The sequence below is a fragment of the Betaproteobacteria bacterium genome (assembly GCA_009693245.1).
In the GTDB taxonomy this organism is placed as follows: domain Bacteria; phylum Pseudomonadota; class Gammaproteobacteria; order Burkholderiales; family SHXO01; genus SHXO01.
In genome coordinates this window covers 1-41,139 of the sequence record SHXO01000016.1, presented here as the reverse complement: position 1 = coordinate 41,139, position 41,139 = coordinate 1, and the positions used below count along the sequence as shown (strand labels likewise).

At 61.1% G+C, this 41,139-nt stretch carries 38 protein-coding genes and 3 pseudogenes; 20 read left to right on the top strand and 21 right to left on the bottom strand.

What is annotated here, in order from left to right; all coding sequences use genetic code 11:
• From EXR36_04420 to EXR36_04385, 8 genes are all read right to left on the bottom strand, one after another.
• Positions 1 to 378: hypothetical protein (locus tag EXR36_04420; GenBank protein MSQ58890.1), on the bottom strand; the 378-nt coding region annotated here is incomplete at its 3' end.
• Positions 379 to 450: 72 nt separating this feature from the next.
• On the bottom strand, positions 451 to 786 hold the full coding sequence (locus EXR36_04415) for a hypothetical protein (GenBank protein ID MSQ58889.1): 336 nt from the start codon (positions 784 to 786) through the stop codon (positions 451 to 453).
• A 383-nt stretch (positions 787 to 1,169) separates the two neighbouring features.
• Entirely contained in the window at positions 1,170 to 1,613 is a 444-nt protein-coding gene (locus EXR36_04410) for a carboxypeptidase regulatory-like domain-containing protein (GenBank protein ID MSQ58888.1), read from the bottom strand.
• 200 nt (positions 1,614 to 1,813) lie between these two features.
• Complete coding sequence (locus EXR36_04405; protein ID MSQ58887.1) at positions 1,814 to 2,269, bottom strand: GFA family protein; 456 nt, start codon at positions 2,267 to 2,269, stop codon at positions 1,814 to 1,816.
• A 37-nt stretch (positions 2,270 to 2,306) separates the two neighbouring features.
• Positions 2,307 to 2,531 carry a hypothetical protein gene (locus EXR36_04400; protein ID MSQ58886.1) on the bottom strand — a complete coding sequence of 75 codons (225 nt, stop codon included), beginning with the start codon at positions 2,529 to 2,531 and terminating at the stop codon, positions 2,307 to 2,309.
• A gap of 199 nt (positions 2,532 to 2,730) precedes the next feature.
• A complete protein-coding gene (locus tag EXR36_04395; GenBank protein MSQ58885.1) occupies positions 2,731 to 3,711 on the bottom strand; it encodes a class I SAM-dependent methyltransferase in 981 nt (326 codons plus the stop codon).
• Positions 3,712 to 3,720: 9 nt separating this feature from the next.
• Entirely contained in the window at positions 3,721 to 5,625 is a 1,905-nt protein-coding gene (locus EXR36_04390) for a c-type cytochrome (GenBank protein ID MSQ58884.1), read from the bottom strand.
• Between the two features lie 74 nt (positions 5,626 to 5,699).
• Positions 5,700 to 6,137: a copper resistance protein CopC gene (locus tag EXR36_04385; protein MSQ58883.1), complete on the bottom strand. Its 438-nt coding sequence runs from the start codon at positions 6,135 to 6,137 to the stop codon at positions 5,700 to 5,702.
• Positions 6,138 to 6,455: 318 nt separating this feature from the next.
• Here EXR36_04385 and EXR36_04380 point away from each other — a divergent pair, with 318 nt between their 5' ends.
• The 4 genes and pseudogenes from EXR36_04380 to EXR36_04365 all read left to right on the top strand — a co-directional run bounded on the left by EXR36_04380 (position 6,456) and on the right by EXR36_04365 (position 9,605).
• A complete protein-coding gene (locus EXR36_04380; protein MSQ58882.1) occupies positions 6,456 to 7,433 on the top strand; it encodes a Gfo/Idh/MocA family oxidoreductase in 978 nt (325 codons plus the stop codon).
• A gap of 54 nt (positions 7,434 to 7,487) precedes the next feature.
• Positions 7,488 to 8,471 (top strand): ketopantoate reductase family protein, encoded by a 984-nt coding sequence (locus EXR36_04375; protein ID MSQ58881.1) that lies wholly within the window; start codon positions 7,488 to 7,490, stop codon positions 8,469 to 8,471.
• 26 nt (positions 8,472 to 8,497) lie between these two features.
• A complete protein-coding gene (locus EXR36_04370) occupies positions 8,498 to 9,061 on the top strand; it encodes a cupin domain-containing protein (protein MSQ58880.1) in 564 nt (187 codons plus the stop codon).
• A gap of 85 nt (positions 9,062 to 9,146) precedes the next feature.
• Positions 9,147 to 9,605 (top strand): annotated as a pseudogene (locus EXR36_04365) (ATP-binding protein).
• Positions 9,606 to 10,097: 492 nt separating this feature from the next.
• On the opposite strand, the pseudogene EXR36_04360 reads toward EXR36_04365, so the two are convergent.
• Positions 10,098 to 10,364: pseudogene (locus EXR36_04360) on the bottom strand (hypothetical protein).
• Positions 10,365 to 10,513: 149 nt separating this feature from the next.
• On the opposite strand from EXR36_04360, the gene EXR36_04355 reads away from it, so the two are divergent.
• Together EXR36_04355 and EXR36_04350 are read left to right on the top strand one after the other, a co-directional pair.
• Positions 10,514 to 14,044, top strand: a complete 3,531-nt coding sequence (locus EXR36_04355; protein ID MSQ58879.1) for a pyridine nucleotide-disulfide oxidoreductase — start codon at positions 10,514 to 10,516, stop codon at positions 14,042 to 14,044.
• Entirely contained in the window at positions 14,014 to 14,679 is a 666-nt protein-coding gene (locus EXR36_04350) for an RnfABCDGE type electron transport complex subunit B (protein ID MSQ58878.1), read from the top strand. The genes EXR36_04355 and EXR36_04350 overlap by 31 nt, the downstream gene beginning before the upstream one ends.
• 52 nt (positions 14,680 to 14,731) lie before the next feature.
• Here EXR36_04350 and EXR36_04345 read toward each other — a convergent pair whose 3' ends face one another.
• Together EXR36_04345 and EXR36_04340 are read right to left on the bottom strand one after the other, a co-directional pair.
• Positions 14,732 to 15,235 (bottom strand): hypothetical protein, encoded by a 504-nt coding sequence (locus EXR36_04345; protein ID MSQ58877.1) that lies wholly within the window; start codon positions 15,233 to 15,235, stop codon positions 14,732 to 14,734.
• Positions 15,236 to 15,422: 187 nt separating this feature from the next.
• Positions 15,423 to 15,684: pseudogene (locus tag EXR36_04340) on the bottom strand (hypothetical protein).
• A 130-nt stretch (positions 15,685 to 15,814) separates the two neighbouring features.
• Here EXR36_04340 and EXR36_04335 point away from each other — a divergent pair.
• Both EXR36_04335 and EXR36_04330 read left to right on the top strand, forming a co-directional pair.
• A complete protein-coding gene (locus EXR36_04335) occupies positions 15,815 to 17,104 on the top strand; it encodes a PucR family transcriptional regulator (GenBank protein ID MSQ58876.1) in 1,290 nt (429 codons plus the stop codon).
• Between the two features lie 110 nt (positions 17,105 to 17,214).
• Positions 17,215 to 18,138 carry an SDR family oxidoreductase gene (locus EXR36_04330; GenBank protein MSQ58875.1) on the top strand — a complete coding sequence of 308 codons (924 nt, stop codon included), beginning with the start codon at positions 17,215 to 17,217 and terminating at the stop codon, positions 18,136 to 18,138.
• A gap of 21 nt (positions 18,139 to 18,159) precedes the next feature.
• Here EXR36_04330 and EXR36_04325 read toward each other — a convergent pair whose 3' ends face one another.
• Positions 18,160 to 19,023: a DUF1566 domain-containing protein gene (locus EXR36_04325; GenBank protein ID MSQ58874.1), complete on the bottom strand. Its 864-nt coding sequence runs from the start codon at positions 19,021 to 19,023 to the stop codon at positions 18,160 to 18,162.
• A 299-nt stretch (positions 19,024 to 19,322) separates the two neighbouring features.
• Here EXR36_04325 and EXR36_04320 point away from each other — a divergent pair, with 299 nt between their 5' ends.
• From EXR36_04320 to EXR36_04310, 3 genes are all read left to right on the top strand, one after another.
• On the top strand, positions 19,323 to 20,954 hold the full coding sequence (locus EXR36_04320; protein MSQ58873.1) for an NAD(P)/FAD-dependent oxidoreductase: 1,632 nt from the start codon (positions 19,323 to 19,325) through the stop codon (positions 20,952 to 20,954).
• 89 nt (positions 20,955 to 21,043) lie between these two features.
• Positions 21,044 to 21,685, top strand: a complete 642-nt coding sequence (nth, locus tag EXR36_04315; GenBank protein ID MSQ58872.1) for an endonuclease III — start codon at positions 21,044 to 21,046, stop codon at positions 21,683 to 21,685.
• A complete protein-coding gene (locus EXR36_04310) occupies positions 21,685 to 22,113 on the top strand; it encodes a DUF1841 family protein (protein MSQ58871.1) in 429 nt (142 codons plus the stop codon). The genes nth and EXR36_04310 overlap by 1 nt, the downstream gene beginning before the upstream one ends.
• Here EXR36_04310 and EXR36_04305 read toward each other — a convergent pair.
• The 3 genes from EXR36_04305 to EXR36_04295 all read right to left on the bottom strand — a co-directional run bounded on the left by EXR36_04305 (position 22,110) and on the right by EXR36_04295 (position 23,940).
• Positions 22,110 to 22,433: a cytochrome c gene (locus EXR36_04305; protein ID MSQ58870.1), complete on the bottom strand. Its 324-nt coding sequence runs from the start codon at positions 22,431 to 22,433 to the stop codon at positions 22,110 to 22,112. The genes EXR36_04310 and EXR36_04305 overlap by 4 nt on opposite strands.
• A 28-nt stretch (positions 22,434 to 22,461) precedes the next feature.
• Positions 22,462 to 22,776, bottom strand: a complete 315-nt coding sequence (locus EXR36_04300; protein ID MSQ58869.1) for a cytochrome c — start codon at positions 22,774 to 22,776, stop codon at positions 22,462 to 22,464.
• Between the two features lie 129 nt (positions 22,777 to 22,905).
• Positions 22,906 to 23,940 (bottom strand): quinoprotein dehydrogenase-associated SoxYZ-like carrier, encoded by a 1,035-nt coding sequence (locus tag EXR36_04295; protein ID MSQ58868.1) that lies wholly within the window; start codon positions 23,938 to 23,940, stop codon positions 22,906 to 22,908.
• On the opposite strand from EXR36_04295, the gene EXR36_04290 reads away from it, so the two are divergent.
• Genes EXR36_04290 through EXR36_04275 form a run of 4 tightly spaced genes read left to right on the top strand, consistent with a single transcriptional unit; the run spans position 23,755 to position 26,561 of the window.
• A complete protein-coding gene (locus EXR36_04290) occupies positions 23,755 to 24,687 on the top strand; it encodes an MBL fold metallo-hydrolase (GenBank protein ID MSQ58867.1) in 933 nt (310 codons plus the stop codon). The genes EXR36_04295 and EXR36_04290 overlap by 186 nt on opposite strands.
• Positions 24,688 to 24,736: 49 nt before the next feature.
• Positions 24,737 to 25,300 carry a cob(I)yrinic acid a,c-diamide adenosyltransferase gene (locus tag EXR36_04285; GenBank protein MSQ58866.1) on the top strand — a complete coding sequence of 188 codons (564 nt, stop codon included), beginning with the start codon at positions 24,737 to 24,739 and terminating at the stop codon, positions 25,298 to 25,300.
• Positions 25,290 to 25,847 carry a sigma-70 family RNA polymerase sigma factor gene (locus EXR36_04280; GenBank protein MSQ58865.1) on the top strand — a complete coding sequence of 186 codons (558 nt, stop codon included), beginning with the start codon at positions 25,290 to 25,292 and terminating at the stop codon, positions 25,845 to 25,847. Before EXR36_04285 ends, EXR36_04280 begins: the two co-directional genes overlap by 11 nt.
• A gap of 6 nt (positions 25,848 to 25,853) precedes the next feature.
• Complete coding sequence (locus EXR36_04275; GenBank protein MSQ58864.1) at positions 25,854 to 26,561, top strand: hypothetical protein; 708 nt, start codon at positions 25,854 to 25,856, stop codon at positions 26,559 to 26,561.
• A gap of 9 nt (positions 26,562 to 26,570) precedes the next feature.
• Here the strand turns inward: EXR36_04275 and EXR36_04270 are convergent, their stop codons facing one another.
• From EXR36_04270 to EXR36_04250, 5 genes are all read right to left on the bottom strand, one after another.
• A complete protein-coding gene (locus tag EXR36_04270) occupies positions 26,571 to 27,092 on the bottom strand; it encodes a cyclic nucleotide-binding domain-containing protein (protein MSQ58863.1) in 522 nt (173 codons plus the stop codon).
• An 86-nt stretch (positions 27,093 to 27,178) separates the two neighbouring features.
• A complete protein-coding gene (locus EXR36_04265) occupies positions 27,179 to 28,288 on the bottom strand; it encodes a 3-deoxy-7-phosphoheptulonate synthase (GenBank protein ID MSQ58862.1) in 1,110 nt (369 codons plus the stop codon).
• Positions 28,289 to 28,353: 65 nt separating this feature from the next.
• Positions 28,354 to 29,811, bottom strand: coding sequence for a metalloprotease TldD (gene tldD / locus EXR36_04260; GenBank protein MSQ58861.1), 1,458 nt, complete (start codon positions 29,809 to 29,811; stop codon positions 28,354 to 28,356).
• A gap of 9 nt (positions 29,812 to 29,820) precedes the next feature.
• Entirely contained in the window at positions 29,821 to 30,738 is a 918-nt protein-coding gene (locus EXR36_04255) for a carbon-nitrogen hydrolase family protein (protein MSQ58860.1), read from the bottom strand.
• Between the two features lie 16 nt (positions 30,739 to 30,754).
• Complete coding sequence (locus tag EXR36_04250) at positions 30,755 to 34,639, bottom strand: TIGR02099 family protein (protein ID MSQ58859.1); 3,885 nt, start codon at positions 34,637 to 34,639, stop codon at positions 30,755 to 30,757.
• A gap of 140 nt (positions 34,640 to 34,779) precedes the next feature.
• Here EXR36_04250 and glnE point away from each other — a divergent pair, with 140 nt between their 5' ends.
• From glnE to EXR36_04225, 5 genes are read left to right on the top strand one after another with little or no spacing between them, the layout of a single operon-like run.
• Complete coding sequence (gene glnE, locus EXR36_04245; GenBank protein MSQ58858.1) at positions 34,780 to 37,431, top strand: bifunctional [glutamate--ammonia ligase]-adenylyl-L-tyrosine phosphorylase/[glutamate--ammonia-ligase] adenylyltransferase; 2,652 nt, start codon at positions 34,780 to 34,782, stop codon at positions 37,429 to 37,431.
• 31 nt (positions 37,432 to 37,462) lie between these two features.
• A complete protein-coding gene (locus EXR36_04240; GenBank protein MSQ58857.1) occupies positions 37,463 to 38,389 on the top strand; it encodes a branched-chain amino acid transaminase in 927 nt (308 codons plus the stop codon).
• Between the two features lie 10 nt (positions 38,390 to 38,399).
• On the top strand, positions 38,400 to 38,603 hold the full coding sequence (locus tag EXR36_04235; protein MSQ58856.1) for a zinc-finger domain-containing protein: 204 nt from the start codon (positions 38,400 to 38,402) through the stop codon (positions 38,601 to 38,603).
• Positions 38,604 to 38,611: 8 nt separating this feature from the next.
• Positions 38,612 to 39,616: a lipopolysaccharide heptosyltransferase II gene (waaF, locus tag EXR36_04230; protein ID MSQ58855.1), complete on the top strand. Its 1,005-nt coding sequence runs from the start codon at positions 38,612 to 38,614 to the stop codon at positions 39,614 to 39,616.
• 2 nt (positions 39,617 to 39,618) lie between these two features.
• Complete coding sequence (locus EXR36_04225) at positions 39,619 to 40,584, top strand: hydrolase (GenBank protein MSQ58854.1); 966 nt, start codon at positions 39,619 to 39,621, stop codon at positions 40,582 to 40,584.
• Here the strand turns inward: EXR36_04225 and EXR36_04220 are convergent.
• Positions 40,574 to 40,966 carry a group 1 truncated hemoglobin gene (locus EXR36_04220; protein MSQ58853.1) on the bottom strand — a complete coding sequence of 131 codons (393 nt, stop codon included), beginning with the start codon at positions 40,964 to 40,966 and terminating at the stop codon, positions 40,574 to 40,576. The two genes, EXR36_04225 and EXR36_04220, sit on opposite strands and share 11 nt — an antisense overlap.
• Positions 40,967 to 41,139: the final 173 nt, after the last annotated feature.

Below are 41,139 nucleotides of genomic sequence, written 5' to 3'. Positions count from 1 at the left end.
CGGTGGCGTGGATGCCGTTGAGCGGGCCCTTGCATTTACGCCGGTCGAAGCTCGCCATGTGGCCACTCGACAGCGGCGTCCACACCACGCGCCGCGATCGATGTCCATGCCGCGCGGGCCGAATCCAGGCAGCGGCGGCTCGAAGACTTCCGCCAGCGCCGTCCATCCTTGCGCTTTCATCTCGTCGCCCGTTTCCTCGAACACCTTTCGGTTCAGCCAACCGATCGCGCCACTCTGCGGCCCTCCAGCGCTGGTCCATAGGGTGTTGTTGGCGTCTTCGGCGAACACGATATGGTGAGTGGAAAAGCAGGTGCCGATCAGCGTGATCTTGCCTGTCTTCGGGTCGTACATCGACAAATGCCGGTTGGACGTTTCCATGGGCGTGAGCTTCGCTGAAGGGTGGTCCTAACCTTTACGGCACTCGGGCGGATTTTCCGCCGTGCGCACGCGCTAGGTGAACCACACCCGCCCGTTCTCGTCGAACATCGGGTTGTGCATGCTGGTCTGGCTGTCCCAGATGGGATCGGGGCCCAAGTACGGCGAAGGCTGCATCGGGTTGCTCTTCGAGGAGCGCGTGTTAGGATCGCGCACCGGCATTCTCACCTGCGTGGCCACATGGTTCACAGGATCGAGCACCGGGAAAAGATCGGTGCTCTCTTCGGGCGCACCATAGATCAAGCCATTCGCATTGACTCTCGGATTGCGCTTGTCGGTGGAGATCTCGTCGTGCAGATAATCCTTCGGTCCTGCCCAATCCCACAGCGTGACGACGATGTTGCGTTCCACACCTTGCGGCCGAGATGGATGCGAAAAAGGCAATGCGCCCGCGGCGATGCGGTCGGTCCTGTTGGCGAAGAGCTTCAGCGCGACGCTCCGCGTCGAGCCGCACGATGGCGGCCATCATCTGGTTCATGGCCAGGCCCGACATGATGCGCCGCCCCCACGCCTGCGCCGAGGAGCCGAATTCTCCCAACTCCTTCGGAATGGTGCGAGTGGCCTTGTTGCCCAACTTGTGACACGTGTAGCAACCGTTGGTATTGACCACATCCAGACACTGGGCCTGGCTCTTGAGCTTCTCGGACATACCGTTGCCGCCCGGCCCCGTGCCCGGAAACTCGCGCTTGTTCGGAACAGTGAGCATCGAGTACCAGTAAATCGCCGGATAGTACTCAGCCGCGGCCGCTGCATTGGGCGCCACCACGGCCTTGAGGTTGACAATCTTTCCTGGTGAAGGTCTGCACCTTGGGCGAATCCACGAGCCCGTAACCGCGCACCCATACGCTGTAGGTTGCCTCTGGCAGCTCGGGCATCACATAGCGTCCTTGGTCATCGGTCACCACGATCTTCGCGAACTTCGTGGGCAGGTCCGAGGTCTCGGCGATCACCCATACACCGGCTTCCGGCCCGTTCGTGCTAGTGACCACGCCACCAAGATCCGTGGCCCCGATTCGTATCGCTGGGTCATTGCTCTGTTGAGCGTGCATCTGAGGCGCTGCCATGAACACGGCAACACCTAATGCCAGAATCGTTGCATGGATCATCTTGGCGCAATTCATGAATACTCTCTTCTTGTAAACCAGCCGCCATTTGTATTTATGTCTTACGTCAGGCATCTGCACGATTGTACTTCTCGTTCCCTGCCCGGCGCCTCTTCTTTCGGAAGACAGATCTAGGGCATTGAGGGGTTTCAGTATTGTCTGAGCGACTAGAAAGTAAAGATCTGACCCCAAACGTCCCTTGCTCGGCAGCCGGACTGAGTAGCCAGTTCTGGCTACAAATAAACAGCACGCGCTTCATGTAACGCGGCGGCGCATTACCTTTTCACGGGAGCGGAAGAGCCTGGCGGAGGGGCTCCCGTGACTCCCTTTTGATACACCTCGACTCCCGCGGGAATGGAAACCCAGGGGAGTTTCGACTGTACCCAAATATGCCTGCCGATCTCGACCCAACTAGGATCGTCGAAGGTTCCAGCCGCGATGCTTCGAATCCCCGGCCGCCGTTCGGCGATGTGAGAGATGGTGGTTCCGCATGCATGGCAGAAACTCATTCGCAGCCAACGCCCGCTTTCATCGGAACGATGTTCAACTTCCGCGAGTTTCCCTTGAAGCATCTCCACCGATTTTTCTTCAAAGGATGCAATCACCGCGAAGGCACTCGCCAGTCTGCGCTGGCAAAACTTGCAGTGGCACACAGTGGCCACCGTGGGTTTCCCGTGCACACGGTAACGTACCGCGCCGCACGCGCAACCGCCGGAATGGGTTTCATTCATCTGTGACTCCAAAATAAGGTGATGAACCACGAACAGTTCAATAGATTTCGCCCCAGACCTTTTTCAGGTAGGCCGCGTCCGCGCTGGCCCACTCCTCAAGGTTCTCGGGCACGGTGTCCGCGTAGCCAACCTGCCGGATGATGGACTCGTCGAATTCGTACTCCGTGTGGACCGAAAGCGGGCCATCATAGCGTAATGCCTTGAGGGCGAGGCCGCCGACGTTGAGGGTTCGAAAAAACTTGGAATTGAGAACGATATGCATAGCCGGAAAGTTTTTGAAGGGGTAGCCGCCTACGTGCTCCCAGGGAGATGTTCCGCATTGCGATGCAGGTCAGCAGCACCAAGCAACTCAAACGCGCGGCGGCAGGGTTACGCTGAATGTCTTTCCCCAAGCTTACTTTCGGCAATACCTACTGCGTGCTTTTGATTGCCTTCGCGTCCTTCATGTTCAAACGCTTTTTCTAGGTCATGCGCTCGAATACATGCACGAAATAGGCGCCGAGATTTTGCTCGAAGACTCTTTGCTGGGCGCGGCAAGCGCGCACAAACAGTGCCGCATGGCGCGCGGACTCGAATCCCAGTGGCCGTGCCAGTCCTCCCAGCAAAGGCACACGGGCCAGCCAAGACAACGGCCGCAATACCCAAGTGCCGATGGCGGCGATGCGGCGCGCGGATTCGTATACATGCGCTGTGGTATTGCTCTGCTCCACCACGCGCAGTGCGCTGGCCTCGGCCTGAGACCTGAAAACCCCGGGGCTGGGCGGATAGGGTAAGGTCCACCCTTCCATGACGTCTTGAATGGCTTTCCGCTGTGCTTCATTGGCGGGACGTTGCATGGAAAACCCATCGAAGATCACCATTCGCCCGCCCGGCTTCAAGATACGGCACCACTCCTGTAGCAAGCGCGAGCGTTCTTGCACCGGCGTGTGGACGATGCACTCCATGGCGAAGATGGCGTCGAAGTACCGGTCGGGAAAAGGTGTTCTCAAATAATTTCCGCAAACGAACCGCGCGTTTCCAATGTTGCGCGCACGTGCACGTTCTCGCGCGATTTCGAGTTGGCCCATCACGATGGCTAGCCCTGTTACTTGGCCGCGTGGAAATAGGGCGGCCACTTCCAGGGTGCATCCACCGATGCCGCAGCCCGCCTCGAAAATTCTCGGTGCGGGGTTCCCTTCCAAACCCAGACGCAATACCGCCTGTTTGGTGGTGGCGCGAATGCCCTCATCCAAGCTGCGCGCCGATTCCAGGTCCCAGGCGTAACTGAGATGGCCTGGGTGCTTCGACTGGGCCCAGCCAAGCAATAGGGCGGACAAAACCGACCCTGGGCTGCCCCAGAATTTGTACAGGTTGGCGCCTGTCTCGTAGTGCTCCGTTAGTGCGTTGCGCGCGGCCTGAGAGAACGCGGAGCTATAGGGGTTGTCAAGGTCGGGCTCGTTCATGGCTCGGCGTCAGTGCAAATGTTCGTCCGGAGGGGGGAGTATCTCAGGTTCAGCGTTAAGCGCCCTAATCTGGCCGGCGAGCTTTTCCATATCTACCCAGTCATCGCCTTCGCGCGGGAACCATCTCGCGCGCAGATAACCGAAGCGATCCACCAGCATTTCCACATGGTGAGGAAGCGCCGCCCGCTCCCTCGGGTTATTCAATGTTCGGGACAAGAGAAGGTAGGTACCCGACACTTCCTCGGCCCCTTGACTCATCACGGGAAGCAAATGGTCTTGCTCATGCGAACCTGGAGCCAAGGGCACCATGAGTAATTTTGCCCCAGCCGCCTCGATTGCCACTCTCGAATGACGCCACTGCGCCAAACGCTGGCTGGAATCTGGCAAAGAGAAAAACACGAGCACCACGGGCTTATCTCCACGGAACTCCTTGAGCGCCCCGTTCTCCCCGCTTTGCAGCACATAGTTGAAATCGGGGGCACCTAGCCACGGTCGCATCGAAGCGATGCGGGGGCGGATGATGCGCGCTTGAAAGCCACTGGAGAAGGCGCGAAGAAAATTAATCAGATCCCAGCGCTCGTCCTCGCTCAGGATTTCTCCGAAGCCAGGCATCTTGCCGGCAGGAATGCCGTGGGTCAGCCACCAAAACATGTCTCCCGCGGTGTGATCCGCGGTGTGGGGCGCCGTCAAATCGGCAGGCGGTCTTGGCAAGGCCGCCGCCAGCGGTCCATTGCCCTGCCCGCCTTCGCCATGACAATTGGCGCAGTGTTGCTGGAAGAGCTTCGCGCCGTTGCCGATGGAGATGCTGTGATAAGCCACGGCGCTGCCACGATAGGTATCGGGGAAAGCCTGCACCCCCAGCGGCGGCAGTGCGACCAGCAAGCCCAGCAGCAGCAAAAAACCGCTCACCAACGAGGACTGCCAGCCTTGCCGGTACGACCAAAAAAACTTGGCCACGGACGTCAATACCAGTACAGACCCCGCAATTACTTGCAGAGGGACTTGAGGCTGCGCCCACGTGACCTCCGGCGCAAAGCGAAAGCCGAAGGGCCATAAGATCTGCTCGTGCCGGGCGGGGGGAGTGCTGGATAGGATGCTTCCGATCAGAATTACTGCAAGCGCGACCAGGAACTCGGCCAGCACCAGCCACGCTCCCCAGGTAGCGATTCGCTCGGTGGCGATCTGCTCCAAGTGCCTCAACCAATGCCACCGGAGCCTCGCCGCCAGGAGCAGTGTCACCGCGATCAAGAACAGCTTGAATAGCAACCGCTGCCCGTAAGCGGTACCGAATAACGCTGGCCAAGTTGCGACGTGAGCCAGCGATAGGAAAACACCTGTACCGATAATCAGGACCATGGCCGTGGCGGCCAGGCGAGAGAACCGGCGGAACGTGAGCGCAAATTCCGAGGCATTGCCCGCGCGCATCGCCAGCGCCAAGGGAATTAGGCCGCCCCACCAGACACCGATCGCCGCGATGTGAACACCTTGTGCAACGAGGGCGGGCCACGCGGGTTCCAGCGCTGCCGCATGACCGCTCGCCGCTCCCAACGCCGTGGCTGCTCCCGCGAGGGCTACGAGGAATACCGTGGGCAGGCGGTACCAACACATCAGCCCTAGGGCCAGCATAAGGCTTTCGCGCCCCAGCCACACATATCCAAAGACGGTGTGCTGCATTACTCCCCGCCAAGCAGGGAAATCCAAGAGCGCGCCGGCGCTTCCTGTCACGAGCACAGTCTGGAATGCAAGAGAAGCGATTCCCGCGAAAATAAAGCAAAGGGCCAAGCCGGCTTCGGCAGCGCGCCGGTGCGACTGCCTTTGTGGATGAGCGCCGAGCAGCCGAAAGACCATCCACCCGGTGAGCAGGCAACCGCTTACCGTTTGGGCAAACCGCGATAGCGTGGCGAGAACTTCCATCAACCTGAGATCAGCACCGAAGCCGGCTCGAAGGACGGTTTTTTGGGCGAGGTGCGGTCCGTTACACCGAGGAGCTACGGGCGCGCACGCACGAAAAAGCGAAAACTGGATTCGGCGATATGTCCGTCCACGGAGAGCGCGCGGTATTGAACAACATATTCGCCGCCGGCCAAGGAGGGAATCTTGAGCATGAGTTGCTTGGCGTTGGATGGCGCGATCGCCGCCTTCTCCGTGGACACCAGCGTCCCCGCGCCGTCACGCAGCTCCGCGGACGAATAGGCGGGCTCCAGCTTTTCGTTGAACCAAAGCTGAATCACGGATGGAGCGCGCGTCAGGATCGCGCGCGCACTAGGATCCGATCTCACCAGTTTGGCGTGCGCCCAAGCGTGTGGCACTTGGCAGGCTAGAAAGACCATCACATAAATAAACCTCATCCCAACCGATTTCATGGCTCCGCCTTGCGTGGAATGGCTTGAAAGAAATCTACGATAGCTTGCGACTGCTCCGGCCATTTCGAATGGGTACCATCACCCTCGCAGTAGGCCGTGGGCCCGCGCGGATCGCAGCCTTGATAGACCACGCAGCCATTGGGCTGAGAGATAGTGCGATCAAGGTCGCAGCGATTGCATTGCGCCCACCACTTCGCCACCTGCGCACCACAGCCTGGAAAGAGTTTATCGCGCTTGCTGTGCAATACCATCGCCCCCTCCACAGGGCCGCGCCATTATGCCCTTATGTGCGAGATGGTACATCGTTGTTTTGCAACCCCCGTTGTCAAGCCCCCTGGCAAGTGCTTTATCATCCCCTCACCGATTCGAGAACGAACGACCATGCCTAATCCTTTGCGCGCCGCGGTGATCGGCGCCGGTTATTTGGGGAAGTTTCATGCCCGCAAGTATGCGCAGCTCCCCGGCTGCACGCTGGCCGGCGTGGTGGATGCCGACCCAGCGCGCGCCCGAGAAATCGCCGCCGAGCACAATACGCAAGCCTATACGGATTTTCGTGAATTGCTAGACCGCATCGACGTGGCCTCCATAGTCGTGCCCACCGATGCGCACTTCGCCGTCGCGCGGGCCTGCCTAGAGGCGGGTGTGCACATCCTCGTGGAGAAACCCGTCACGCGAACCCTGGAAGAGGCGCGCACCCTCGTGGCCCTCGCCCAGGACAAGGGCCTGGTATTTCAGGTGGGGCATCTGGAGCGCTTCAATCCGGCGATACAAGCGGTGCGCGAGCAAATCTTTCAGCCGCTCTTTATCGAATCCGAGCGCCTTGCCGTGTTCAAGCCCAGGGGTACGGACGTCAACGTGGTGCTCGATTTGATGATCCACGACATCGACTTGATTCTGAGCATCGTGAAGAGCGACGTGACCGAGGTGCGGTCCAGTGGTTTCAAGGTGCTCACGCCCGCGGTGGACATCGCCACGGCGCGCATCGAGTTCGCCAATGGCTGCGTCGCGAACGTATCCTCCAGCCGCGTCAGCCAGCAATCGGTAAGGAAATTACGCATCTTTCAACCGGACAGCTATCTTTCCATCGACTGCGAGAACTTTCATGTGCGCAGCGTGCGCAAGGCTCCAGGAGAGGCTGGTGATGTCATCCCACGCGTCCAGCAAGAAGAGCAGCGCTTCGAAAAAGCCGATCCTCTGCTCGCGGAGATCGAATCGTTTTTGAACGCTGTCACATCCGAAACCGAGCCCTTGGTCAGCGGCAACGACGGCAGGCGCGCTCTGGAGGTGGCGCTCAAGGTGTGCGGCCAGATGAATTTGAGTTTGAACGCGCTGGGCGGGACGAGCGAACCATTCGCGTAGCTCATAAACTTGCAGCCTGCGCTCATCCACGAATTAACATCAAAGGAGCATCGTATGCGTATCTATGTCATCGGTTCAGGAGCCATGGGCGGTTTTTATGGCGGCCTGTTGTTTCGCGCGGGTTACGACGTCACGCTCATCGATAACCGGGAAGCCCACGTCGCGCTGATCCAGCGCGAGGGCTTGAAGGTCGGGGGCGTGCGGGGCGATCACACTGTGCGAGTACCGGCCCACACCAGCGCCGAGGGATTACCCCCGTGCGATCTCGCCATCATCTTCACCGATACCAACGCGACCCAGGAAGCCGCCCGCACGGCAGCTCGCATACTCAAGCCAGAGGGCTTCGTCCTCACTTTGCAGAACGGTATCGGCAACGTGGAAATTCTCGTGGAGACCCTAGGGAAGGAACGCGTGTGCGCGGGCGTGACGATGAACAGCGGCGCCCATCCCGAACTCGGCCGGGTGGTGTACACCAACGCGGCCATGACCTCCCTGGGCGAACTGGACGGACGGATGACTCCTCGTATCAAAGCCGTGGCGGACATGCTGAACAAGGCGCAGATCCCCACCGAGGTCATTACCGATCCCATGGCGCAGATCTGGACCAAGTTCGTGCTCAATTGCGCGCTCAACGCGCTCACCGCCCTCACGGGGCTACGCGCGGGAGAGATTTACCGCACACCGGAAGTACTTGAGTTGCTGGGAAAGGTGGTGGACGAGATCCTCCTCGTGGTGGCGCGCAAGGGGATAAAATTGCTGGAATCCGATCCCAGGAAGAAGATCATCAAACACTGCCGCCTGCGCTACAACAAGCCTTCCATGATGCAGCACATCGAGCAAGGCCGGCGTACAGAGATCGATTCCATCAATGGCGCGTTGGTGCGCGAGGGCAAGGCGCTTGGCTTGGCGCTCCCACACAACGAAACCATCGTTGCCTTGATCAAGGGTTTGGAGAAGAGCCGCCGGCAACTTTTGCATGAGCCCCCGCGCGATTACGCCCAGTTGGAGCTGGACGCGCAGGCCGAGCCGCATCCTTGAACTGACAGGCTTGAACGGGAGAAATCATGAGCGATTGGAGAGAAGTCAAGACATGGTCGCGCGAGGACATGCTCAAACGCGTGGCGCGTTTCAAGGATTTGCGCGGTTCCGATGGTGGCTTGCCGGATAGCAAAGTACCCGAATGCCATCGCACGCTTTACAACGTCATCGGCTTTCAGCCACCCCAGGATAGGCGCAACGAAGCGACCACTTCGCCCGTGGGCGACGACGCCTCGGCCATGGCGGCCATTCGCATCTCCGAAGGTTTCAATCTCGGCTACTGCCGCGCCAAACCCGGCAAGGGGCCGCTCATGCACAACCACGACAGCAACGAAACCTTCATCGCCATGACGGGCCGCTGGCGCTGCGAGTGGAACGAGGGCGCGGATAGGCAGTTCATCGACCTCGAGCCGCTCGACGTCATCTCTTTTCCCGTGGGCGTCGCGCGCCGCTTCATGAACGTCACCTTTGATGAACCCGGACAGGAGCACATTTTGATGTTTGTCATCGGCGGCAACGAGCCCCAAGCCGAATTCACGCCCGAGGCAATGCGGCGGTGCGAGGCTTTGCAGAAGGAGAACGCGGAATAGGCGCTTATGCGAGGCGCGAATTTACCTCGCCACCCAGGTAGACCACCACCTCGACATTCCATGAAAGTATGATAATCATACTTTCATGGAAAAACCATTTCTCCCTCGCGCGGCGGTGCCTGCTATCGAGCGGGCGTTGGATACCGCACCCGTGGTCGTCGTACTGGGCGCGCGCAAAACCGGCAAGACGACCTTGATCCGCTCCTTGCCTAGGCTCCAGCAGCGGCCCTACCTAACGCTGGACGATTTCGATCTTAGATCGCTCGCGCAGGCAGACCCCGAAGCCTTGGTTGCGCGCGCGCCGGCCTTGGTCCTGGACGAGGTCCAACGCGCTAAAGACTTGCTCATCGCCATCAAGCGCGCCGTGGACAACGATCGCAACCGAACGCCTGGGCGCTTCGTGCTGACGGGCTCCGCGAACTTACTGATGATGGAGAGCATTGGTGAGACGCTCGCCGGGCGCGCTGTTTACGTTGCGCTCAGACCTCTAACCAGGCAAGAACGCCTGGGTGCCGGGCGCACCGGGCTTTGGACCGAGCTTGTAACCGGGTGTAAATGGCGCGATGTGCTCGATCCCCAGGTGCTTGAGCGCGCGTCCCACTTCGGTCAAGCGGTGCTTGTCCACCTTGCCTCCCGCCTCGGGCGTGAGAAAGTAATGGCTGCCCCGGTCGGTGTACAAACTGGAAAACAGGCCATAACGCATGATCGTCTGTCCCAACTCGTGAAAGCTCGACACCGTACCCTCCTGCTCGCAGAAGAACATGCTGGTGTGCTCCCCCGTGGCATCGTCCATGGTCACCACCAGATCCCAAACCTTGCCCGCCACCCAGCGGTGCGTGCTCGCGTCCTGGTGCACCATCATCCCAGGAAGCGGCGCGCGCTCGCGTTTGATCCGGTGCTTGCCCCCGCGCTTGGCCGTCTTCACCACGCCCGCCTTCTGCAAGACGCATTTCGTCCAGCTGTAGCTGCGCGTGCCCTTGAACTCCGTCTTGTACTTGCTGTGAAAGTGCGCCACGTTCCAGCCCGCAAAGCCGCTCTTATAGCTCTGAACCACTTGCTCCACTTCCCCCTGGCTAGCCTGGCGCTTGGAAATCTGGCTCAACCGCTTGTCGAGCAGTCCCTCCAACCCATCGGCTTGGTAGCGCTCCACGTGGCGCCGAAAACTACGCTCGCACTGCCCCAACAACAGCCCCGCCTCCGCTTGCGTCAAGCGCCCCTTCGTCCATCCCTCGTAGGCCTCTTCGAATCTCATCTGCCGGTGCTCCTGCATATAGCGAGTCCGGTTCTTGGGGGCCTCTTGCATCCCTCCTCCACAAACCGGACAGATTACTTGCTATAAACCGGACAACTAATTTACTCCCGACATCCAGGAGCCAGATCCTTGGAACATCAAGGAGCGCTGATATAATTCGCACCCTGGTTTCCGCCTTTCCTCTCTCCTAAATCCCCGTAATGAATAGCCCGCGCTTGGACCAAGCGGAACTTCGCTTTGGTATGTCGTTTCAGGAAATTTATTCTCAGGCTGGGCTTGGTAAGCTCGACCAGAAATTTCTCGCCTTTCTGCGCGACGAAGATACCGGACTGCACGAGCAGTTGGTCACCGCCCGCGGCGCTCCGGATGCGCCTGCAAAAAAACAGGAATCCGAGCAGTTGGTGGCGCTGGCGCCCCATGTGGAGCGTTTCGTCACGGCCTTGTTCGGAATCGAAGAAGAAGTGGCGGCTTTACGCCAGCAACATCTGGATCTCGCGCCCCTTTACGACTGCAAGCGGCACTTCGTGCAGCGGCGTGCCGCTACCCGCATCAAACCCGCGGATGCTGCTCTATTCGATGGTGCGGCCCTGCGCCAGCAGATGACAAGCGCTTTGGGCGGGGATATCACCGAGATCGCTTTCGCGCGCGCGGTGACAAGCTGGCTGCGAGATGAATCCGCTCACGCCGCGCAACTCGATCTCGCACTGCGCTACGCCGCCTGGGCATTACACACGGAGGCCGGGCGCCGGCAGCACGAAGCCGGCGTCTTGTTCAAGGTTCCGCTCAAGACCGATCCCATGCACCTGGTGCATCACAGCGAGACCAGGGTAGACAAGGACGTAACGACTTATCGCATTCGCCCGGCCCGTCTTCGCCGGCGCGAGGGCTTCGCCTTGACCGATGCGGGCACGGATCTAACGGGCGCTCTTAACGAAACCAATTACTGCATTTGGTGCCACGCCCAAGGCAAGGATTCCTGCTCGACAGGTCTGCGCGAAAAACCCGCGGCAGCCGCGCCGCAAAAAATCGAGTTCAAGAAGAGTCCTTTCTCCGTGACTCTCGCGGGCTGCCCGCTGGAGGAGAAAATCTCCGAGTTCCATAAGGTCAAGACCGAGGGCTTCGCCATCGGCGCTCTGGCGGTCATCACGGTGGACAATCCCATGGTGGCAGCCACTGGCCACCGCATCTGCAACGATTGCATGAAGGCCTGCATCTACCAGAAGCAAGAGCCCGTGAACATTCCGCAGGCGGAAACGCGCACGCTGAAAGATGTGCTGGAGTTACCTTGGGGATTCGAGATTTATTCACTGCTCACGCGCTGGAACCCCCTCAACATTCGCCGCCCCTTTCCGCTGAAGGCAACCGGTCGCAAAGTGTTGGTGGCCGGCATGGGCCCGGCCGGGTTCAGCCTCGCGCACAATCTAATGAACGACGGGCACTGCGTAGCGGGCATCGACGGCCTGAAGATCGAACCCTTGCCGGAGCATCTTTCTGGCGTGCGCGCGGATGGTTCGCGTGTGCCCTTCAAACCCATACGCGACGTTTCGGCTCTCTACGAGAAACTGGACGAGCGCATCATGGCCGGCTTTGGAGGTGTGGCCGAATACGGCATCACGGTGCGCTGGAATAAGAACTTCCTCAAAATTTTGCGGCTGTTGCTGGAGCGGCGCGAGGAGTTCGCGCTCTTCGGCGGCATTCGCTTCGGCGGCACGCTCACCGCGCACGACGCCTTCGCCCTGGGCTTCGATCACATTGCCTTGTGCATGGGGGCGGGCAAACCCACCACCTTGGATATTCCAAACGGACTGGCGCGAGGCGTGCGCACGGCCTCGGATTTCTTGATGGCACTGCAATTGACTGGTGCCGCCAAGGCGGACTCCATTGCGAACATGCAAGTACGGCTCCCCGTCGTGGTGATCGGAGGCGGGTTGACGGCCATCGACACGGCCACGGAATCCCTTGCCTACTATGTGGTGCAGGTGGAGAAATTCCTGCAGCGTTACGAAGGTTTGAGCGAGACCATCGGCGAGGACGCCGTGCGCGACCGCTGGGATCCCGAGGAGCGCGAGATCGCCGAGGAGTTTCTACATCACGCGCGCGAAATTCGCCATGAGCGTCTCAATGCCCAGCGCGAAGGCCGCGAGGCACGCGTGCTGGAGTTGCTGCAACACTGGGGCGGTGTCACCATCGCTTACCGGCGCCGCTTGATGGACAGCCCCTCCTACACGCTCAACCACGAGGAAGTGGAGAAGGCTCTGGAAGAAGGCGCGGTGTTCGCCGAATGCTTGAATCCCGCTTCCATCGAGACGGACGAATACGGCGCGGTGAAAGGCATTCATTTTCAGCGCCAGCGTTTGGGAGACGATGGCAAGTGGCACGGCGAAGGCGATTACCTCTTAGCCGCGCACACGATTTTCGTCGCGGCCGGCACCCAGCCCAACACAGTGCTTTCGCGCGAGCATCCGGATTCATTCCAAGTCGACGGCAAATACTTCCGCGCCTGCGATGAATACGGCAAGCCCGTCAAACCGCAATTCTCCATCTCCAAACCCGAGCGCGCCGACGTGCTGCTCTCGCGTCTTGAGGACGGCCGTTTCATCTCCTTCTTCGGCGATCTGCACCCGTCCTTCTTCGGCAACGTGGTGAAGGCCCTGGGGTCGGCGAAACAGGGTTCCCCCGTGGTGAGCCGGGTGCTCGCCCAGCGCGCGCCTGCTTCGGCGGTGCCGGTACAAGCCTTCTTCGATGAATTGAACGGGCAATTACGCGCCACGGTTCACGCCATCCATCGTTTGACGCCCACCATCGTGGAAGTCGTGGTCAAGGCACCGCGGGCAGCGCGCCAGTTTCAACCAGGGCAGTTCTACCGCCTGCAAAATTTCGAATCCCTAGCGCCCAACAAACACGGCACGCGCCTCGCCATGGAAGGCCTGGCGCTGACCGGCGCGTGGGTGGACCGCGAGCGCGGCTTAGTCTCCACCATCGTTCTGGAGATGGGCGGCTCCTCGGATCTTTGCGCGCAATTGAAACCGGGTGAACCCGTCATCCTCATGGGGCCCACCGGCACGCCCACGGAGATTCATCCCAACGAGACGGTGATACTCGTGGGCGGAGGCCTGGGTAACGCCGTGTTGTTCTCCATCGGGCAAGCCTTCCGCGCCGCCGGGTCGAAGGTGCTCTACTTCGCTGGCTACAAAAAAATCATCGACCGCTACAAGGCGGAAGAGATCGAAGCCGCCGCCGATGTGGTGGTATGGTGCAGCGACGAGCAACCTGGGTTCAAACCCACTCGCTCGCAAGACCTTTCCTTCGTCGGCAACATCGTGCAAGCCATGGACGCCTACGCCGCCGGACTCTTGGGCCCCACCTCTATTCCCATGCGAGAAGGCCACCGCATCATCGCCATCGGTTCGGACCGCATGATGGCCGCCGTGGGACGCGCGCGCCACGAAGTGCTGGAACCCCACTTGAATCCCCATCATTTCGCCATCGGCTCCATCAACTCTCCCATGCAGTGCATGATGAAGGAGATCTGCGCGCAATGCCTGCAACCGCAGCGCGATCCGGCGACGGGGAAGGTCACCTACGTATTCTCCTGCTTCAACCAGGACCAGCCGTTGGATAACGTGGATTTCCACGCACTATCCGAGCGTTTGAAACAAAACTCCCTGCAGGAGAAATTGACGGCGCAGTGGATACGCCAATGCCTTACAGCGGCGCCGATGAAGAGTTGACCGCCAAGGCGCAAGCCATCGACGCCCTCCTCCCCCAGACTCAATGCGGGAAGTGCGGATTCAGCGGATGCATGCCCTACGCGCAAGCCATGGCGGCGGGCACCTCGCCCATCAACCGCTGCCCGCCCGGCGGCGCCGCGGGAATCGCGAAACTCGCCGCGCTATTACAAGTAGAGCCGATACCTCTTGACACCACTTGCGGCGAAGAACGGCCCCCCGTCCTCGCCTTGATAGACGAAGCCCGTTGCATCGGTTGCACGCTGTGCATCAACGCATGCCCGGTGGATGCCATCGTGGGCGCGCCCAAGAAAATGCACACAGTGCTATTGGCCCATTGCACGGGATGCGAGTTATGTCTTCCCCCTTGTCCCGTGGATTGCATCGGCCTGGTGAGTGTCGAGACACTGGCGAACAAGGGCGTGAGTGGCGCACTCTTGCGCGAGGGACTTCCTAGTGCCGCTGCCGCGGAAGACTCCCGGCGGCGCTACCTCGCCCGGCAATCTCGGTTAGAGCGTCTCAAGGAGGGATCTTGGGACGCCGAGCCGAGGACCGATGACGCTAAGCAGCTGAAACGCGCGGCAGTGGCTCAGGCGATGGAGCGCGCCCGAGCGCGCCGGGGACCTGGAAGTACATAGACCAAGTGCTACGTTGCTAGACGTGACCCCGAACCGCTAGCGGAAATTCAACTCACCGGTGCAAGCGAACCGTCCCCACCCGCTGATCCTCGAAATAGAAGTCCCCTTCTTCGACCGCCTTGTTCACAACATAAACCACTTGGAAAATTCCGCCCGCCTTGGGGATCAGAGGAACCTGGGTAAAGCCTTGTGGTGTTGTCACATCATGCAACACGGTATCGCCGGCTACGCCGATGTTGAGCGACAACGCGAATATGACTGCATTGACCTGCGCTCCCCTTGGGACAAACCGCATCTTGTTCGGATGAAGACTGGCGTTTCCGCTCAAACTCCTCGCCTGTACCCTTAGCGACGCGAAGCTCTCTTCGGGGGAATCGATGGAGACGATATTCTCCCAGTCGTCCCCAAGATTCACGACGGTGATGGCCACCGTATCGGTAAGTGTTCCTTCCGGACTTACCGTGATTTGCACATCGTTTTGGGCCGCGCTTGCGAGCGACAACATCCACAGCGCACACATCGCGATCAACTGGCTTCTTCGGGTTCCTTGCACCATACGCTCCACTATTATTCGCCATCTTTCGGCGGGGCTAGGCTGAGAGGGGGCGCCCCAGCGGGCAAAATCGGAAGGTAGTATTCGTTTCGCCAAAAAAGCCAGGCTTCGCTCCTCCGTGGGGCCACCCACGCGACTACATGTCCATCGCCTGCGCCACTTCGATTGTGCCACCCACTTTCAGGATTGGTCAGCCCTTCGCTTTCATGTGCGCGTCCGCGAGGCTCGATGCTTCGATCAAACTGTAACCGCTCGCCGGATTAGCACCGCCGCCGCTAACGAGGGAGCCGTCTGGATTGACCGTGCTCGACGGGCCAATGGGGTTTCCGCCGTCGATCACCGCCGCCTCCATGGAGCCGAACCAGGCGCCCCACGCGTTCATGACACTCTTTGCCTCCTCCGGGCTCGAAAGGATGTTTCCCGCCGTGATACACGAATAAATACTTGGCCATTGCAATCTCTCCTTTTTCGTGAATGAATGGGCACCCCTTGGCACCCGACTTGGAGAGTATCCACATTGAATTCCCTCCACAACGGCGAAACCGTCGATAATTGCGGCGTTGGAATGTGGGAACCTCACGAATGGACATTCGTTCTTTCGGCCAGGACAACGGGCTTGCGCAAACGCTCGCAAGTCTCTCCAAGCTCGGGGTTGTTCCCCGCATTGCGGCTCCGCTCGAAAGGCAGGCCGGCGATATCGCCCGGGGTTTGCGCGAGACGATTCTCGCCGAGATCCCCGCCTTCACCGCATCGGGCAACCCCGATGTGTTGCCTGACCTCGGCCGGCACGCGGGAGAACACATCGCGGAGTTGCAAAGACTGCTCGGAGGCGGAGATATTCGAGACTTCGAGTTCGTCAGGGCGCATGCCCGCCGCCGGGCCAGCCAGCGTTTTCCGCTGGAGGCGGCGCTGCACGCCTATCGCTGCGGGCACAAAGTTCTTTCGCAGTGGATCCGCGAGGCGGCGCTCACGGCAAATCCGCGAAACCGCGAGAAGGTTTTATCCGCCGTCGCGGCGTTCTCGCTCGAATATACGGACACGATCAGCATTATCGCGGCCGCCGATTACGTGGCACGGACCCGCGTCCTCGCCGAGGCGGAGGGCGACCGCCGCACCGAATTGCTGAACATCCTCGTGAGCGGTTACGACGAATCCGACGGGCGCGTCGCGCGGCTCTTGAAGCGTGCCGGTTACCTCGAACAAAGGCAGAGCTTCTGCGTCGCGCTCGCGCAGTCGGTTGACCCGCTCGAAATGGAAAATCCCACGCGTGCACAGCGCATCGCCGAGGCGGTGAGCCAGGCGGTCGCACCGATCCCGGTTCGGGCACTTGCCGGTATTCGCGGTAATGTCGTCACCGCCGTATTCTCCGGCGCGCGGCGCGCGTCAGGCTGGACGGCACCGCAGGCGAATCTCGCCAGCCGGATCCAGCCGCGCTTGCTCGAACTTGGCCCCGCGGTTCTGATCGGCATGAGTAGCGACCAGCCGTCGACTTCTTTCATACCGAGAGGACTGCACGAAGCAACGGTGGCGCTGGATTTCGCCAACGTGACCGAGCGAGTGGTGCAGTTCTCGGCGTTGCCGGTTCGGCGGCTGCTCATCCACCGAGGAGCAGACTACGTGCAGTCCGCGATGCCGGTCTGGTTTCCCGGATTTCGCGACGCCAGCACGAAGTCGCAAGGTTCTCTGGTCAAGACGCTACGCGCGCTCGCCGATGCCGACATGAATATGCAACGGGCCGCGCGCGAACTTCATGTCCATCCGAACACGATTTACGCGCGGCTCCAGCGCATCAGCGATCTCACCGGACTCGATGCCCAGCGCTATCACCAACTCACGGATCTGCTGCTTGCAGCCGATTGCGGCCGGGCTTGATCAGCCCTAACCGCGAGCCCCTGCCCTCCATGACACCACTGCCGTCATCCCGAGCGCCCTTTGCGCTCTGGCCTAGAATCCGGCTGGCAATCATCTCCCAAGGAAAGAAGATGGCGGAAGAGAAAATTCTTAGCGGCAAGGTAGTGCTCGTCACGGGCGCTGGACGTGGCATCGGGCGCGATATCGCACTTTTGGCGGGGGCCCAGGGCGCCAAAGTAGTGGTGAACGATCTTGGCGGCGCGGTGGATGGTGAAGGTGGCGGCAGCGTTGGCCCAGCCCAAGAGGTGGCGGATGAAATTAAAGCGGCAGGCGGCGAGGCCGTGGCCAACACCGATAGCGTGACGGATGCGACGGCCGCCGAACGCATGGTACGGCAGGCAGTGGAATCCTTCGGCAAGATCGACGGCGTCGTGAACAACGCGGGCATCTTGCGCGACCGTATCTTCCATCGCATGAGCACGCTCGACTGGGAGCAAGTGATCGGCGTGCACTTGATGGGGAGCTTCTACGTGGCGAAAGCCGCCGCGCAATATTTTCGCGAACAACAGTCGGGCGCCTTTGTGCACTTCACGTCAACTTCGGGCCTGGTGGGAAATGTCGGGCAGGCAAACTATTCCGCCGCCAAGATGGGAATCGTGGGATTGTCGAAGTCCATCGCGCTCGACATGCAGCGCTACAACGTGCGCTCGAATTGCGTGTCGCCCTTTGCCTGGAGCCGCATGATCGGCACGATTCCCACCGAGACCGATGCCCAGAAGACCCGCGTCGAGAGGTTGAAGTTGATGACCACGGCGAAGATCGCGCCGATGGTGGTCTATTTACTCTCGGACGAGGCCGGTGGCGTGAATGGCCAGATCTTCGGTGTGAGAATGAACGAGATCTTCCTCATGAGCCAGCCCCGCCCCATCCGCTCCGTGCAACGCTCGGAGGGGTGGACGCCGCAAAGCATCGCGCAACACGCCATCCCCGCCATGCGGAAGCACTTCTTTCCCCTGGAGGTGTCGGCGGATGTGTTCTCGTGGGATCCGGTCTAGGGGCTGCAATCCCGCGAGGCTTCAACGGGATCGCCGTCTGCGCGTTACCGCTGCAGCGCCTATCGCAAGCAACACCAGCGCCGCGGAATGTGGCTCCGGGACAAAAGCAGCAACATCTCCCGGGCGCAAAGCGACGGCATGGAACGGGGTACCCTTGTCATTGACGCGCTGGCCACCCTCCAACGCGATGGTAAGGAAGAACCACGCATTATCAAAGTCCGGCTCGTACTCCGTGATGGACCAGTAGCCACTCCGCTGCACGTTGGTGAAGAGTGCAAGGTTGGCCTTCTGTTCGTCAGTGTCCCCGGTTTGATTCAGGACCGACTCGCGCGCCTTGGTGCCCAGTTCGGTAACGAACAAGTGACTTAACTCACCGCCAGAGCAATCGAAGCCGAGGTGCTGTAGCGGAAAACCGCCGCCTGGATCGAAGGCACGGTTGCATGTCTCGTCTGCCGGATTGAGGGCTGGCAGCCGCCAGTCGTCGAATCCGCCGTAGACCAGGTTGAATGCCCAGCGAGCGGCCTGGGCCCAGCCCATTCGGCCACCCTCGAAACCTGAGGAACCGTTTGACTCGTCGTATTGCGTCTTGGCGCAGTTCATGTCCGCGAGCCAGGTGACGTTCAGTGTGGTGTCGTAGATCATGCCACCGCCCCGGTCGATCAGCGCCGCTTGTGCGGATGGTGCCGCAGGCCACGCGACCAACACCACGAGAGCGAAAGTCAGGCTGCGGAACGCGCTCGCCAGAAACCGCCGGGGCCGTGAGTTGGCGTGAAGGCTCCTGTCATCTTTTTCGTAATGATCAAGCCAAGCCGTAGCTGCAGCACCTCGCAATTTCGGCCTCACGGCTCGCACGCCCAAGAAGTTACCGGCATTTGGCTTCTTCATTTCTTTCCTAGTTATTTTATTTGTTTGGACGATAGGCAAGAACCCATCCCATCATTTTTCCACCTTAAAAGCAGTATCTTATGGATTCGGTCCCAACGAGCCCCGGCAAACCGTAAAGTTTTTCGATATGTATATTCCTACAGTCAAAAGAACCGCTTGCTCAAAGTAAAGACGTAAACGACCACCTATCAAGCGGCCGGGCGCCAGCCGGGCCAGACTTACTTTTGAAACCAGGAAGGCATCGGTGTTTCCCGGACCCAATTCATGCGCGTGCCCAGCTCCTGTTACTGTTACGCCCCATGCTGAGACTGACCGAAATAAAACTGCCGATCGACCATGCCGAGGGTGCCGTCGAAGCCGCCGTTCTGAAGCGACTCCATATCGGAAAGGAAGAGCTTGTTCGCTTCACGGTGTTTCGGCGGGCAGTCGATGCGAGGAAGCGCTCCGCGATTCTCCTGGTCTACACGGTGGACGCGGAGGTCTCGGACGAGCCGGGGGTATTCGAACGGCTCGGCGTAAAGGCGCATGCCGAGATGACGCCGGACATGGAATACCGCTTCGTCGCACGTGCGCCACAATCCCTCAAGACGCGCCCGGTGGTGATCGGCACCGGGCCGTGCGGGCTGTTTGCCGGGCTCATCCTCGCCCAGATGGGATTCCGGCCGATTCTTCTCGAACGCGGCAAGGCGGTGCGCGAAAGAACGCAGGACGCCTGGGGCCTGTGGCGCAAGTCGGTCTTGAACCCGGAATCGAACGTCCAGTTCGGCGAAGGCGGAGCGGGGACGTTCTCGGACGGCAAACTCTACAGCCAGATCAAGGATACGAAGCACTACGGCCGCAAGGTTCTGGACGAGTTCGTGAAAGCCGGGGCACCGGAGGAGATCCTGTATGTGAGCAAGCCTCACATCGGGACCTTCCGCCTCGTCGGAATAGTGGAGAAAATGCGCGAGACGATCGAGTCTCTGGGTGGCGAGTTCCGCTTCCGCAGCAAGGTGGTGCACATCGAGATCGGCCGCGGTGCCGGCGGCAGCGGCGCGCGCGGGCAGGTGCTCGGCGTGACGCTGGAGAACGGCGATACGATCGGCAGCAAACACGTCGTGCTCGCCATCGGCCACAGTGCGCGCGACACTTTCAAGATGCTGCAGGATTGCGGCGTGTTCATCGAGGCCAAGCCGTTCTCCATCGGGTTGCGCATCGAGCACCCGCAATCGCTGATCGATGCCAGCCGCCACGGAAGGTGCGCGGGCAACGCGATCCTCGGTGCGGCGGATTACAAACTCGTGCATCACGCCACGAACGGCCGCTCGGTATACAGCTTCTGCATGTGTCCCGGCGGCACCGTGGTGGCGGCCACCTCCGAACCCGGGCGTGTGGTCACCAATGGCATGAGCCAGTATTCGCGCAACGAACGCAATGCCAACGCGGGCATCGTGGTCGGCATCACGCCGAACGACTATCCCGGTGGGCCGCTGGGCGGGGTCGGTTTCCAGCGAGCGTGGGAGTCGCGGGCATTCCTCCTCGGCGGCGGCGAGTACAAGGCGCCGGTGCAGCGGGTCGGCGATTTTCTCGCTGGGCGCCCATCGTCCAAGCTCGGTGAAGTCATTCCCTCGTACACGCCAGGCGTGACGCCGGCCGACCTGAGTTCCGCGCTGCCGGGCTACGCCATCAGGGCCATTCGCGAGGCGCTCCCAGCCTTCGACCGGCAAATCCGCGGATTCGCGATGGACGATGCGGTACTCACGGGTGTCGAGACGCGTACGTCCTCACCGATCCGTATTCGGCGCCGCGATGATTACCAGAGCGTCAATACCGGGGGGCTCTACCCGGCCGGAGAAGGGGCCAGCTACGCGGGAGGGATTTTCTCGGCGGCGGTGGACGGCATCGAAGTCGCAGAAGCCGTCGCGCAGAGTATCGCCACCGGAGAAAATTAAATGAAACAACCAGTCCGAACCGGCTTCCTGGTTTTCATTCCCCTAGCGGGATTCTCCGTGCCAGCGGCGATGCTTGAAATTTTTCCTCCTTGAACAACGCCATCCGCAGCGAAATGTTCCGCCGGTTTCGGGATCTGCTGCCGAATCCCGCGACGGAACTTGCCTACCGCTCGCCGTTTCAGTTGTTGGTGGCGGTCGTGCTCTCGGCGCAGGCGACGGATAAGAGCGTCAACAAGGCCACCGTGAGTTTGTTCGAAGTGGCGCCTACGCCGCAGGCCATGGTGCGCTTAGGGGAGAATGGCGTGATGGAACACATCAAATCCATCGGCCTGTTTCGTACCAAGGCCAAGAACGTGGTGGCCTTGAGCCGGTTGCTGTTGGAACACCATGGCGGCGAAGTGCCACAGTCGCGAGAGGCGCTGGAAGCGCTACCCGGCGTGGGGCGAAAGACCGCCAATGTGATACTCAACACCGCCTTTGGCCAGCCCACCATCGCCGTGGACACTCACATTTTTCGCGTTTGCAACCGCACCGGCATCGCACCGGGCAAGGACGTCGTGGCGGTGGAAAAGCGCCTGATGCGCCTGGTGCCGCCCGAATACCGGTTGAATGCCCACCATTGGCTGATACTGCACGGACGCTATGTATGCAAGGCCAGGACTCCCGAGTGTCAGCGCTGCCCCATCGCGGACCTGTGCGAATTCAAACGCAAGACGCGGGCGCAGGCCTAATGTTCAATCCGACCTCCGCTCAGGTACGGCAATTTTTTATCGATGCGTGGAACGGCTACCGAGCAGGTAGCGCTCTCGAAGGCGCCAGCAAGATCGCCGCGCAGGTGATGACGCGGCACCCCGAGTATCACAAGTTGCTCGAAGAATCCGAACCGGCGCTACACGCCGAATTTTCTCCGGACCAAGGACGGATCAATCCCTTTTTGCACCTGAGCCTGCACCTGGCGGTGGAGGAACATCTCGCCATCGGCCAACCGGCCGGCATTCGGGGGCACTACCTGGCGCTGTTGCGAAAGTTAGGCAACGAGCACGATGCCCAGCACGAGGTGCTGGAGTGCCTGGGCGAAACGCTGTGGAAATCCCAGAGGGCAGGCCAGCCTCCCGATGCGCGGGAGTATCTGGACTGCCTCGCGCGGAAAACCGCTTAGTACTTGGCGCGCAGCCCGCTTTGCTTGGAAAAGTAGAGCGCGAGGTTCTTGATTTCGGCCTTCGTCAGGGGCTGCACCATGGGGGCCATCATGGGATTTTGGCGCTCTCCCTTCTTGTACTGGTTAATAGCCGCGACGAGATACTCGTAATGCTGCCCCGCGAGAATCGGAGTATCCGGGGTAATGGGTTTATTGCCTTCTGGCCCGTGGCACATTCCGCATACTTCCGTTGCTTTTTTCTTGCCGGCATCATAGTCCGCGGCCTGCGCGCCGAAGCTACCTGCCGCCAAGGCCATCGCCAGTAATGTGATTTTGGTCATGGGTCTTTCCATTGTCGTTACGCAGCGTTCAATTGGCGGCGTAGTAAGCGCCCAAATCGGCCATGTCCTGCTCGCTCAGGCTCGAGGCGACCCCAACCATGGAAGGATGCTTGCGCGCGCCGCTCTGGTAATCCTTGAGCGCCTTCACCAAATAGGCCGCGGTCTGGCCACCCATCCTGGGGGCGGGATAGACCTTGGGGTAAGCGGTGCGATAGCCATCGATGCCGTGGCAACCTTCGCACATTTGGGTCTTTTTCCTTGCGGCCGCCGCATCGCCTTGCGCATAGAGCGGGAAGGCCATGGCGAATCCAGCGATCAGAACTGCGAGTATCCGGGCCGTCATGTGGATATCGTTTCTAGATTGAGGTGGTGAGTCGGGGAGCAGCCGCCCCAGGGAATAGGACCTTGGGCAAAAAATCGGGGCGCACTTTAATGGATCGCCCCTTTTAGGTCAATGGCATGGCGGCCGAAGTCATGAACCTGGCGATGGGGCGCCCGGTACGATCTCCACGGACTGCTCCCAGCTTCTATCGTAGGTGTCTTCGATCCAGGCCTTCAACTGCGCGGGAGCGCCCTTGGGCACGATGTTGAAGCGAAAGCTCGGGTTGTCGCTCAGGGAAAAATCCACCTCCGCCTCCAGCACGATCTTGCCGCCGTAGGTGACCTTCACGTTGCGCACGAATTCCGGGGTCTTGTTGCCGTCGAAATCCATGGCGAAGGCGGACTCCTGCGGGTGCCGGATCATGAGCTGCACCAGATTCGGCTCGTTGTCCTTGATGTGATCGTCTTCGAACTTGAACTTCATCTTGCCAAGCAAGCTGGGCGGCACGAAGAACTTGGACATGGGCGCGGAGCACCCCCCCGCCGCTTTCACCCAGCGGCTATCCATCCACAGCTTGCCGTCGTTGGTCTCCGCGATGGCCCGGATATGGCTGTAATCTTCGAAACGCAGGCGCGTCTCCAATTGCACGCGGCCGCTGTCCGGCGTGAAGTGGTAGATGCCGGCCGAGGGCCCGGGATTGCGTTCGATGATAAGGTAGACCGACTTGATGTAACGCTCCGGCGTCTGGTCGATCTGCCCCTTGACCGCGATGGGTACGGTGGAAGCGTCGGCGGCACGCAAGGCAAGATAGAGCCGGATGACGCCTTTTCCGTCGAGAATTTCGCGGTCACCAAAGGTTATTTTCCGGATCGTGTCCCAATACTGGCTATTGTCGGGATCGGGCTCCGCCTTTTCGTTGGCGAGACCAGCAACCGGCAGCATTACAGCCAAAAACAACACATACTTCAAGAATCTCGGCATTAAGCGCTCCTTCCTAGGATGAAATCGATTATAGACACGATTGGCCGGTTGGCCGCGGTGCTGGCGTCGCTGGTTACGAGCACGACCGCCCTCGCCTTGGAACCCGTGCAGGTGGCGCCTGACGTTTATGCCTTCCCTGGCGACAACTCGGAAGTGAGCCAATTCGGCCACGCCGCCAATTCCGGTTTTATCGTCGGGCCACATGCCGTCGTGGTCATCGACACGGGCGGCTCCTACGCCCACGGCCGGGCCATGCTGGCCGCCATCGCAACGGTAACGAGAAGGCCCGTGGGCCTGGTGATTATCACCCACGCGGTTCAGGACTTCGTGTTTGGCGCCGCCGCCTTCACCGAGCTTGGCATACCGCTACTCGCCCATCGTAAGACGGACGAACTCATGAGCGCGCGCTGTGAGCATTGCCTCGCCAATCTGCGCAAGGCGCTGGGAGAGGCGCCGATGCTGGGTACGCGCTTGGTGCTCCCCAACCAATTGGTGGATCACGGCACGCGCATCGATGGGGGCGGGAGACCCATCGAACTCCTGCACTTCGGTTGGGCGAGCACACCAGGCGATCTCGCCGTCTACGATCCGCGCTCGGGCATTCTCTTCGCCGGGGGCATCGTCATGGGATCGCGCATCCCAGAGTTACGCGATGGCGAATTCAACGGCTGGCTGGCGGCGATCGCATCGCTCTTCGCGCTCAAACCCGCAAAGGTAATCCCCGCCTACGGCCCCATTCTCCACGCGCGAGACATGGGCAAGACGGCGGACTACCTGCGCGATCTCGATGCCAAGGTCAGGGGGATGTACACGGCGGGCCGCGGGCTCATGGAGGCCATGGACGAGGCCGTCATGGAGCGATACGCTTCATGGTCGCAGTATCCCGATTTGCACCGGCGCAACGTGCTGCGGCGTTACCTGCAGTTGGAAGTCGAGGATCTGGAGCGCTGATCCAAGGGCCGCTCCCCTATAATCGGCGCTCACGCATAAGGATCCAGCAATGGGTAACCGCTTATCGAAAATCTACACGCGCACGGGCGATGATGGCACCACCGGCCTGGGCGATGGATCACGGGTGCGCAAGGATAGCCTGCGCATCGAAGCCATCGGTGCCGTGGACGAACTCAATTCGGCGATAGGCGTGCTGGCTTCCGAGCCCTTGGACCAAGACATCGCCACCTTGCTCACGGAGATTCAGCACAAGCTCTTCGATCTCGGTGGCGAGTTGAGCATCCCAGGCTACAAGATGATCGCCCCCGAGCACGTCACGCACTTGGAAACAGCCCTGGACAGCTTCAACGAGCATTTGCCACCGCTCAAGGATTTCATCCTTCCCGGCGGGTCGCGGCCGGCTGGCTTATGTCACGTGGCGCGGGCGATTTGCCGCCGGGCGGAGCGCTGCGTGGTAAGCCTCGCGCAAGCGGAATCTCTTTCGCTTCCCCTGCGGCACTACCTCAACCGCTTGAGCGACCTGCTCTTCGTGCTGTGCCGGGTGCTGAACCGGCGCGCGGGCGGGCAAGACGTACTCTGGAAAAAGGACCGCCCCGCGGACAATGCTCGATAACACGCTTCTCCATGAGTTGATGGCGCGCAGCGCGCTGCGCGACCAGAGGGCCTTCGCCGAACTCTACCGGCACACTTGCGCGAAACTGTTCGGCGTTGCCCTGCGTATAGTGAGAAGGCAAGACTGGGCCGAGGAAGTGTTGCAAGAAAGTTTCGTCAGCATATGGAATCACGCCGAAGGCTATAGTTCGTCCAAGAGCGCCCAGATGACTTGGATGACTGCCATCGTGCGAAATCGCGCCTTGGATTGGCTGCGACGCCCGCATTTCGAGGTGGCTAGCGACGACTACCAACTGCTCCTGGAGTCCGTGGCCGATGAAGGCGATGGACCGGAGCTGTTGCTGAGCAAAGACCGCGAGGGCCGCGCATTGGCGGAGTGCATGAAACAGTTGAGCAGCAAGCAACGCCAAAGCATCGCCCTGGCATACACCCACGGGCTCTCCCATGGGGAACTGTCCGCGCATATCAAGGAACCCTTGGGCACGGTCAAGACGTGGATCCGGCGCGGGCTTGAGCGCCTGAAGGGCTGTCTCGATGGCATGCGATAGGACGCCATGAAGGAAAAGTACTGGAACGCGGAGATGCGAGAGGCCTTGGCGGCCGAATACGCGCTCGGCACGCTGCAAGGCCGTGCGCGCCGCCGCTTCGAGCATGTGCTCAAGGAAGATCCCGGCCTGCGAGCCTACGCCGCCGCCTGGCAGGCGCGCCTGCATCCGTTGGGCGAAGCGATAGCGCCTGTTACCCCGCCGAAGAAGGTGTGGCTGGCCATCGAAGCACGCATTCAAGGGCGCCGGCCTGGCCTCTGGCATAGCCTACCCTTCTGGCGTTGGTTATCGGCCACCAGTGCCGCGGCGCTGGTGCTCCTGGCCGTCTACGCAGGCGTGTGGTTACCCCGTTTGGAAGCCGGAAAGGAGTACATGGTGGTGGTGATGTCCAACCCGCGGTCCCGCCCCATGATGACGGTTTCTTGGCCCACGCAAGATCGCAAGAAAACCAAACTACGAATCCGCGTCATCGGCCACCAGGAAATGGCGCCCAATACGGCTTGGGAACTTTGGATGATGCCCGGCGGCGATCACAATCCCCGGTCATTGGGATTGATCGCCACCCACGAAACCCAGGAAGTGGAAATTCCCGCGCACCTGCTGCCCGCCCTCAACGCCGCGTGGGGGATGGCCATGAGCGTGGAACCTCACGGAGGATCGCCCTCGGGAGTACCCAGCGGGCCGGTGCTCTATTCGGGGCAATGTACTAGGATCTAGATCCTGCTCTTAACGCTCCATATAGTGGAGCAACGTCGCGCTCGTCTGGCGCAGGCGCTGCGAAAGTAGCGTCACGAGTTTGATGAGCACCTTGGAACCCAGGGCAGGGTCTTCCAATATCAGGCGCACCATGGCATCGCGAGTCAGGACGGCGATGGTCGCGGGTTCGGCGGCGATGCAAGTCGCAAAACGGGGCTCGCCGTCTATCATGGACATCTCACCCAAGGTCATCCCCGTCACGACGCTGGTCATGGCCTGGCGCTGCCCGCGCTTATTCGTCTTTACAACGTCCGCCCTGCCCTGGATGACGAGCACCATGTAGTCATCCACGTCGCCTTCTCGAATGAGGATTGCGCCGGCTTGCGCCCGGTAAGCCTGCATGAATGTGGCGAGTTGCTGGACATCCTCGCGGCGAAAGTCATCGAAGAATTTTGCGCCTCCCATCATCTCGAAGATTTCCTGCGCGAGCGCGGACCCATCGCCCAGATGTTCGAGTTGTTGCAGGGGAGATTGCTTGAGAGTGCCAGGCATCGATGTCTAGCCCGCATTTCTCACAGGGGCGCGGGATGATGGCGCGCTGATGTATTCATGACGGGGCGGCCTGTGAGAAATGCGGGCTAGCGCCGTGCCGCCCGCAGCACGCGCTTGTCGTAGGCTTCGCGGGCGATGGCGACGTCCTCGAGAAAGTGCGGCAATTCAGGCAGGAGGAGCGCTTGCGGGCCATCCACCAAGGCCTTCGCGGGGTTGGGATGGAAATCCACGATGATCATGTTGGCACCCGCGATCACGCCCTGGGCCGACACATGGAACAGATCCAGCAGCCCGTCGCCAGCCACGCTGCGCGAACCCACGGAGTGCGATGGGTCCACGCACACGGGCATGCGCGTGAGCCGCTTCACCACGGGCACGTGCGCGAAATCCACGAAATTGCGGTGCGGATCGCCCAAGTGAGTCTTCATGCCGCGCAGGCAAAAAATCACCCGGCTGTTGCCTTCGCTGGCCAAGTACTCGGCGGCGTTCAAGGACTCGTCCAAGGTGATGCCAAAGCCACGCTTGAACAACACGGGAAATTCCTGCTGCCTGCCAACCGCCTTCAGCAACTCGAAATTCTGCGTGTTGCGAGTGCCGATTTGCAGCAACACCCCAGCAGGGCTTCCGGTCTTGCGCAAGGCATCGCGAATTTCATCGACGTGGGATTCGTGGGTGATCTCCATGGCGATCACCTTGATGCCGTACTTGCCGCCCAGATCGAACACGTAATCCAGGCAAGCGCGCCCGTGTCCCTGAAAAGCGTAAGGGCTGGTGCGCGGTTTGTACGCGCCCATGCGCGTGCACACTTGCCCGTTGTCGCGCAGGGCGCGCATCATCTGCTCGGTGTGCTCAGGCGTATCCACGGCACACAAACCGGCGAACACATGCAAGGTGTCCTGGCCGAACCTGACCCCCCTGTATTCGAAGTGGCTAGGCCGCTGTTCGTCCTTGTGCCGGCCCAAGACCCGGTATTCCTCGGAGACCCGCACCACGCGCTCGACACAAGGTAGGACTCTCATGTCCTCGATGGCGAGTGGCTTCGTGTCCCCGATCAAGTAGACCTCCGTGACCGCTCGCAACTCGCCTTCCACGCGATGCACCTTCGCCTGAATATTCGGCAGGCGCGCAAGCGCCGCCATCAGTTGCTTGTATTCGGCACGACTCGGATCAGCTTGGTCGTCGAGAATGAGAATCATTTTTTAGGGAGGGGGGAGGAGCGGGATGCGGGAGGGGTAACTCCTCCCTCCTCCCGCCTCCCTAATCACGATTCCGTCCCCCCCACCGTCAATCCATCGATGCGCAACGTCGGTTGCCCTACGCCCACCGGCACGCTCTGCCCTTCCTTGCCGCAGGTGCCCACGCCGGGGTCCAGGCTCATGTCGTTGCCGATCATCTTGACGCGCGTCAGAGCATCGGGGCCGTTGCCGATGATGGTGGCACCCTTCACGGGATAGGTCACCTTGCCGTCTTCGATCATGTAGGCTTCGGCCGCGGAGAACACGAACTTTCCGCTCACGATATCGACCTGTCCGCCGCCGAAGTTCACGGCGTACAAACCGCGTTTGACGGAGCGCAGGATCTCCTGCGGATCCTTGTCGCCATTGGTCATGTAGGTGTTGGTCATGCGCGGCATGGGCGCGTGGGCGTAGGATTCCCTGCGGCCGTTGCCGGTGGCGGGAACGCCCATGAGGCGCGCGTTGAGAGTGTCTTGCAGGTAGCACCTCAAGATGCCGTCTTCGATCAATACGGTGTTGCGAGTGGGGTTGCCTTCGTCGTCCACGTCCAGTGACCCCCGGCGCCGCTCGATGGTGCCGTTATCCACCACCGTGACCCCTGGTGCCGCCACGCGCTCGCCGATGCGCCCGGAGAAGGCGGACGTGCCCTTGCGATTGAAGTCGCCCTCAAGACCGTGGCCCACCGCCTCGTGCAGCAAGATTCCTGGCCAGCCTGGCCCGAGCACGACGGTCATGGCGCCCGCGGGAGCCGAGCGCGCTTCGAGGTTGACCAAAGCCTGGTCCACCGCCTTGCGCGCATAGGACTCGACCGTTTCCGCGTCGAAATAGCGGTAATCGAAACGCCCGCCGCCGCCGGCACTCCCTTGCTCGCGGCGGCCGTTTTGCTCGGCGATCACCTGCACGGATAAACGCACCAAGGGGCGTACATCGGCCGCCATCACGCCGTCGGAACGCGCCACCAACATCACTTCATATTCCCCGTAGAGGCCCGCCATCACCTGGGTCACCCTAGGGTCGAGTGCGCGCGCCCGGCGCTCCAGCCGTTCCAGCAACTCGACTTTTTCGCGGTCGCCCAAACTCCCCAGCGGGTCTTGGGCGGCGTAGAGCACGCGCGCGCTGTCCCGGCGTGCCACGGCAGTGCGGCCGTCCGCGCCTTGGCGCGCGATGGCGCGGGTGGCTTGCGCCGCCGCATTGAGCGCACCGGCGCTGATGTCGTCGGTGTAGGCAAAGGCGGTTTTCTCCCCGCTCACGGCCCGCACCCCGGCGCCTTGATCGATGTTGAAGCTGCCGGATTTGACGATGCCCTCCTCCAGGCTCCAGCTCTCGCTGCGGCTGTACTGAAAATACAAGTCCGCCAGATCGACCTTGTGCGCCAGCATATTTCCGAAAACACGGTCGAGCGCCGCCGTGTCCAGGCCGTACGGTTCGATGAGCGTGCTGTAGGCGGTTGAAAACCGGATTTCGCTAAGACTGGGAGCGTTCATGAGGTCCTGTTAGAAATGAGTACGGTGTTCCAGGGCCGGTAGGCTCTGGCGAAGTTCGCTGCGATACGCATGATTGACGCCTGCCACCACGATTCCCGAGCCGCGCGGTAAGCGGTCGAGCACCACGCCCCACGGGTCCACGATCATGCTGTTGCCGTGGGTTTCCCGTCCATTGAGATGATAGCCGCCTTGGGCGGGCGCCAGCACGTAGGCGAGATTCTCGATGGCACGCGCTCGCAACAGCGGCTCCCAGTGCGCGCGCCCCGTGGTTTCCGTGAAAGCGGAGGGCACCACGAAAATATCCACGTCCTTCATGGCGCGGTACAGCTCCGGAAAACGCAAGTCGTAGCACACGGAAAGGCCGATTCTGCCGTAGGGCGAATCCACCACCACGGGTTGCTTGCCCGGCGTGATGGTGAGTTCCTCGGAGAAGTGCTCGGCGCCCAGATCCAGCTTGAACAAATGGATCTTGTCGTAGCGCGCCACGCGCTGGCCCTTGTCGTCATAGACGAGGCAGCTGTTGAAGACCTTGCCCGCCACGGGAGATTCCAGAGGAACCGAGCATCCGATGAGCCAGATGCCATGGGCTTTCGCCGTCTCGGAGAGAAAAGATTGGATGGGCCCTTTGCCTTCCTTCTCGCGCGCCTCGACCTTGTCCGTCTGCTTTAGTCCCATGATGGCGAAGTACTCGGGAAGGGCGATCAAACTCGCCCCGTGCGCCACGGCCACTTCGACCAAGCGGCCCGCTTCATTCAAATTCGCCGCCACGTTGGGGCCCGAGGCCATTTGAATACCAGCCATGCGAAACACGGGCGGCGGCCCCGATCGCACGCGCTTGGCGGCACGCGATGGGTGTGGCTTCGCGCGTCCGAACACCGCGCGTGCCGGGGGCCGGGTAGCGGTGGTAGGGGAAGCTTTATTCGGCATGGTTTTGTGCGTATGACTACTTATGGTCGCGAACGGATGGAACGAGTTTCGATTTTCTTGCCACGGTGGGATCCGCCCAGGTTCCCGCGATTTCGTAATCGGAGGCGAACAGTTGGTCCACGGGATCCTTCAGTACCTTTTGCGCCAGATAAGTGGCCAGCCCAATGGCGGGGTTCACGATGGTACCGGCCACGGTCAAACCATCGCTCAAGCCAGGCAGGACACGCACGTTCAAATTCTGCGTTTCCCGAATGAGATTGACGCTGCCCTTTATGCCAACGCTGGCCGACGCGCCTTGCATCTTGAAATTCTCCGTGGTCGCGATCCCTTCGGTGATGTTACTGGTCGCGGTGATTTGGCTGAAGGCGAAGCCTTGGCTGAAGACATCTCGAAAATCCAGTGACAAGCGCCGCGGCAGCGCCTGCAAACTCAACACGCCCAGCAATTTTCCCACACCGGGATCGATCTTGACGAATTGTCCTTGCTTGGCATCCAGGACCAGTCTTCCCGATAAGGTGGGCAAATGCAACGCGTAGGGGGCGCCGGTCCACTGCACCTGCCCCTTCAAACTCGCCCTGCCCCCCTTGATGCCGGGGGGTAGCTTGAGGCGGGCGAAATACCCCCCAATGTTGGACACATCCACTTGCACGTCCACCACCATGCGTGGAATTTGCCCGCGCAAATCGTAACTTCCTTGCAATTGCGCGCGGCCTTCTGGGGACACCAAGCCGAGCCGTTTAAGACGCCACAGGCGCCCCTCGGGCAAAGCGCTGAGATCCAGCCTTCCGAAATCCCTTTCGCCCAGCCGGAAATCCTGAATTTCCGCGTGGATTTCGGGGAGCGATTCCGCGGAAATCACTTCGCCAAGTGTCTTTGCATCGCCTTTCGATGGCGGAAGATGCAGGCGAGCCAGCTTCACACTCAATTGCCCGCTCCCTTGCTCTTTCCAGCCGATCGCGCCACTCAAGGCTTTGCCTTCCACGTCGATCTGGGCCCCGTCCGTGGCTTTTTTGCCGGAAACGGTCACGCTCCCGAAATTCCGGGAGAGCGCGCTCAATTGATCGATCTGCAACTTGTTGAAGGCGACGGGCGCGCGCTCGGGGCGGCGAAATTCGATGGGCGCTCCAGGGACGGCAATATTCCATAGATCACGCCAGGCATCGGCATCCAGCGCGGGAATGCGCCCGCTCACCGCGAGGCCTGGCTTCCCTTCATCGTTCTGCGCATTGGGCTTGCCGCCAAAAACCAATTCTCCGCTCTTGATGTCCAGGAGATGGCCAGGGGGCGCCAAGTAGCGCAATGCCGCGCGAGCGCCCACTTCCGCTTGCACCTGAACCAAGCCCGAATCGTGCGATCCTTCCTCGATTCTTACGGGGAGCGCTTCTTCCGCCGTCTTGTTCAATGGGGGGGGTAGACGGCTAGACAGTCCTTGTAGGTTGGTTTCGACGATGAAGCGCTCATGAGTCCCAGGGGCAAAGGCAAAGCGGCCCTTCCAGTCCGCGAATCCGCTGAAGTACTGCTCCCAGCCGGGGCGCAGGAGCTTACCCAGGGCGTAGCCCCCCGCCCGGCCGCTCACACGCACTTCAATACCGCCGGACGCGAGGGGTGCGGCGTCAATCCTCAAGGGGCCGTCCAGATACTTGGCCGTCGCACCTTGAACGCTGGCGCCTGACTGAGTGATCCGCATGCTTCCGGTCAATTGATCGAGGTATCCCAAACCGGCCGGCAGCGCCAAGCGGTTCGCCATGAGGTCAAAGGTTCCCAAGACTTTGGTTTCTGGCAACCGGCGCAGGGGTAGCTCGACGACGAGCGCCAATTTTCCATTACCACTCACTTCGGTGTCGCGGGTGAACCATCCCGTGATCCTGAGCATGGGAGATTCGGCCAGGAAGCGCAGAAACGACGCGGTTTGCCCGCTCGCCTCGCCGCGAATCGTGGCAACCGGATCGCGATGGCTCAGATCGGGCACGGATACCTTCACGTTACGCAGCGGCACATCGAACACCCTGCCGTTTGCATTGCCGATCTCCAGGCGGTTTGCCTGCAACAGCAGATCGCAATTAATGTCCTCCACCCTTGGCCATCCCGCCACGTAGTCCACCACACCCCCCTCGGCCTTGGCCTTTACTTCGAAGAGTCCTGGGCGGCCGTGACTAAAGGGGAAGTCCGCCATATGCCCGCGCACGATGATGGTCGCTTGCCGCGATTGCCCCGCTACCAAAGCATGTTGTAACCAATGCCGGACAGATTCCGGAACCGCTAGCGGCACATAGCGCCATACGGCGCTCGCATTCGCGCGCGAGAGAGTCGCTTGCACATCCGCCTGGCCAGACGTGCCTTTGGCGTAACGATAGGTTCCCGTCAGCGTGCCGGCGAAATCGGCGTTGGCCAAGCTCGCCTGCTGGAACTTGATGTCCATGGCGCCATCCTCGCCGGTGATCCAATTGAGTTGCGCATCCAGTTGACCGGCGGAAATCACGTTCACCAGCATCTTGGGCGCATGCACCCATCCGTTACGGCTACTTACCGCCAAGTTACCGCCCCGGTCATGGGCGCGAAACTCCCCGCTCATACCGCTGAATCCCGGAATGGTGTCCAACGCATTCACGGTCAAACCCTCGTAGCGGGCCGAGACGTCGTAGCGAACGAGGCGCCCGGAGTTCTCGATCAAGAGCAACTTGCCCTGCGCCAGCCGGCCGCGCGGAACGAGTCCCGCGATCTTCGCCCTGATGTCCTCGGGCAGCGGAATCGCGGCGGCGGCAGGCGCCAGGGGCGCCAGGTTCAGCGTGTTGAACTGCGCCTTGGTCTCCAAGTTTCCGGAATCGTCCGTCTTGCGCGAGAACGCTCCGGTCAATCCCGATTGAGTGATGTTGTCCGGCGTCGTGAAATTCAAGTCGCGCACGCGCACCTCGTAAGCGCCCGCGCTGCTGGTGTAGCCGATGGCTCCGCTCAAGCGGACCAAGTGCAAGTCACTTAGACCGGGCGCCAGTTTTCCCTTCACATTGGCCACCGCCACATCCGCCTGCACATCGCGCAGGATTCCGTTTTCTATCTTCATCCGCGCATCGACGCTCCCGGCTCCCTGGGTGATGCCGGTGCCCGAAGGCCAATGCTGGTGGGCCTGCTCCAGGTTGACGTAGGGAAATTCGATGTCCAGAGCCCCGCTCCAAGCGCTCATGCCGCCTTGCAAACCACCTTGCATGCCGGCGTAGATGGTGAAGGGAGCCCCCAAGGACACGGGTGGCGTGGCCCGAATCCGTACGCCATGGACACCGAAGCGGTTGCCCAACTCGATTTGTACTTGGGTAAGTTCCAGAGGCTGCCCGGCGGCCATCTCATCGGTCCATCGCAGGGCGGAATTCGACAGACGGATGGAATTTTGGCGCAGCAGCCAATCTCCCAGGTTCCCCTGCCCCGGCTGTAACGGGGACAAGGCAATGCCCGCGACGAAAATGCGGCCCCCGGTGTCGCGCCGTACATCTAGGGATAAGCCCGACACCTCGATCAAGTGCAAACGCAACTCTCCGAGAATGATGGATTTCCAAGCCACCTGGGCATGCACTTCGGCCAATACCAAGGCATCGCGTTGTTGCGCATCCTTCACCAAGACTTGGCGCATTGTCGCGCCGGGACGCCAGCCATACCATGCACCAGAGATCTCTCCGATGCTGACGGACGCGCCGGTAGCCCTGGCCAAGGCGTTCGCGATATCCTGGCGGTAGTCGTTCGCGCGCGGTAGAAACCAGAACTGAAACGCCATGGTGGCAAGCAGCAAGCACAGCAGCGATAGCGAGAGGCCCCAGGCCACGACACGCCATGCCCACCGGCCGGTAAATTCGATAACGAGCTTAATCACGAACGCGGGGTTTGTTGGTACTGTTGGGAAATCGATGGAATTCACTCGGCCGAGAAGGCATGCGGCACTGTGAGCCCTTCTGTTGGGAAACGTTCAGCCAATGCGCGCACTGGCGGCAAAATTCCGAAACCAATGGATTCTAACCTTCCGCACCCTCGTCATCCGTTAGTTCCGATACATTACAACTGGTGAACTCCGTCCCCGAAAAAGTCCTCGCCCATAGCCCGTACTGGGCGCGTGTGGCGGCCCAACCGCCACCGTCTTGGCATCCCGCCCTCGCCGCCAGCCCCATCCTGGCGGGCGAAATTCGCGAGCTATTGGGCTCGATAGGAATCGCGGACGAATCCGCTCTGTGGCGGCAACTACGGCATACCCGGCAGCACGTCATCCTGAACACCGTGGCCCGCGACCTCGCCGGAATGGCGAACTTGGATGAAGTGGTTCGGACTGTGTCCGAGCTCGCGGATGAGTGCGTCCGCTTCGCCCTGGACGGGCTCAGCGCTTCCCTGAATGCCATCTACGGCACGCCCATGGGCGAGGACAGCGGCTCGCCGCAACTTCTCATCGTGGTGGGCATGGGCAAGTTGGGAGGCGAAGAACTCAATGTGTCCTCGGACATCGATCTCATCTTTCTCTATCCCGAGGAAGGCGTGACTCAGGGGCCCAAATCCATCAGCAATCACGAGTTCTTCACGCGGCTGGGACGAAAACTCATCGCCGCCTTGGGCGAACCCACGGCCGATGGTTTGGTGTTTCGCGTGGACATGCGGCTGCGTCCCTACGGTGAAAGCGGGCCACTGGTGGCAAGTTTCGCCATGCTTGAAAACTATCTGCATACCCAGGGACGCGAGTGGGAGCGCTACGCTTGGCTGAAGGCGCGCGCGCTCACTGGGAGCGACGCACGGGTGCTGGAGCGCGCAGTCGCGCCCTTTGTCTTTCGGCGCCACTTGGACTACAGCGCCATCGCCTCGCTGCGAACCTTGCACAACCAGATCCGCGAGGAGGCCAAGCGCCGCGACATCGCGGACAACATCAAACTAGGCCCCGGGGGCATACGCGAGATCGAATTCATCGCGCAAGTATTCCAGCTGATTCGGGGCGGACAAGACACGGCCTTGCGCACGCGCTCCACGCGCGCGGCGCTCACCCTGCTCAAGGAAAGACAACTACTCCCAGCCAGTGTGGTGGACGAACTGCATGCGGCCTATGAGTTTCTGCGTAACCTCGAACACCGCTTGCAGTATGTGGAAGACCAGCAAACCCAGACCCTTCCGGCCCAGCCCGCGGCCTTGCGCAATATCGCCGCCTCGATAGGATATGAGAATTCGGAGCGATTTCTAAGCGCGCTCGATGTGCGCCGGGAATGCGTCTCGCGCCATTTCGAAGGCATCTTCGCGAATGGCGGGCACTCCGACCAGCATCCGGTGGCGAACCTATGGGAAGGCCGGCTCTCGGCGCGGGACGCTCACACGCAATTGCGAGAACTGGGCTATGGCGATGGCGCGCGCGTTTTCAGGCGCATCCAGCAATTGCGCGAAAGCGCCCTATTCCGCCGCATGTCCGCTTCGACGCAAGGGCGCTTGGATGCCCTGGGCCCAAGAATCGTGGAAGCAGCCTGCAAGGTGCCCAATCCGGACATCACATTCGAGCGTTTGCTGAATATCTTGGAAAGCATCGGCCGCCGCGAAGCTTATCTCGCGCTCCTCCTGGAATACGCTGGTGCGCGCGAGCGCGTGGTGCATCTCGCGAGCGCGAGTCCCTGGGCCGCGAGCTATTTGGCGAGCCATCCAGTCTTGCTCGATGAGTTGGTATCGGACCGGCAGCCCGAGCCCCCTGACTGGACGGCACTGGGCAAGGAACTGCGCGCCGCGCTGGACCAATCCGGCGGCGGCATCGACCGGCAGATGGACTTGCTGCGCAACTTCAAGCAGGTCCACACCTTCCGCCTTCTCATCCAGGATCTGGCGGGCCAATTAACCCTGGAGAGTTTGAGCGACCACTTGAGCGATCTCGCCTCGGTCATCGTGCAGGAGGTGTTGCGGCTGTGCTGGAGCCACCTCAACGGACAGCACGCCCCTCGCTTCGCTGTCATCGGTTACGGTAAATGGGGCGGAAAGGAGCTGGGCTACGCCTCCGATCTCGATCTGATTTTTCTCTACGACGCGGAGGACGCCCTGGAACGCTACACCCGGCTGGCGCAGCGCGTGAATACGTGGCTCACCACCTTCACGCCCGCGGGAATTCTGTACGACATCGACTTGCGCCTGCGCCCGGATGGCGATGCCGGCATGCTCGTGAGCCACACCGGCGCCTTCGAGGAGTATCAGTTGCGCAAAGCCTGGGTATTCGAGCACCAGGCCATAACGCGCGCCCGCTTCGTGGCGGGCGACGCGCTAATCGACGCGCGCTTCGAGGCGCTGCGCCAGAATATCCTCACCACGCCACGCGATCTGGCCACGCTCAGGGGCGAGATCACGTCCATGCGCCAGCGCATGCATGAAGGCCATCCCAACAAGAGCGGGCTTTTCGACATCAAGCATGACCGGGGAGGTATCGTCGACGTGGAATTCATCGTTCAGTACCTGGTGCTTGGCTTCGCGCATGCGCACCCGGAACTCACCGGCAACATCGGCAACCTCGCCTTGCTCAAGCTCGCCGCCAGTTTGGGGCTCATCCCCAGTGAACTTGCCAGTGCCGTTCACCACAGCTACCGCGAGTTTCGCCGCATGCAGCACGGCATGCGCCTACAGGATGAGCGCTACGCACGCGCCGAGCCGTCATTGGTTCAGCCGCTCACCGCCCCCGTGCTGGCACTTTGGCGGGCGGTGTTCGACTAGAATCGGAGTTTTTCCGAAAAGGAACGCATTCATGTCCATGGCCGACCGCGATGGCGTCATCTGGTACGACGGAAAACTCGTACCCTGGAGAAACGCCACCACCCACGTGCTCACGCACTCCCTGCATTACGGCCTGTCCGTGTTCGAGGGCGTGCGAGCCTACAACACCGCCCAGGGCACGGCCATCTTCCGCCTGAAGGAGCACACGGACCGCCTGTTCAACTCCGCGCACATCTACCAGATGAAAATTCCCTACGACCGGGATACCTTGATGCGCGCGCAGTGCGCCGTGGTGCGCGAGAACAAACTGGAGTCTTGCTACCTGCGCCCCATCGCCTTCTACGGATCGGAGAAAATGGGGGTCTCGCCCCTGGGCGCTAGCGTGCACGTGGCCATTGCCGCCTGGCCCTGGGGTGCCTATCTGGGCGCCGATGGCATCGAAAAAGGCATTCGCGTCAAAACATCGTCCTTCGCGCGCCACCACGTGAACGTCACCATGCCGCGCGCCAAGGTGGCCACCACCTACGCCAATTCCATCGTGGCTAATTTGGAGGCGACGCAAGACGGCTACGACGAAGCCTTGTTGCTCGACACCGATGGCTTCGTCGCCGAAGGCGCCGGCGAGAACCTCTTCATGGTGAAGGACGGCATGATCTACGAACCCGAGATCGCCTCCGCATTGACGGGCATCACGCGCTCGTCGGTCATCGCGCTCGCCAGCGATCTGGGCTATCAAGTGGCATCGAAGCGCCTGACGCGAGACGACATCTACATCGCCGACGAAGCCTTCTTCACCGGCACCGCGGCGGAGGTCACGCCGATTCGGGAATTGGATAATCGCAGCATCGGTGCTGGAACTCGCGGCCCCATCACGCGGAAGATTCAATCCCTCTTCTTCGACGTCGTCAACGGCAGGGCGCCGAAGTACACGCACTGGCTCACCCCCGTGGCGGCATAGAGACAAGAACATGGAAACCGGCAAGACCGCCAACACCCAGCGGCAGATCGAGATCGGCGCGCAAGACCTGCCCCTGCATTGCCCCATGCCCAACATGACTCTGTGGAATGCCCATCCGCGGGTGTACCTGCCCATCGAGAAAACGGGCGAGGCGCTGTGTCCGTACTGCGGAACGCGTTACAATTTGGCGGGCGGCGCGCACGGGTCGCATTAGGCCCCCCCGTGAAAATCCTGGTGGTGGGGCCTTCCTGGGTCGGCGATACCGTGCTGGCCCAGCCCTTGTTCCAGCGCTTGCACGAACGGCACGGCAGCCTCACCCTCGATGTGCTGGGCCCGCCTTGGACCTTGCCACTGCTGAAGCGCATGCCGCAGGTGAACGCCGCGCTGGCCAATCCCTTCGGGCATGGCGAACTGGCGCTGGTGAAGCGCTGGAAGATAGGGCGCTCCCTGCGCGCGGGCCTGTACGATCAAGCCATCGTGCTGCCCAATTCCCTGAAGTCCGCCATCGTCCCCTGGGCGGCACGTATCGAGCGGCGTACCGGGTTCGTGGGGGAAATGCGCCATGGCTTGCTCAATGACGCGAGAGTGCTCGACAAAAGAGCGCTACCTCTGATGGTGGAGCGCTTCGTGGCGTTGGCCGGGGAGGAGTTCGGAGAACCTAAAGCCCTGGCCCCGCTTCATTTGCGTGTTTCCGGGGAAAACCAGCGCAAGGTGCTGTCCCGGCTCAACCTCGACACCGAGCGGCCCATCGCATGCCTGTGTCCCGGCGCGGAGTATGGACCCGCCAAGCGCTGGCCCGCGGAGCACTTCGCTTCGCTTGCACGCGAGTTGAGCCAGCGCGGCTTTCAAGTGTGGTCCCTGGGCTCGGGAAAAGACTCGGACACAGGGGCGCGAATCGAACGCTTGAGCGAGGGCGGCGCGCGCAATCTCTGCGGGCAAACGGGGCTGGACGACGCCATCGATCTTCTCGCCCTGGCCCGTCTGGTGGTCTCCAACGATTCGGGATTGATGCACGTGGCGGCGGCGTTGCACCGGCCGCTCATCGCGCTATATGGATCGAGCAGCCCCGCCTTCACGCCGCCCTTGTCGCCCCATGCCGTGGTGGTCAAGGAAGACATCGAGTGCAGCCCCTGCTTCAAGCGCGAGTGCCCGCTGGGGCATTTTCGCTGCATGAAGATGCTCACGGCGCAATCTCTAATTCCTCATATCGCCCGTATGACCGCTTGAGCATGCACAGCGAGCCCTATCGCGCGCCGGCCTGGCTACCTGGAGGCCACGCGCAGACTATCTATCCCTCGGTGGCGCTATCAGGCCCGCTTCCGCGCTACCGCCGCGAGCGCTGGGACACGCCCGATGGGGATTTCATCGAACTCGATTGGCTCGAAGGCGAAGGCTCCCATCCCTTGATCGTGCTATTCCACGGTTTGGAGGGCAGCTCGTCAAGCCATTACTCTCGCGCCTTCATGCGCGAGTTATCGGAGATGGGATGGAGTGGTGTCATGCCACACTTTCGCGGTTGTAGCGGCCAACCCAACTTGCTGCCGCGCGCTTATCACTCGGGGGATCACGCGGAAATCCGATGGATCCTCCAGCGAGTCGCGCGGGAGCGGCCCAATGTACTTCTATTCGCCGCCGGAGTTTCCCTTGGAGGCAACGCGCTGCTCAAATGGCTAGCGCAAAGCGGGCGCGAGGCGGCGCACATTCTGAAGGCCGCGGCGTCGGTATCCGCGCCCTTGAATCTTGCCGCGGCGGGCGACGGCTTGGCGCACGGGTTCAATCGTCTCTACACGAAGATGTTCCTGCGCTCGCTCAAGCGCAAGGGATTGGAGAAACTTGCCCGCTTTCCTGGCCTGTACTCAGCGCAAACCCTGCAAGCCGCGCGCACCTTGCGCGCCTTCGATGACGTGGTAACCGGCCCACTCCACGGCTTCAAGGACGCGCAAGATTATTGGACGCAGTGCAGCAGCCTGCCGGAACTGCGGCGCATCGAGCTGCCCACCTTGTTGATCAACGCCCGCAACGATCCATTCCTGCCGGGAAGATTCTTGCCAGCCCCAGAACAACTATCGCCGAGCGTTGCCGCCGAGTTTCCGGAAGAAGGAGGTCACGCCGGCTTCGTGTCCGGCGCCTTCCCAGGCCATTTGCGCTGGCTTCCTAGCCGGGTCACCGAGTTCTTTCGTTCCGTTATTTCGTGACGATGTCTTTTTTCACCGGAGCGAGGAGAGCAAGCAATTCATTTTTCTCCCTGGCCGGAACCTTGAACTTATCGAGGGTTTTCGCCAAGAGATCCACGAAGGCGTTGAAGCCAGGCTCGCCGGTATCGCGCCCCGCGTGAGCGGCCTTCATGTCCTTCCCGCCATAGACGCAGGGACCTCCCGATAGCGCGCATATCTGGCTCACCAGCATTTTTTTCATCCGGTCGATGTCAGCACCGGAGAAATGCCGGCTAAGAAGAGGGTCCGCCGCCGCGCCGAGGGCGAAGTCATCGGTCATCGCCACGATGGCTCCCTTGCCCCCGAGCCTCTGGTAAAGAGGGCGGTCCTTGAAATCGGCTTTGCTCACGCAGGCAACCTGCATGACCATGGCTGCCAGCACCGCCACCACCATGAATTTTGGAATCATCGTTCACCTTGGAATTTTCTCGCGGCGAATATTATCCTTTCACCACCGGGGATATCGAGACCAGCGCATCAACTGGCGCTCTCAACCGCCGGCACCAGTTCCGCCTTGGCCAAAGCGAACGAGAAGGT

What these genes read in the sequence shown, in the direction of transcription:
- EXR36_04240 (MSQ58857.1), top strand. Translation starts at nt 37,463, where the DNA reads ATGTCCATGGCCGACCGCGATGGCGTCATCTGGTACGACGGAAAACTC.
- EXR36_04300 (MSQ58869.1), bottom strand. Translation starts at nt 22,776, where the DNA reads ATGACGGCCCGGATACTCGCAGTTCTGATCGCTGGATTCGCCATGGCC.
- EXR36_04370 (MSQ58880.1), top strand. Translation starts at nt 8,498, where the DNA reads ATGAGCGATTGGAGAGAAGTCAAGACATGGTCGCGCGAGGACATGCTC.
- EXR36_04225 (MSQ58854.1), top strand. Translation starts at nt 39,619, where the DNA reads ATGCACAGCGAGCCCTATCGCGCGCCGGCCTGGCTACCTGGAGGCCAC.
- EXR36_04295 (MSQ58868.1), bottom strand. Translation starts at nt 23,940, where the DNA reads ATGTGGCCCGACGATAAAACCGGAATTGGCGGCGTGGCCGAATTGGCT.
- EXR36_04410 (MSQ58888.1), bottom strand. Translation starts at nt 1,613, where the DNA reads ATGCCTGACGTAAGACATAAATACAAATGGCGGCTGGTTTACAAGAAG.
- EXR36_04335 (MSQ58876.1), top strand. Translation starts at nt 15,815, where the DNA reads ATGGACATTCGTTCTTTCGGCCAGGACAACGGGCTTGCGCAAACGCTC.
- EXR36_04280 (MSQ58865.1), top strand. Translation starts at nt 25,290, where the DNA reads ATGCTCGATAACACGCTTCTCCATGAGTTGATGGCGCGCAGCGCGCTG.
- EXR36_04380 (MSQ58882.1), top strand. Translation starts at nt 6,456, where the DNA reads ATGCCTAATCCTTTGCGCGCCGCGGTGATCGGCGCCGGTTATTTGGGG.
- EXR36_04395 (MSQ58885.1), bottom strand. Translation starts at nt 3,711, where the DNA reads ATGAACGAGCCCGACCTTGACAACCCCTATAGCTCCGCGTTCTCTCAG.
- EXR36_04400 (MSQ58886.1), bottom strand. Translation starts at nt 2,531, where the DNA reads ATGCATATCGTTCTCAATTCCAAGTTTTTTCGAACCCTCAACGTCGGC.
- EXR36_04270 (MSQ58863.1), bottom strand. Translation starts at nt 27,092, where the DNA reads ATGCCTGGCACTCTCAAGCAATCTCCCCTGCAACAACTCGAACATCTG.
- EXR36_04290 (MSQ58867.1), top strand. Translation starts at nt 23,755, where the DNA reads ATGAAATCGATTATAGACACGATTGGCCGGTTGGCCGCGGTGCTGGCG.
- EXR36_04320 (MSQ58873.1), top strand. Translation starts at nt 19,323, where the DNA reads ATGCTGAGACTGACCGAAATAAAACTGCCGATCGACCATGCCGAGGGT.
- EXR36_04235 (MSQ58856.1), top strand. Translation starts at nt 38,400, where the DNA reads ATGGAAACCGGCAAGACCGCCAACACCCAGCGGCAGATCGAGATCGGC.
- EXR36_04285 (MSQ58866.1), top strand. Translation starts at nt 24,737, where the DNA reads ATGGGTAACCGCTTATCGAAAATCTACACGCGCACGGGCGATGATGGC.
- EXR36_04275 (MSQ58864.1), top strand. Translation starts at nt 25,854, where the DNA reads ATGAAGGAAAAGTACTGGAACGCGGAGATGCGAGAGGCCTTGGCGGCC.
- tldD (MSQ58861.1), bottom strand. Translation starts at nt 29,811, where the DNA reads ATGAACGCTCCCAGTCTTAGCGAAATCCGGTTTTCAACCGCCTACAGC.
- EXR36_04385 (MSQ58883.1), bottom strand. Translation starts at nt 6,137, where the DNA reads ATGGCCGGAGCAGTCGCAAGCTATCGTAGATTTCTTTCAAGCCATTCC.
- EXR36_04405 (MSQ58887.1), bottom strand. Translation starts at nt 2,269, where the DNA reads ATGAATGAAACCCATTCCGGCGGTTGCGCGTGCGGCGCGGTACGTTAC.
- EXR36_04330 (MSQ58875.1), top strand. Translation starts at nt 17,215, where the DNA reads ATGGCGGAAGAGAAAATTCTTAGCGGCAAGGTAGTGCTCGTCACGGGC.
- EXR36_04305 (MSQ58870.1), bottom strand. Translation starts at nt 22,433, where the DNA reads ATGACCAAAATCACATTACTGGCGATGGCCTTGGCGGCAGGTAGCTTC.
- EXR36_04220 (MSQ58853.1), bottom strand. Translation starts at nt 40,966, where the DNA reads ATGCAGGTTGCCTGCGTGAGCAAAGCCGATTTCAAGGACCGCCCTCTT.
- EXR36_04355 (MSQ58879.1), top strand. Translation starts at nt 10,514, where the DNA reads ATGAATAGCCCGCGCTTGGACCAAGCGGAACTTCGCTTTGGTATGTCG.
- EXR36_04265 (MSQ58862.1), bottom strand. Translation starts at nt 28,288, where the DNA reads ATGATTCTCATTCTCGACGACCAAGCTGATCCGAGTCGTGCCGAATAC.
- EXR36_04390 (MSQ58884.1), bottom strand. Translation starts at nt 5,625, where the DNA reads ATGGAAGTTCTCGCCACGCTATCGCGGTTTGCCCAAACGGTAAGCGGT.
- EXR36_04325 (MSQ58874.1), bottom strand. Translation starts at nt 19,023, where the DNA reads ATGAAGAAGCCAAATGCCGGTAACTTCTTGGGCGTGCGAGCCGTGAGG.
- EXR36_04375 (MSQ58881.1), top strand. Translation starts at nt 7,488, where the DNA reads ATGCGTATCTATGTCATCGGTTCAGGAGCCATGGGCGGTTTTTATGGC.
- EXR36_04345 (MSQ58877.1), bottom strand. Translation starts at nt 15,235, where the DNA reads ATGGTGCAAGGAACCCGAAGAAGCCAGTTGATCGCGATGTGTGCGCTG.
- EXR36_04310 (MSQ58871.1), top strand. Translation starts at nt 21,685, where the DNA reads ATGTTCAATCCGACCTCCGCTCAGGTACGGCAATTTTTTATCGATGCG.
- EXR36_04350 (MSQ58878.1), top strand. Translation starts at nt 14,014, where the DNA reads ATGCCTTACAGCGGCGCCGATGAAGAGTTGACCGCCAAGGCGCAAGCC.
- EXR36_04255 (MSQ58860.1), bottom strand. Translation starts at nt 30,738, where the DNA reads ATGCCGAATAAAGCTTCCCCTACCACCGCTACCCGGCCCCCGGCACGC.